The following is a 57,671-nucleotide window of genomic DNA, read 5'->3' on the forward strand; positions in this document are numbered from 1 at the left end:
TGCAGCATTCCAAGCGGCGGTTATCGCACAAGAAAACCAATGGGGTCTGTTCAATACCCTGTCACTTCCGAAAGAGCTCACCATTCTGGTCTGCGTATTACTGTTAGATTGCGCCATTTACCTGCAGCACTTGGTGTTTCACCGTGTTCCTTGGTTGTGGAAGCTACATCGAGTTCACCATGCAGACCTAGATATCGATGTCACAACCGGAACGCGCTTTCACCCTATTGAGATGATTCTTTCAATGCTCATCAAAGTGAGTTTGGTAATCGCACTTGGTGTCCCTGTCATTGCGGTCGTGATATTTGAAATTGTTCTTAATGCGAGTGCGATGTTTAACCACAGTAATGCACGTCTTCCGCTGTGGATGGATAAGCGATTGAGAAAAGTGATTGTGACCCCAGACATGCACCGCGTTCATCACTCGGTCATTGTGAAAGAAACCCATTCAAACTTTGGCTTCTTTTTATCTGTGTGGGACATCTGGTTTAAGACTTACCGCGCTCAGCCTAAGCTTGGCCACGATAACGTTCAGATTGGCGTTCCAGAGATTCAAGATGGTAAAGAGCAACGGCTAGATTTAATGTTGCGTCAGCCATTTACTCAATTCCCGACGACGAAAAACTAGGTTCGAATTCAGTTTGGTCTCAAGTTTGTATTGAGATGAACGTATCTTAGAACCAAAAACGCCCTTAGATTCATCTGATAATTTAAGGGCGTTTGTGTATCGATAGTCGTTATAAGTGTAGTTAGTGCTTAAACTCTTTAGCACACTAGCTTAAATCTCACGCTCGTCTATTTCAGCACGTATTTGTGAAGCATAGCTTGTTGGTGCCCTGCTATCTCTCCGACTTGCTCTGAACTCTCGATCATAGATTCAAGTTGCAGCTTAGTATTCTCGCCCTGCTCAGATACTCGGGTGATTGAATGGGTTACATCGACAGTCGCACGAGCTTGTTCTTCGGTAGCCACCATGATTTGTTCAACACGTCCTTTAATCTGGCTTACCGCAAACTCAATCTTTTCAAAAGCTTGCTTCACATCGCCACTGGTTTGCAGTGCATTGATCATTTCACTTCGAGATTCAGTAACAGACGTTCGAGAACGATCAGCCGCAGCCACCAGCTCATTCATCATATTGCGAATGTTGGTGGTTTGTTGAGACGTGCCACTCGCTAATTTGCGTACTTCGTCGGCAACGACAGCAAAGCCTCGTCCTTGCTCTCCTGCTCGCGCTGCTTCAATTGCCGCATTCAGTGCTAACAAGTTGGTGTTTTCTGCAATGCCACTGATCATATCGACCATTTCACGAATCTGTTTTACACGGCCATCAAGGTCGGCCATTGATTCTTCGTTCATGCTTAGTGAATGTTCTAACGCATGCAAACGTTGCTGGTTCAGCCCAACGACTTGGCTGCCATTGACTGACTCATCTTCTGCTATTTGTGCATCATCGTTCGATGCGTTAGAGATACGAGCAATCTCACCAATGGATGCTTCCAGTTCAGTAATCGTGGTGATCATGTTCTGCAGTGATTCATTTTGTTCATTCAAGCTAGAGTTGGTTTGCTCTGCAGCGTCGTGACTTACTTCAGCCGTTTGGTAAAGTGTTTCACAGTTACGAGTCACCAAGCGAACCGAGTCGGCGGTCGAATCGACAACGGTATTCAGTTTCGAAGCAATCACTTGTAACTCTAATGGCCCTACCAATGCACTGTGCTTAGAGAAATCGTGCTCTGCAAGCAAGCTCAATTGTTGAGTAATGTTTTTCAGTCCTTTGTTTACCCAGCGGCGCAGTACTAACCATGAGATCACAATGATCACAGCGATCACTAGTCCACTAATAAACAACACACGATCAATGTTGGTGATGGTTTGATTTACGACCAGTTCGCTTTCATCAATCAGGTGTGCAGCAGTCGAAGATAATTGGTTAAGGGTGCTAATTACGGTATTCGCCAAGGTAATCACTTCGGCTAGGTTGTGCTCTTGCTGTTTAACTAGTTCCAATTTAAGCAATATTTGTCTAATCACACCTTCTTCTGTGAAGCCCTCTTTTACCATCTCATAAGGTGCGGTAAGGCTTGCGAACTCCGCGATGTCTGGATGCCAATCAGCAAAGTCGCTATAAGCCAAGTTAAGGCCCGCGATTCGGTTTCTTAATTGGCGATATTCGTCTTGTGCTTTTTCGATGTCAGACTGCATCATTAGCATCAAGAAGGTGTTCGCCATTGCCGACGCGCTCGATGTAAAACGATTTGCGGCATCGCTCGCTTCTGGGTTGTCTTCGACTAAGAATGAGCTGATACGGTTCATTTCTGGTCCGATAGATCCAACGCCATAACGGAACTCGCCCATTTTACTATCGATCAAATTTTGCTTACTTTGAATCTCTATTTGCGCCAGCAGTACCGTGTTGGTCATAGCTTGCAGTTGTGCCATGTCATCGACAAGGTTTTGTTGTTGCTCTAAAGAGATCGCTTCAGGAAAAGACTGGGAGATAAAAAGGAGTTCCTCTAGCGTGGTATTACTCTCTGTGGCAAGTTGGTCAATTGAGCCCCTTGTGGCATTCAGTGTATCTAAGTCGGTTGATTGGGTGCTGTATGTGAGAAGTTTTACTTGTTCTAAAACGCTTTGCGTTAATTCGGCATTATGTAGAGCAAGGGGTAATGCTTGTTCCGAGAGTGCGTCAAAGTGTCCCCCGACCCGTTCAACGCCCCGAATGCTAACCATTGATAAAAAACTAACAAGTAAAAGAATGGAAATAAATACAGCAGTGACGGTTTGAATGAGCGAGAATGTATAACATGAGGGTTTTATTGATAAATTTGTGTCGGGCATGTGAAATCCAGTTTGACTACGAAAAGAGATATCCTTAAGTTATTCCGTATACTAGAAGTCCTTGATGACGTTTTTATTTCAGTTTTTTGTCAGAAGAGTTACATATGAAAATCAAAAAAATGGCTGTAGTTACAATAACTTTAGCAACATTGGCTGCTTGTAGCTCGTCACCATCGCCTTCTCAGCTTAGTCAAACAGCACAGAATCCTCTGTCAAAATCAGAACAATTGACTACAAACGCTTATATCAGCGTGTATGAACAGTGGAAAGGCGTGCCATACCATTTCGGTGGGACCTCATTTAGAGGTATAGATTGCTCTGCTTTTGTACAGATAGCCGTCCAAAATGCGACTCAACAAGCCCTGCCAAGAACCACAATAGACCAGAGTAAAAAGGGAAAAGAAATAGCGTATGGGCAGGCAACGAGTGGCGACTTGGTGTTTTTTAAGACATCGATGACAGTGCGACACGTTGGAGTTTACTTAGGAAATAATCAATTCCTACATGCTTCTACATCGAAAGGTGTGATTATATCGAGGCTGGACAACCCTTATTGGGCTTCCAAGTTTTGGCACTTTAGGCGTTTATAACAGCTTAATAGATTAACCGCCAAACGAAGTCACTTTTTAAGGTGCAGCTTAAACGCCTAGATCATCGTGGTTAATGGGCTAGCGAGGAAATAGACAGTTAGTCGTACTTGGCGACAGCCGTGTCAAATAGGTTCTTCACGAGCGCGATGTACTCATCTAGAAATACAATTTGCTCGTTGGTCGCTTTCTTAGCCCAAACCCCCGCTAACACTTCACCTAAATCGGCTACCACAGCATCGGCTTCTTTCAAGAGTTGAAAACGAACACTCGAGTGCAACTCTGGATTTTGCTCAAAAATAGCCATGATGTTTGTTGAAATCATGTCAGTAATAATGTCTTCAACACTCTCATTGCCTGTATCGCCATTACTATTGGTAAAGACATCCAGATTAAATGATAAGTGCTCGATAAGAGCCAAATAGCCATCGGTTTCTACAACCACAATAAATCTCCGTTTTAAGCTCAAGAGCAGATTAATACGTACTTGCTTAATACTATGTAAATGAAGCGGTTTGTCATCACTTTATTACCAAAAACCGTATTAAAATGATCCTAGTTAGTATTTCAGCTTAAATTTAAATCAATATAGCTCTATGTGTCATGCCACCCCGCTTAAGCTATAAGTAAGTGAACGCCTAACAAAGTCTAAAACAAACTTTTAATTAATGTACTGCGCTAGTTAACAAGAGTCCTATCAACTTTCTTTAAAAGCTCATTTATGTTGGTGCGTAGACAATAGCAAGCTCCCTCGACTTTTTCAGTTTGAAGGGTTCAAACCGTTTCCATTGTGATAACAGATCCAAACAATTTATGACGTCTGATTGGTAATTTCTGTTTGTATTTCAAATATCTTGAATTAGTTTGAGTTCACAAATTGAGTAATTGATTCGGCATAAGGTGAACCAGAGATAAGAACATTGACGAGTGCGTCTATAAATTGCTCAGATTTATCCTAAACTATTGCTATTAAACAAACAGTATTTCTAACTTTGATTTTTTTAACTTTCAGTCTTTGAGGATTTCCTATGTGGCAGGCCATTTCTCAACAACTTTCAGATACTCTTCTATTTAACTTTCAGATTACTGAACGTACTAAGGTTTCTGGTGGCGACATTAACGATTGCTATATGATCAGCGATGGTAATGAACGTTACTTTGTGAAAGTGAACCAGCGAGAATTTTTACCTAAGTTTGAAATTGAAGCTGAGAACTTACGTTTGCTAAGAGAGACCTCCACCGTTTATGTTCCCGAATTGGTACTGATTGGTAAAACCAAAGAGTGCTCTTTCATTATCCTCAATTACTTGCCAACCAAGCCACTTGAAACGGGTAATAACAGCTTTGATTTCGGGGTCCAGCTTGCTCGCCTTCATCTGTGGGGTGAGCAAAAAGAGTTCGGTTGCGACCAAGACAACTATATCGGCAGTACACTTCAACCTAACCCTTGGCATAAAAAATGGGGCCGATTTTTTTCTGAGCAGCGCATTGGTTTCCAACTCCAGTTGCTAAAAGAAAAAGGCATCGAATTCGGTGACATCGATGACATCGTTGATGTGGTGAATATGCGTCTTGCAGGCCACAACCCTCGCCCTTCTTTGCTTCATGGGGACCTCTGGAATGGCAATGTCGCAAATTCAGCCTTTGGGCCAATCTGTTATGACCCGGCTTGTTATTGGGGCGATCATGAATGCGATTTGGCGTTAACGGAATTGTTTGAAGGGTTTCCAAAAGAGTTTTATGAAGGTTACCAGAGCGTCAATCCACTCGACGTTGGCTATACTGATCGGAAAGACATTTACAACTTGTACCATCTTCTTAACCACTGCAATCAATTTGGCGGCGAATATTTAGCACAAACTGAAGCATACATTCAGAAGATACAGGCCGTTTAATATCAATTACAGCTAGCGACTGCGGTCGATATAAGTTGCAACGTTCGATATTGCTATTTATTACGATCTATTCAAGCTACTACGATTGTTACAAGTTACAGTGAGGAGAATTCGCCATGCATAAATACACAGAGAAACATGTCTCCTGCCCCCACTGTGGGCATGCAATCAGCATAACGCTCGATGCTTCTAATGGGAGCCAAGACTTCTATGATGATTGTCCAGCATGTTGTAATGCCATTCACCTCGACATGCAGGTAGATGAAGTAAGAGACAGGATTCACCTTTCGATTGATGCAGACGATGAACAAGTCTTCTGAAATACACCTTCTCTTAGTGAGTTAGAGCAAATTAAAATTACAAAAAAGAGCACGTTATGTGCTCTTTTTTGTAGCGTTACTTCTGGTTCGCTAGTACGCGTTCAACGGTATCAACAATAGCCTGTGTTTGAGGATCAAACTCAATGTTTACTTGGTCACCTACTTCACGGCCGCCAAACAGAGTACGATTCAACGTTTCTGGGATCAGGTGAACAGAAAAACGGTTCTCTTCCACTTCACCGATCGTCAATGAACAACCATCAACGCCAATGTAGCCCTTGCTTAACACATACTTCATTGATTCTTGAGGTAGCTCAAACCAGAGCGTGCGGTTGTTTTCTGTCTTAATCACATCAACGAGATTAGCCATCAGAGTAATGTGGCCAGACATGCTATGCCCGCCAATTTCGTCACCAAACTTTGCTGCACGCTCAACATTCACTTTGTCACCAACATTCAACTGGCCTAAGTTCGTCAATCGCAATGTTGCTTGCATTAAATCAAAAGCAATCTGATTGCCTGAAATTTCCGTTACCGTTAAGCAACAACCGTTATGAGCTACTGAAGCACCAATTGCTAATCCCTCAACCATTTCGTCAGTTAGCTCGATGGTATGAGTTTGAAACAACTCTTTTTTGTTGATAGCAACCAGTGTTGCCATGCCTTGAACGATACCTGTAAACATAAGATTCCTATTTAGCATTCTAGTAACAGTTTTTCATAGCAGTTATTGTGACATTTCTTTATGATTCGTCCAGTGGAAGCTTAAGATCATTGTCTCTGATTCCTTCAGAATGTCCTTTCCTACACTATTATTCTAATTTTTCCTCTTATTTGGAGTTGTTTGTGCATCGTTACAAAGAAGAATCCTCGAATCTAATCAAACTTGCGACCCCAGTATTAATCGCATCCGTTGCACAAACTGGAATGGGTTTTGTTGATACCGTAATGGCCGGTGGCGTAAGTGCTATAGATATGGCGGCAGTTTCAATTGCAGCAAGTATCTGGCTACCATCAATATTATTTGGTGTTGGTTTATTGATGGCGTTGGTTCCTGTCGTTGCACAACTGAATGGTTCTGGTCGACAAGTAAAAATACCATTTGAGATTCAACAAGGTGCGTTTTTAGCGCTCGTCATCTCCCTTCCTATCATTGGCGTGCTGTTCCAGACGCAATTGATATTGGAGTGGATGGACATTGAACAACTCATGGCAGAAAAGACCATCGGCTATATGAATGCGGTGATGTTTGCTGTCCCTGCATTTTTGTTGTTCCAAACATTGAGAAGCTTTACTGATGGTATGTCTTTAACTAAGCCTGCAATGGTGATTGGTTTTATTGGCTTGCTATTGAACATCCCGCTTAACTGGATGTTCGTATACGGAAAGCTTGGTGCTCCTGCGCTGGGTGGTGTTGGGTGTGGCGTTGCAACGGCTATCGTATATTGGGTGATGTTTGCACTGCTGTTTGCTTACGTTTTAACATCAAAACGTTTAGCGAAAATCAACATCTTCGGTACGTTCCATAAGCCTCAGCTCAAAGCACAAATTCGTCTGTTTAGGCTTGGCTTCCCAGTAGCGGCCGCTATCTTCTTCGAGGTAACTCTGTTTGCAGTGGTTTCTCTGTTGGTTGCCCCATTAGGTTCATTGATTGTTGCCGCGCACCAAGTCGCGATCAACTTCTCTTCGCTGGTTTTCATGATTCCAATGAGTATCGGTGCTGCTGTGAGTATTCGTGTTGGCCATAAGTTGGGCGAAAACAACACCGAAGGCGCGAAGATTGCGACACACGTTGGTATCATTGTTGGCTTGGTCACAGCCTTAATGACAGCTGCATTAACTGTATTGTTCAGAGAGCAAGTTTCATTGCTCTATACAGAGAACACGGCGGTAATTACTGTTGCAATGCAATTGCTTTTGTTCGCGGCGGTTTATCAATGCACCGACGCCATCCAAGTTATCGCTGCAGGTGCTCTGCGTGGCTACAAAGACATGCGTTCAATCTTCAATATTACTTTTGTAGCTTACTGGTTGCTTGGCCTTCCTATCGGCTACATCTTAGGAATGAAAGATTGGATTGTTGAACCTATGGGCGCGCACGGCTTCTGGATTGGTTTCATTGTTGGTCTAACGTCAGCAGCGATTATGCTGGGTATGCGCTTACACTGGATGCACAAGCAGGACGATGACGTACAGTTAGAATTTAGTTCTCGTTAGATTCGTACTCGTTAAACCGGTGTGTCTGATATCGAATACGAAAAAGAGCGCTGATCTTCAGGGCTCTTTTTCGTTTATTCACAGGCGTATTATTGAGTCATACTGACTACTGGTCAGATAGATTGTATTTGTTTTAATATTCACTCTTCTCACGAACAAAGCGGGCAAACTTGGGTTTCCCGTTTTGAGTAAAGCCATTGTAGCGAAAAGTAATACGACTTCCGATCTCGGGTGGTGTGAGCCTCATTTGATCACTGAACCCACTACCAATATAGAATTCAACCCCCTCTTCTGTGTGAACCAGTATAGAGCCCATCATTCCTTTATACTTTCCTGTTCCGCCTTTGTAACCAATAACCGTTGCTTCTGCATCGTGATGCCTTTTTAGCTTTAACAGGTCATTACTTCTCCCTGCCTGATAACGACTGCTGATTTTCCTAAGCATCAAACCTTCGCCGTTTCGCTCATCGACATTGTCGAGCTGATGGAACAGTGCTTCTTCATTATGAATAGGCAAATGCTCTATGTAACTGATATGAGCTTCATCAATCATGCTTACCCAATGCAAAATATTGTAATAACGTTTTTGATAATCGCCGGCCGCTCCTGGCATATCAAACAGCATGAAGTCTATTTGGCGCCATGCCATATCACTAGGCGTATGATCGAGAACGGTAGATTGGACTAAATGAAACTTACCTCGCCCCGCCCACAATTCCCCTTCGAGATGTACATTAGGCAAGTTTTTTGTAAACCACTTAGGTGAGTAAATGCGGTTTCCATTGCGAGTATAGAGGTGCTTACCATCCCATAGAGCCCGAATCCCATCTAGCTTCTCACTCTTCCAATACTCTGACACATCAATACCTTGCTGATATGCGTTTGCCAGCACCAAGTGATCCGGAGGTAAATAGGATGAATGAGAAGAAAGCGAACACGCCCATAGAGTTGCTATAGCCAGTTTGGTTAGTCTCATCACTTGCTCCATATTAATATCTGTAGTGGTCAACAAATGCCTTTAATCCTAAGCGTTTCAACGTACAGATAGACAATCTATGCCAGAAGATGCGACCCACACGCCAACCTTATCCATCTCTAGCTTTCATTCACAAAATTAATGACTTGTAGATCTCAAAAGTACACCCATTTTTAGTTCTCATATTGAGAAACGACCTTTCTCAATATGAGATAGAGATTAATCGCAGTATTAACTCCTTGAAAAATAACAACATAAAAGTTGGCACATTCAGTGCAATTGTTCATACATACTTTAAAGGAGATAACGCTATGGAACTACGTAAGATTGATTTGAATACAACGACGCTAACACTTTCTATCTTCGGTGATTTAGACGCAGCAGGTAGTCGTGATGCCCAAACTGACATCGATGATGTGATTTCAAATGATGGCCACCCTGAAATCGAAGTTGATTTTAGCCAAGTTGAATTTTTGGATTCATCTGGTGTTGGCGCTATTGTTTACATGTTCAAGCGTCTAACTGAACGCGAACGCAACATGCGACTCGAAAATGTGACTGGCCAACCTCTTGAAATAATGAACCTACTCCGTATTGGCCATGCTATCCCAGTAAATTCAAAAAATCCTACAAATTCATGAAGATCCACTAAGCTAGAAGTAATAAAAAAATAATAATAATAAAAAGTAAAACATAGGACGTTGGCATGAAAATACAGAAAAACTACATAGCCCTTTCTCTGTCTGCTCTGGTTCTCGGTGGCTGTACTAGCTACCCTGAACAAGGCACAGGAGGGTTGGCTGAAAGTTATGATTCAATCAATTATTTGAATTCCGACTTCTCTCCTGTCATGCCTGATGAGCCACTTGGCCCTGAACATGGTTTACGTTTTGATTGGCAATTAGCAAAACTTCATTTAGATGCGTTAATCCAAGAAGGTGCGCGTTGGTGTTTTCCCGCTGCGGTAGTCCAAGCGATTGAAAAGCAAAATCGTATTGCACGTGAACTACAAGGCGGTTTACTGCTAGATGCAGCCAACGACCTAGTCATCCAAAGAAAACGCCTAAACGAACTTGAAGTCCAGCTAGACTACGTGACATCACAAGCCCGTTGTGAGCCACCAAAAAATGAGAATCAATTTAGAATACAATTGTCGGTTATCGAACGGTTGTATGACTTACTTAATGTTGATAACCAATTCGCAGAAGACTCTATCGAAGTTAATCCCAAGTATATGGGAAGACTTGCCGAAGCAACTGCGCTACTCAAAGAACACAAGTCTTTAGACCTAGTTGTCACAGGCCACGCTGACGCGACTGGGACCGAAGAATATAACGACAAGTTAGCACTTGGACGAGCTAAACAAGTCGAACGCTACCTGACTATTTTTGGCTTAGGTGCTCAACGAATCAAAGCCGTCTCTGTCGGCGAAACCGTTCCTCTTTTTGAGGGCGAATCAGACGGTACGCGTTTAACTAACCGTCGAGTCAGCATAGAAGTTATCTCACCTAAAAACGCCGAGAAAATGGGAGGTGGGCTATGAAATCATTGATCGCTTTTTTCATCACCCTATCGCTATGCTTTGCGAATATCGTGAATGCAAGCGACGAGTTTTCAGAGGCCGTTCAAGTCGGTGATCTTATCCAAGTCAACGTACCCGGAGAAAGTACCTTAAATACTGGGTTCCAAGTTGATAAACGTGGCCGTATTACCCTTCCAGAAGTGGGTACTGTATTTGTGGCAGGCTATGACAGTGAGCAGCTTAACAAGGTCGTTTTAGAATCACTGGCTACCGCTTATAAAGATCTTTCAAACGCTTCGGTGTACGTAAAAGAACAGCAAATCATTATCTACGTTCAAGGTTATGTACAACAACCTGGCGAATACACACTAGCATTGGGTTCTAGTATCCAAATGGCGCTTTACGCTGCGGGCGGCTTACGTTCAGGGGCACAACTCGATAAGCTTATTCTTAAGCGAGGCGCTGACAAGATAGAATTCAACTACAAACGTTTCCTAGATTCAGGTGACGAATCAACGCTCCCCGCTTTGCAATCATTGGATTCACTGTTTGTACCAGCTTCCCCATTAGTCGGTAACATCGAGCAAGAGTTTGACGCTGCAAAGCTTGCTAACTCTGGTGACAGTGCTGACTCTCGTAATTCAATCAAAGTGTTTGGTGAAGTAAACGCACCGGGCTCATTCACTTATAAAGAAAACACCGACCTCGTCGACGTATTAATGCGTTCTGGCGGCGTGACTCGTTATGCCAGTGTTGAGCAAATCCGTGTGATCTCAAACAACACCCCAACGCTATTCAACCTTAAACGTTACTTAGATTCTGGTGACGAAAGTTTGCTTCCAATTTTGCGTCCAGGCGCAACGATTTTTGTTCCCAAGCAAGAAGAAGAGATCAAGTCTGGTGCGAATATGGTTTACGTAATGGGCGAAGTAGCCTCTCCAGGTGCCTTTGAAGGTAAGAAAGGTGCGACGTTTATGGATATCTTAGCGAACGCTGGCGGCCCGACCCGATTTGCGGAGTCTAGACAAATCCGCGTACTCAAAGCCGACGGCAGAGTAGTTAAATTTGATTTAGCGGCATACACAGAAGGTTTACCTAATTCTAACCCTCCTAGCATCAAAGCGGGAGACGCGATTTTCGTCCCAGAGAAAACAGACATGAACGAGAAATCATGGCTAAAGATCTCGCCGGATAGAGCTGTAAATGTAATTGGTGAAGTTGTTCGACCGGGACGTATTGAATGGTCAGATGAAATGGATTTCATGGGCTTACTTGCTCATGTTGGAGGACCAACACTGCGTGCCGACACCACAAAAATAGAAGTGGTTACAGGTAGAAAGCTAGTGGTTTTCGACTTAGACGAATTTATTAAAACTGGAGCTCCACGTGACCAACTGCCCTTCATCCGTGCAGGCTCAATTGTGCGCGTACACGACTTACCTCAAGACCCTTCAGACAACAAATCTCAATGGGTACGTCAAAGCTCAGATGCATCAATTTACGTGTTTGGCCAAGTTCGTTCACCAGGCCGGTACCGATTTACAAAAGACATGCACTTTCTAGATATATTGTCAGCGTCAGATGGACCAACGAAAGACGCCGACATTCACAATATTCGCGTAACCCACAGAGATAAGAGCTACTCTAAAGTGAGCAAATTAAACTTATCTCTCTATTTCGAAACTGGTGATGAATCGATCCTACCAAACGTAACTGCCGGCGATACTATTTATATCCCGGAAAAAGATAAAAATTGGTTGGACACACCAAAAGAAAAAACGGTTCGTGTGCTTGGCGCAATTAATAATCCGGGTCGATATGTGTTCAATGACAACATGACGATTTTAGATATCTTGGCAGAGGCCTCAGGCCCTACTGAAAATGCTTATGTAGAGAAAATTACCATTGTGAACATGTCTTGCTGCCAAGGCCAAGCTCGTACCTTCGACCTTGTTGAGTTCAGCAAAACGGCCAACATCTACAACTTACCAGTGCTACGTGCCGGTGACACAATTTACATCCCAGATCGACGTGAGAGCTTTATGGAGAAAGCTCGAGTGGGCTTAGAAGACATACTTCGCCTAACGACAACCATTGTCCTAATAGGAGCTTTGTAATGACTATTTCAGCAATTCAAGCAGAAGTAGAACAACTGTATCTAGCTTCTGAACTTAATGGCCAAAAATCAATATGTGTGACCGCCTGCCATTCAGGTGACGGCGTAACGTCTATCGCGACGGCATTAGCGGAACGTTTTCTTCTTGCTGGTCACTCTACGCTTTATGTTGACCTCAATTTATACAACCCAGCTTTCAAAGATTTGAACATGTTAAAAGACAATCAACAGGGACAGTTAATAGAACACGTTGAGTCTCATCGTCTGTTCATTGGTGTCCCTGCTCCTCAAGTGGCATCGACACAGCTCGCTTATAAAGATCCGACAGCGCTGCAAAACGTAGTGAATAAATGGTTAGAGAAATACGATAGAGTGATCATCGACACTTCGCCGCTTCTCAACATTAACAAAGGGAATATCCCTGCGCAGTCTGTTGCAAGTGCCTGTGACAGCACGCTTATGGTTGTCGCGTATGGTGAAACGTCAAGTCACCACTTAGAGCAAGGGAAAAAGCTGCTTGATGCGCAGAGTATCAATTTAATGGGCTGTGTGATGAATATGAAACAAACACCTAGCTTTGCGCAAGAGCTCGTAAGACAACTCAATCGATTGAAATTTATTCCTTCTAAGTGGCGTAATAGCTTGGCAAACAAACTGTACCAAAACGAATTTTTGAACCTGCCAATGTAAGTTTCTTGTGTCAATTTATGGCTGTCATTGCAAGCCTGACAGCCCCCATTCTATTGAACTTCGAACTAATCACCCCAAAACAAAATTGGGCGTTTTTGGCGAAACTATCGTAAGAAATAAGATTTTAAAAACTAATCAACGCATTTCACACACACCAATCAAGGTCTTACCACCTTCAAATCTCTCTAGAAATCAACAGCCCCACGTCTAACTTTAGTGGTAATGTGACACAGACAGTTAAAGTGCCATGTAAATAGCATCAAAGATGGAATTCGTACGAATATTCCCTAAGATTATAAATAGAGGTGGTTTTTGACGAATTTGTAATAGTTTGACAAAGTTATCCGATGGCTGTTGAAACACAGTGGATGAATTGGCAAATCACACTTCACTGACTTTGCACGTTTATCTATTCAAACTTCACCCATCTCTCCTTCTGCTCAAATGGTTCAAATACACGGAAAGGATCACCATCGAGCAATTTAGATAATCAATTTACCTTGGTTACCTTAGTTGTATTATTAAAGAGAAAGGAAACTCAATATGAAATACAAGTTAAGCTCCGTATTTTTGTTAGTAGCAGCAGCCAGCGGTAATGCTAACGCTGGAGAATGTGGCAGCGTAACAATCGCAGATATGAACTGGAACTCTGCAACACTGATCGCCAATATCGACCAATTCATCCTAGAACATGGTTATGGGTGTGATGCCGAACTTATCCCTGGCGACACTATGCCAACAGGCACGTCTATGATCGAAAAAGGCCAGCCTGATGTTGCACCTGAACTTTGGAGCAACAGCTTAAAAGACGCATTAGATAAAGGTGTTGAAGAAAAACGTCTTCGCTATGCAGGTAAAGCACTTGTGAACGGCGGCGAAGAAGGCTTTTGGGTTCCTGCTTACCTAGTTAAACAGTACCCTGAAATGGCAACCATCGAAGGCGTACGCAAGAACGCTAGCTTATTCAAGCATCCTGAAGACCCAGATACATCTGCATTCTACAGCTGCCCAGCAGGCTGGAACTGTCAGATCAGCGCCGGAAACTTGTTTAATGCTCTTGAGTTAGAAAATAGCGGTTTCACGATAGTTGATCCAGGCTCGAGTGCCGGCTTATCTGGCTCTATCGCAAAAGCTTATGAGCGTGAAGAAGCTTGGTTTGGTTACTACTGGGCGCCAACCGCTGTTCTAGGTAAATACGACATGGTTAAAGTCGACTTCGGCAGTGGCGTTAATAAGGAAGAGTTCCTCAACTGTACCACCAAAGAAGATTGTGAATCGCCAAAAGCGACCATGTACCCGCCTTCACCTGTCCACACGATTACCACTGAAAGTTTTGCTTCACGTGCACCTGAAGCGTACGACTACTTTACTAAACGTGGTTTCACAAACGACAAAATGAACTCTCTACTTGCTTGGATGGAAGACAACCAAGCTGATGGTGAAGAAGCGAGTCTGCATTTCTTGAGTGAATTCCCGGAAGTATGGCATCCATGGGTTTCTCAAGAAGTAGCTAAGAAAGTTGAAGCAGAACTCTAACCAACAGACTTTCAAAGTATTTGAGTTTAACAAGTACTTACGCTTAATAAATACTTAGGTTTAATAAGTAAGTACGCTTCAACAATAGAATAGAAATAACGTCGCTATACTTGATGTTATTCATGATTCGGAGCCCTTTTCTTTGGCGATGTTCTTATCGCGTGGACAAGTGGCTCCGAACTATAAGGATATAAAATGGCTGACAGCAATTGGTTATCAAGCTTTCCAGAGATGGAACGTGCTGATTTACGAACCATAAAAAAGACGCTAGATGGCGCATACCGTGAATTTTCCCGCGAATACGGTGAAATGATTGAATCTCTCTTTGACCCTCTTCTTTCATTCCTTGTTTGGTTTGAAAAGCTCCTTATTTCAACGCCTTGGATTATTGTCCTTGCCGTGTGTACCAGCCTTGTCTACGCAGCCAGTCGTTCCTGGAAACTGGCTGTAGGTTGTGTCGTTTCTCTGCTTCTCATTGGTTATTTTGGAATGTGGGAAGACACTATGCGGACGCTCAGTATTATCACTGTGTGTACCTTGGTTTCGATATTGTTAGGCATTCCGATTGGCATTGCGATGGCTCGCTCAAATCGAGCGCAATCTATCGTTACGCCGATGCTCGATATCATGCAAACCATGCCTGCATTCGTTTACTTGATTCCAGTGGTAATGCTATTAGGTATTGGTAAAATTCCAGGGCTAATCGCCGTGGTTATCTACGCGATTCCACCTGTGATTCGTTTAACTAACCTAGGCATACGCCTAGTCGATAAGGAAGTACTTGAAGCCGCTACAGCCTTTGGTGCTAGTAAAAAACAACGTTTATGGGGTGTTCAACTTCCTCTAGCTATGCCAACGATCATGGCGGGTATCAACCAAACTATCATGATGGCACTGTCTATGGTTGTTATCGCATCAATGATTGGTGTTAAAGGCCTAGGACAACCGGTTCTTAAGTCTATTACCAACCAGTACTTCACATTAGGCTTGATGAATGGTTTCGCCATTGTTGCCCTAGCAATCCTTTTTGACCGCGCTTCTCAGGCGTACGCAAGAAGAACCAATGCGCATTTAGGAGGATTCAAGCATGACTAAACCATTGATTGAGATTAGTGGCCTATACAAAGTGTTTGGACCGAAACCAATGTCTGTTATAAACCGAGTTCAGAACGGCGAACACAAAGATCAGATTCTTGCGGATACGGGTCATACCGTTGGTCTGAAAGAGATCAACCTCGAGATTAACCGCGGCGAAATCTTCGTTATCATGGGACTTTCTGGCTCGGGTAAATCGACGCTGATTCGCCACTTCAACCGTTTGATTGACCCGACTCAAGGTAAGATCATGGTTGAAGGCATTGATGTAATGAGCCTCAACACCAAAGAGCTAGAAGAGTTCCGTCGTCATAAAATGTCGATGGTATTCCAACGTTTTGGTTTAATGCCTCATCGCACTGTGGTTGAAAACGTTGCGTACGGGTTGGAAGTGCAAGGTATCAAAAAAGAAGACCGTTTAGCGAAAGCCAACGAATGGTTAGAAACCGTGGGTTTGAAAGGTTACGGAAAGCAATACCCTGCCCAACTTTCAGGAGGTCAGCAACAACGTGTCGGCCTGTCTCGCGCTCTGTGTACTAACGCTGAAATCTTGTTAATGGATGAAGCCTTTTCGGCGCTCGATCCATTGATCAGAAGTGAAATGCAAGATCAGCTTATCGAACTTCAAGAGAAGCTTCATAAGACGATAGTTTTCATCACCCACGATCTGGACGAAGCACTTCGCCTCGGCGATAGAATCGCAATTTTGAAAGACGGTGAGCTGGTACAACAAGGCACGCCACATGAAATTCTTCTTAACCCTGCTGATGACTACGTAGAAGCGTTTGTTAAAGACGTAAACCGTGCCCGTGCATTGACCGTTGAAACGGTTATGCAGCCTCCTCTCTATCGAATTACATCAGAAACGATAGAAGGTGCTCTGGCGCAAATGAAGATGCTGAAAAACGATTACGCTTATCACGTAACGGATGATGGCTATCAAGGGTTAGTGACTCAAGAGAGCCTACAAGACGCCGTTGAAGATGCATCTATACATGATTTCAGCGAAGAAATATACGAAGAAGTTCCGGCTATTTTACCTGATGCCGTGATTGAAGAAGTTCTACCAGACACAATGTCTTGTGACTACTCTCTTCCGGTTGTCGACGAAGACGGTAACTTGAAAGGTGAACTGGAGAGAAGCGCTGTTGCTGATATCTTCTCTGAAAGTAGCGAGGAAGAAGTAGAAACCGACCCAAAGCTAAAGATTGATAAAGCTTCCTAGTCCTACGAATGGTTATTTTGAATCTAGTCTAAATCACTTAACTCGATCTAAGGCCACTGCAGTTATATAACAGCAGTGGTCTTTTTATTTGTATTCCCTTAGTCCTGTCCTCTCCCAGTAACTTACTCTCTATAGGCACCTAAGTTTATATTTCATAAGAGAAAACAAAATTAAATCAGTCCGTTAAGTTTGTCACAAACCCAGTAACAAGATGAGTGAGATACTAATTAATTGCTCTGTTTATACAGCAACCAGTTGAAATTATTCTAAAAAATGACTAGTACTTATTAGTATTCACGGGTATTAGGCTCAACAAAAGGACTTAGTTTGATGAACTCCATTCAAGCGTCAGACACAACTGCAGGTCTCTGCTCACAAGAAGTTAGCAATCTTGTTGATGAAAGCGTTCTAGAGCAAATGATTCGAGATACAAGTGCGGATATTATCCCGATCTTGATCGACCATTATGTCGAAGAATCACAAACACGCTTGATAGCAATAAAAGATGCTGCCACTCAAAAAGACGCGCAAACACTTGAATTCGAGGTTCACACTCTCGGCAGCACGGCACTTTCATTAGGTAACCGCCCTTTGGGGGAGTTATCTCGCGCTTTAGAAAAGCTATGTTTTGAACAGAGTCATGATTCGGCATTTCTACAAGTTGAGGAGTTATTAGAACTCGCTGAGCGTTCGATCAATGCCTTGCTAGAACGGAAAGAAGCAGGGTTCAATTAGCTCATCCGGATCAGATTACAACTGTCTGTATAACCGTAATGAAGAGATGTTCCATCATGATCAGCAACGTGAGGAATTCTACTGATAGCGTCTTAAGAGATTGCATGCGGTAGATAACAAATACAGAAGACTCGTATTGATGGTTGCATATCACTATGTTATTGATTGATTAGGATAAAAGTTTCAAAAGGAATATACAATGCGCCCTAAGGTATTGTTAGTTGAAGACTCCACCTCACTCGCCGTACTCTACAAGCAGTACGTAAAAGACGAGCCCTACGATATTTTCCACGTTGAAACCGGCGCGGAAGCTAAGACCTTCATTGAAAGGCATTCACCGCAGCTTGTTATTCTCGACCTTAAGCTGCCTGACATGCCAGGCGAAGAAGTCTTAGATTGGATTAGTGCGAACGAAATACCAACCGCCGTTATCATTGCAACTGCACATGGATCAGTAAACATCGCGGTAGATCTAATCCAACGCGGAGCAGAAGACTTCTTAGAAAAACCCATTCAAGCCGATCGACTCAAAACTTCTGTTCGCTTGCATCTAAAAAGAGCGAAACTTGAAAATCTTGTCGATAACATGCAAAGCAAGTTCGATCGTGATCGCTTTCATAACTTCATCGGCTCTTGTCTACCCATGCAGGCGGTTTACAAGATCATTGATTCGGTAGCACCAACCACTGCTAGCGTGTTTATTAACGGTGAAAGTGGTACGGGTAAAGAAGTATGTGCAGAGGCTATTCATCAGGAGAGCCAGCGTAACGGCAAGCCCTTCGTTGCCATTAACTGTGGCGCTATCCCTCGAGACCTAATGGAGAGTGAAATCTTCGGTCATGTTAAAGGTGCGTTTACCGGTGCGACAACCGACCGTAAAGGTGCTGCAATGCAAGCGCATGGTGGCACCCTCTTTCTCGATGAGCTTTGTGAAATGGAGCTGGAGATGCAGAAGAAGCTCCTACGATTTTTGCAAACTGGTACGTTTACACCACTCGGTGGTAATCGTGAGATTAAAGTTGATGTCAGAATTATCTGCGCAACCAACCGCGATCCACTGGTTGAAGTAGAAGAAGGACGTTTTAGAGAAGACCTTTACTATCGTGTTCACGTCGTGCCTATTGAGATGCCACCACTTCGCGAAAGAGGAAGTGACATTGTCACTCTATCTAATCACTTCTTAAAGCTCTACGCGAAACAAGACAAAAAGCAGTTCAAATCAATAGACAAAGAAACGCAAAACCTACTTAAACGTTATGCTTGGCCAGGAAACGTGCGTCAGTTGCAGAACATCATCCGTAACATCGTAGTGTTGAATAATGAAACGAGCGTAACCATAGATATGTTGCCCCCTCCGATTAATAAGGTGGATGCAACAACAGCTTCGAAATCAGTAACGCCAATTCGAGTACCAGCGCCCCAACCTGCTGTAGTAGAAACACCAAAAACTAAGTTGCCACCAATAACTCCAGAAGAGCTTGAGCAAACTACTATGCCAAACGAGCAATCTGTTACGTCAAATGACCAAGCTGCTTTTTCAGATGGACAAGAGTTAACGACACCGGCCTTCACTACTAGTAACGGTAATATTCGCCCAATGTGGCAAATAGAGCGCGAAGCCATTCAACACGCCATCAATCATTGCGATGGGAATGTGTTAAACGCTGCTGTGCTGTTAGAGCTTAGCCCTTCTACGGTTTATCGTAAGAAGCAGGCTTGGGAATCGGAAGATGAGTACAATCAAGCCTAGCCTAGGTGTACTCAACGTAAACCTTCACGAGATTTGGCTGTTAATCGACAGCCAAACTTTTGGAGGTATAGAAACGCATGTTTTAGAGCTAGCTCAAGGCCTGATATGTGAAAGCACTCAGTATTCAGATGCTGTTCGAATCGTTCTTTTGACTAAATTTGCCCCTGAAGCGATCATTGTTGAAAAGTTGAATGCACTGAACATCCCTTTTAGTTACCTCTCCGATTTAGCCTCATGCTCCGCAGATTCAAGCGGCAATAGCGCGACACAACTTAAACGTGCTGTTCAACATTTTCAGCCAAGACTTATACATGCTCATGGTTACAAAGCCAGTTTAGTCAGCAAGCTAATAAAGCTCCCACCTCGTTTAAACAACACCAAACAAATCACTACTTATCACGCAGGTGAAACCCCAACAGGCAAAGTATGGCTTTATGACTGGCTCGACCGTTACAGCAGCTTTCTTTCTGATCAGTCGCTTGTGGTCAGTGAGAAGATTAAAGCGAAAGTGCCGAGTAAGACCTATCAATTAAATAACTTTGTTAAAGTTCCAAACGGATTAACAAACTCCCCTTCATCAAGCCCATTCCATGTTGGTTTTGTGGGTCGCTTAAGCCATGAAAAAGCGCCGGATCGATTTGTCGCATTAGCTAAAAAGTTTCCCGATGTTCGGTTTGAGCTTTTTGGTGATGGACCTGAAATGGACGCCTTAACTAAATCACAGCCTGATAATGTTACCTTTCACGGTCATCAAACCAATATGGACGACGTCTGGAGCCAAATCGATCTGTTAATCATCCCTTCACGCTTTGAAGGCTTACCTATGGCGGCATTAGAAGCCATGATTCGTGGCATTCCCGTTCTCGCCAACTCAGTTGGCAACTTGCCGCAACTCATCGAGCATCAAGTTAACGGCTACCTTGCCAATTCAAAAGCCGAGCTAGAACAGTTTTTATCTTTGTGGATATCATTGACGAGCGAACAACGTGACTCTCTCAAGAGTAACGCGATAGAAACCGTCAAAAGCCAATACTCACCGCAAGCTGTTGTCCCGCAGTTGTTGGAGATCTATCAACTTGGCCGCTAAAACGAGTCGTAGTCAGGAATTGGTCACTTTGGCTTAACGATTTGGACATCCGAGTCAGTTTTATAGTGATTCTCAAAATGAAAAACCTCAACTCAAAACGAACAGCTCCCTCTGCAATATAGCTTTAAATCAGTAACTTAAACAAAATGCGTAACTGGCACTCGCTTTGCAATATTTAACATCAGGCGTCGCTACGCCTTAAAAAATTTGCGAGCCGAGTCATGGAAGAGTTTATTTGCGAATAGAGGTAACAATGATTAACCCTGATGCCAATAGATTGCCAGTCATCATTACGATCAGTGCCTTGTGTGTTGGCCTTGGTGTTGTTTGGTACTTTGTGCCTCATCCTGCTGTAATTGTAGCGCTAGCTCTTGTGCCATTAGCCGGATTATTCGTTTTAAACAAGACATTTTGGTTAGTGTTACTGTTCGTTGTCTTTTCATTTTTCCGAATTCACGAAGCCATACCTCAACTCTATTCACTAAAAATACCGCTTATGCTCTCACTAGGCGCTCTATCAGCCCTACTTTGGCATGCATTAATCAGTAAAGAGCTTAAAATCTTCTGGCACCCTTGTTTGAATTGGCTCGCGATATTCTGGGGTTTGGTCTTCATCGGTATTATCTTCGCGTCTAACAGGCCTATTGCTTTGGCAGAATTCAAAGGTGTGTATTGGAAAATAATGGTGATGACCCTTGCTATTGTTTGGCTAGTTAACAGCGCAGAGTATTTGGTCAAGACTTCGACCGCTATTATTTGTGCAGGATCATTAGTCGCCGGCATCGCGATTAACAATTCAATCCATGGTATTGGCCTAGTTGAAGGTAGCCGCGTAACAATAGGTCGTGATTTTGGCTCAATGTTAGGCGACCCGAATGACCTCTCTCTAGTTCTTATGTTCCCCCTCGCCTTTGCTATCAGCCAAGTGGTCACGACGGGAATTCCACTTTCAAAACGTATCATCAGTGTCGGCGTAACGGTACTTTTACTTGCTGCAGTCATTGCCACACAAAGCCGTGGTGGTCTGCTTGGCTCGCTTGCTGTCATCGGGATATTTGCATTTAAAGTGATTCGTTCAAAATCACTGCTGATTACTTTAGGGGCAATAGGAGCGATTGGTCTTTACTTCGTCGCAGGGATTTCAGATCGAGCATCAGGCGGCGCGGCTGAGCAAGGGGTCGACGAGTCTGCGATGGGGCGGATTTACGCGTGGGAAGCTGCTTTCAAAATGGCACTAGACAACCCATTAACCGGAGTCGGTTTAGATAACTTCTTTTCCAACTACTTCTTCTACAGTCCTCACTGGGATGGTTTAAATCACGCAGTTCACAGTACTTGGTTCGGCGTACTCGCTGAAACTGGATTTTTAGGACTGATCATATTCGTGATATTGATTACCTCTCTGATCAAAACGATACGCTCAACACTCAAACAACTTTCAGAAACCACCAACACAGTAGACCCAAATCTTAATGCTGCTGCTTACGCTGTATATGCAGGGTTAATCGGCACCATCGTCTCAGGTACTTTCCTAACACAAGGCTTCAATTGGCCTATTTATATCCTCTCAGCACTGGTTGTTGCTATTGCTAACATCTCTCAAACTGCCTGTCAAAAAGAGAAAATCTAAAGGCACATTCGTAACCAATTGAAAATACGAAACTTATTAAATGGCACAGTATATGAAAGTACTTCTATATAACAAAGTTGAGGAGTTTCATTATGACGTCAGTATCTATACATCAATTCAAACATTGGCTTAAGTTTCACCCTAATTCTCGAATTAGAAATGTGTTTTTCATTTTGAAAAATATAAGAAGCGCAGAGCTACCAACTCCAAGAGTGTTTAATCGCTGCCTGTACCAAGGTCACAAGCTTGTCGTGAATATGGTGTCTGGCTTTACTCGATTCTTCTACTGGACACCAGCTTTCAAAGGTCGTGTCGCTCAATGTGGCAAACGTCTCTATTTGTACGGAGGCCTCCCTTTCGTTAGCGGCCCAGTACAAATTTCGATTGGCGACAACTGCCGTATCTCAGGCCACACGACATTTTCGGGCTGTACACAGCCACTTGAAGGCTTGGAACATCCATTACTTTCTATCGGTAATAATGTGGACATTGGCTGGCAATCCACGATTGCAGTCGGAGGTAAAGTCATTATTTCTGACAATGTACGCATCGCAGGCGGCGCTTTCTTATTTGGATATTCTGGTCACCCACTTGATGCAAAACGTCGAGCACAAGGTGAAGGTGATGACCCTCAGCAAATAGGCGACATTATTCTTAAACCCGATGTTTGGCTAGGTACCAATGTCACCGTTAAAGGCGGCGTGACCATAGGCGAAGGAACGGTTGTTGCAGCTGGTAGCGTTGTTACCAAAAGCATTCCACCGTTTTCAATCGCTGCAGGTAACCCAGCACGAGTCGTCGGTCACATTAAGTCCGTAGAAATTACCGAATCTGATGTGTTCGATTCATTTGAAACTCGCGGAGGTGACCATGCGTGATTTAATCGTATTTGGTGAAGACTTTGGTGGCCTACCTTCATCGACTCAACATTTAGTGCGTCACCTAGCTAAACAGCACAAAGTATTATGGGTGAACTCTATCGGCCTAAGACAGCCAAAACTATCATTTAAAGACATCACTCGCGCCTTTAACAAACTGATTGGTAGAAGTAATGCGGTCACTCAAAACATGTTAGATTCCCCAAACACCATTGATACTTCCAACCAAGGAAACATCACGGTCATCAATTTAAAGACCATACCTGCGCCTGCTTCTAAGTTATCGAGAAAGCTAGCTCAGCAAATGATGTTGCACCAACTAAAACCGGTTATTGCTGAGCTTAATCTTAATGCGCCTATCCTTTGGACTTCCCTTCCGACCGCAGTTGATTTGTGCGGACACTTAGGCGAGTCATCTGTGGTTTACTACTGCGGTGATGATTTTAGCGCCTTAGCTGGTGTCGACCATGACACTGTAGCGCAACACGAATCTAAGTTGATCGATAAAGCGTCTCTTATATTCGCGGCTAGCAAAAAATTGATGGATAAATTTCCAAAACATAAAGCACACTTGCTACCACATGGTGTAGACGTCAACCTATTCTCGACACCAGTACCAAGAGCAAAAGATTTACCGAGCAACCATCGTCCTATAGCTGGTTTTTATGGAAGTCTATCTAAGTGGCTTGATTACGACATGATTGGACATGTTGCCACTGCAATGCCGGATTGGGACTTTGTATTCATAGGCCCCAATGAACTTGATACATTATCACTACCTAAACTTGAGAACGTTCACTACTTAGGCCCTCGTCCACACCACACGTTGCCAAGTTATTCTCAACACTGGGATGTTAGCCTGTTACCTTTTGTTGATAATGAACAAATCCGCGCGTGTAGCCCATTGAAGTTGATGGAATACCTCGCAGCAGGTACGCCAATTGTCACGACCCCTTTCCCTGCAATAGCACCTTATAAAAGTTACGTAACATCAGTAGAGAGCGCTAAGCAGATGATCGAGGCTCTCGATCAAGCTCGTCATTTTGAAAACTCGCCAGTCTCTGTCGTTGCGAAAGACAGCTGGCAGAACCGCGGTAACTTCGTTCATTGGATGCTGGAGCTATTATGAATAATCTGAAATTGCGGTTATTATCCATCTTGAATGCAATGTGGCGCCAGCGCTACGTAATCGTACTGCCTATTCTAATTTTGCCTTTTGTAGGCTTTGGGGTCAGTAAATTAGCCCCGACCAAGTATGACGCGCATACCAGTATGTTGATTCAAGAAACGGCCAAAATGAATCCATTTTTGGAAGACATTGCCGTTTCAACCATGCTTAAAGACCGACTCAACGCATTAAGAACACTGCTTCACAGTCGACATGTTCTTTATTCTGTGGCTGACGAACTGCAATTGACCAGGCCAGATATGCCAGAATTAGAAAAAGAAGAGATTATCACTGACTTATCGCAACGTTTATCTGTGACTCAGCTTGGAAAAGACTTTTTGAAGATCAGTTTAACCTCTCATACTCCAGCTGGTATGGAACAAACCCTTCGCTCGGTTAGTGAGCATTTCATTGAGCAACTGTTGGCGCCTGAGCGTTCTTCGATTGAAGACTCAAGTAACTTTTTGAAAATTCACATCGATAAACGTCGTATCGAGCTTGAAAAAGCAGAAGAAGCATTGGCTTTATACATGAACGAAAACATGCAATCGACACCAGAGGTACAAAGCCAAAGTCTAAACCGCTTAGCATCACTCAAACAGAATCTGGCTGAAAAAGAGGCTGAATTATCCGGTGTTGAAAAAAGCTTAGGGTCTATCGATCAACAGCTTTCTAAAACCAACCCAGTAATAGGTCGAATAGAAGACCAAATCATAGACATTCGTAGTGAATTGACATTACTGCAAGCAAAATACACAAATAAACACAGTGCTGTACAGGCTAAAGTTCGCGAATTAGACAGGCTTGAGAAAGAGAGAACAACTTTATTAGAAGTGACGCAACCTGCCATGAACAGCGACCAACTTTGGGACATCGCGAGTAGCGCTACACTGAACAAACTATCCAATACTCAACCACTTTTAGTCACCCAGCTACACAGCCTACAGCTGGTTCGCGCTCGCTTTGAATCGTTAACTGAAGAGACAAAAAGCCTTCGTACTATGATCTTTGAACTAGAACACAAAGCCAATAATTTCGGTGAAAATGCAAAAGAGATGTATCGTCTTAAACGACAAGTTGAAATCAAGCGCCAACTATACGATGAACTGACTGAGCGTTATGAAATGGCTCAATTAACGGGCTCATTGGGCGTGTTCGAACAGAACAAGCGTGTAAAGATTATCGATTTGCCCTTCACTCCGAGTATGAAATCTAACATGCCTACATTTATCTTCATTCTGGCTGGATTCGCTGCAGGTATAGGGTTGGGGATTGGCTTAGCTATAGTGTTTGAGCTGTTCGATTCTTCAATCAAGCGCAAAGACGAAATTGAAGATATCTTGGGTGTCCCGGTAATAACGGTGATCCCTAAAATGAGCTAGTCAGCCTTTAAAGTAAAACTCTTGCTTAGGTTTACTTCCTAACAACAAACGCTAACACTCGCTTGGCGTTTGTCTTTTCTAAAGCTCAGTTATTACCTGAAATCGGGCAAACCTGCTCGTTATATGCCATCAACTCTCGATGGTTATTTCCATTTCCTATTTTTCCAATACCTATTCATATTTTGTTTTGATTCCCATTTTGAGAAATCAAATGCCCAGCTCACAACTCCAAGCTAACCCATTGATAAATAGATTATATTTAATTGGCACGACTCCTGCTATCTAACTGTGTAGATAAGCGCTTTAACCGAATAGCCTAAAGCGAGGCGTCGGAAAGGAAAAACAATAATAACTAAGGCAGGGACCAAATTATGAATAACCAGTTAACGAAGCATGGCAAAAAGATCATACACGTTGTTCAGCACCTTGCTCCAGGGGGCTTAGAAACTTTGACGTTAGATTTGTTGCGCCTTGCTAAACCAACAGACCAAGTGTTGATTGTGAGTTTAGAAGGCACAAAAGAAGAGTCGATAAACAACTGGCCTAAATTGGAACAGTACAAAAATCAAATCGTCTTCCTAGATAAAGCTCCAGGCGTACAATTCAATATCATCATCAAACTGATTAAAGCATTTAATGGGATTCGACCTGATGTGGTTCATACCCACCACATTGGCCCTCTACTTTATGCAGGCTATGCAGCTCGCATTACCGGAGTTCCAACTCGAATTCATACTGAACATGATGCTTGGCATTTAAAGAATACCAAACGTCGTCGCTTACAAGCACTAGCGTTAAAGGCTGCTCAACCAACGTTAGTTGCCGATGCAACACGTGTTTACAACCAACTGCGTTGTGCCTTTTCGTATAAGAACATCATCACAATTAAAAACGGTGTGGATTGTGAGAGGTTCAAACCGATGTCAAAAGCAGACGCAAGAACAAAGCTCAACCTTCCTACTGACAAACACATCGTAGGTTGTGCCGGTCGTTTAGAGCATGTGAAAGGTCAAGACCAACTGATTAAGGCACTTTCACTACTTCCGACTAACACCGTTGTCGTATTGGCTGGTGATGGTTCAAAACGCCCTCAACTGGAACAGCTTACTCACAGTTTGAATCTTAGTGATCGTGTGATCTTCCTAGGGCTAGTTGAGGACATGACCTCCTTTTACGGCGCGTTAGATACTTTCTGTCTACCTTCTCGTCACGAAGGGTTACCACTTTCAACACTAGAAGCCCAAGCGTGCAATATTCCTACCGTCGCGATGAACGTCGGTGCTGTCGATGAAACGATATGCCCACTCAGTGGCACGCTCGTTAAAAGTGGCAGCGTTGCGGGATTAGCGAGTGCGCTATTAGAAAAGCAAAATGAACGCTTTTTGTCACCTCGTCGTTACATACTCAACAACTTCGACATTGTAAAAATGGTTGCCTCTTATAATGACATCTCAAAAGGAGCTTACGCATGATCGATTGGTTGCTAGCGGGACTTTGCTTATTTTCTGGTGCGTTGATTGTATACCATCACGCAGCCTACCCTCTATTACTGCGTTGGTACGCCAAAAGCCACCCTGCGCGCCACGTTGAAGAGAGCCATCGTTGTTACAAAGACGAACAACAAGATTGCACATTACCAACCATTACCATTCTTGTTCCGGCATTTAATGAAGAGCAATGGATAGCGGACAAGGTTCGTAACCTTGCATCATTAGATTACCCAAAAAAGAAACTGCAAGTCATTATCGCTTGTGATGGTTGTACTGATGACACGGTCGAGATTGCACAAATGACCATTCAAGAAGCAATGTGCAGTGATATCCACTTTGAGATACATAACCACAAAGTAAATCGAGGTAAAGTCGCGACTATCAATGACGAAGTGACACAGATTACCAGTGACATTACAGCACTAAGTGACGTATCAGCCCTTATTTCACTAGATGCATTACTTATTGCAGCTGCTCATTTTGAAAGTGACAAGGTCGGTGTAGTGAATGCAACTTATCAACTGTGTCCAACAGGAAACGAAGGAGAGAACACTTACTGGCAGTATCAAACCGCAGTTAAAGAGTCAGAAGCTTCATTAGGCTCTAGCTTAGGGGCTCATGGCGCATTCTACTTGTTCAGAACACACCTGTTTGGACCGCTTCCCCTAAACACCATCAATGATGACTTCATACTGCCTATGCAAATTGTCAAACAAGGTTACATCGCTGAATACGAAACCCAAATGGTGGCATTAGAGTTAGAAGAATCAAACCTAGAAACAGACTTCAAAAGAAGACTCCGTATCTCAGCTGGCAACATGCAACAAGCGATTCGATTATTTGGCTTATTTAGCCCTAAATTCAAAGGCATCGCATTTGCCTTCTTCTCAGGGAAAGGGCTGCGCCTACTGACCCCATATCTAATGATTGTGTGCTTAGTGTGCTCAATCTTACTTAGCCACTACCTGGTATTTAAGGGATTACTTTTGGCACAAATTTCCGTTTACACCATTGGCGTACTTGGCTGCATCTTGCCAAAACGTTTAATGAATAAACCTATTTCATTGATCTCATACTTGATTGTTGGACACTACGCCAACTTCATTGGTGGCATTCGTTACCTAGTCGGGCTAGAAAATTCACCTTGGACACGAGCGAATCATTAAGGACTTATTATGATGAATATTGAACAGCTATCTAACCAAAAGCTATACCAATACAAAATCTCAAGAGCTAAACGTACGTTCGATTTCGTAAGTGCTCTGTTAGCTCTGATTCTATTGGCGCCTGTATTTCCTCTAATTGCGATGGCGATTGCACTCACGTCTCGTGGTCCTATTTTCTACCGCCAACTTCGCGTTGGTAAATCAACACCACAGAAAATGGAACTATTTGAAATCATGAAGTTCCGTAGCATGTACGAAGATGCAGAAACTCGCTCAGGTGCAGTTTGGGCAACCGCGAATGACCCACGAATCACACCGGTTGGTCGATTCTTAAGAAAGACTCGTCTCGATGAACTTCCACAACTGTTTAATGTATTAAAAGGTGAAATGTCTCTGATTGGTCCTCGCCCTGAGCGCCCTACTTTTTACACTAAATTAGAGAACGAAATCCCTTACTTTGCTGACCGCACTTATGGCGTAATGCCCGGTATTACAGGGCTTGCACAGGTGAACCAAGGTTATGACACCTGCATCGATGATGTACGTCGTAAAGTAGGTTTTGATCACAGCTACGCACTGAGTCTATGTTCTATGAAATCTTGGATTGCCGCTGACCTCGCCATCATTTCTAAAACTATCATCGTAATGGTCGACGGACGAGGCCGCTAAATTAATATGGTCTAAGGTGAAATTACAATTAATCTCGTCCAAGGCGATAAATATAGCAGTCTTGTCCACTGTGAACAAAAAGCCAGCTTTGATAATGAATTATCGGCCGGCTTTTCTCTGTTTGATAACAAGCCAACTAAAAGAACGCTTCGATTTTAAAATCCAATTGGTATACGATGCCAACATACTGTTCTAAAAACGATTAAATACCGTTGTTATGAAAATCGAAGATCTTAAGCTGTTCACCACCGTTGTCGAACTCGGTAGTTTCACTGCTGCAGCCAATGCTCTTGACCTCCCGCGAGCTAACGTTAGCCGTAGAATTAACGACCTTGAGAAATCTCTCGGCATTCAATTATTCTTTAGAACGACTCGAAGCCTTTCCTTAACTAAAGCCGGCGAGCTCTATTACAAAGAACTGCTCAATGCATTAAGTGCGCTCGACAAAGCAAACCATATTGCTTCCAACCTATCAGAAGTTGCACACGGACAAGTGAAAATAGGCCTGCTGCCTGAAACCAGCGACATCATGCAATCAACTCTATTTAAATTTCAAGATATGTACCCTAAGGTTGAGCTAGATATTCGCAATATTAGCAACGGTTTTGTCGACATGTACCGCCAAGGATTAGACCTAGCCATGCATGGCGGTACATTGAGTGACGCTAACGTAGTTGCACGTAAGGTCATGGATCTCCAACGTATTTTTGTCGCAAGTCCTGAATTTTTAGAGAAAGAAGGCAAGCCATCAAGCTTAAGAGAGCTCGCCAATTACCCATTTGTTTGCTTTAGATGGCCAAGTGGTGACATCGACAAGCAATGGGACATCAAAGATCACATCATCAAGGTCGAACCTTCGGTGGTGAGTGACAGCATAGGCTTCGTAATCGGCGGTGTAACACGTCACAGAGGCATAGCATTACTGCCAGAACTCTTGGTACGACAACAACTCAAAGGTGGGGCCTTAATCAACCTATTCCCCAACGAGGAGCTTCAAAAAGAAGAAGCATGGCTACTCTACCCTCAACGCAAAGCGTTAAGTCACTCTGCTCAACTTTTGATTGATTTTCTATTACAAGAGCTTCCAAATCTATAGCTATTGTAATGAATATTATGACAGTGTTTCGCGAATAGACTAGATTATCTAAACCTAACTGCAAGATAGAATTACTCCATAAATTGACAGGAGTAATCCATGAAGCCTATTTCTCTACATTCATCTGTTTTGCAGCGTTCGTCTATCTTTCAACAGACACCTATCTTCAAATACACAGTCATTGCACTAAGCCTAACTGCTCTTTTTGGCTGTAATGACTCTGAGGCGACGATAGCTCAGAAGCAAACGCGACCGATTCAAGTTATTCAACTTGAGCCTCTTTCTCATCAGATCGAAAAATCCTTCACGGGCAAATTGCAATCATCAGAAACGGCAGGAGTGGCGTTTCGCGTACCTGGTACTATTCAAAATATGATGGTCTCGGTTGGCGATTCAGTAAAGAAAGGCCAACCGTTGGCACAACTCGACCCGCATGATTACCAAGTGGCGTTGGAAGAGTTACAAGCTCGTTCTCTTGAAGCAAAATCTGCACACAAGCTAGCTAAGGCTGAACTTGCTCGAGTGAAACAAGCGATTGATGACAACGCGATTGCCGATGTTAATCTGGATCGTGCTATCAGCGGCTATGAAAGAAGTGAAGCCGCGGTTAAAGTGGTTGAACAGAACATACGCCGCGCAAAAGATTCGATTCGTTACACCCAACTGCTTGCGCCATTCGACGGCGTTGTAGCGGCATCTAACTTCGATCAGTTCGAACAAGTCCTGCCGGGTATTTCAGTATTCACCATCCACAACCCTGATCAGCTTGAAGTTAAAATCCAAGTCCCAGAAAACTTAATTCATGAATTCCAACCAAATCAAACCGCTGGCATCAACTGGTATGGCTCAGAGGAAAAACTGATTGGGTACGCCACTGAAATTGCCACGTCTCCTCACCCTATTAAGCAGACCTACGCAGTGACTTACCATCTAGAGTCGCGCGACAAATCTGTGTTGCCGGGCAAAGCCGTCACACTCACGACTCAACTTGGCGAACCAACCAATAATTTCTGCTTACCGTATTCAGCGATCGTGAATCCATCAGGTATCGAGCAAGTGTTCACTATTCAAAATGAACAAGCTCATGGCGTGACCGTGGACGTGGTTTCAATGTCTCAAAATACCGTGTGTGTAGAATCTATGCTCAACGATGGCGATTTGGTCGTGGTGAGTGGTGCTCAATACGTCATGGAAGGCCAACACTTCTCCGACATTCAAGTTAAGAGTCTGTAGGTCAATCATGATAAATCTAGCTGATTTTGCGATCAAACAACGCACCTTTATCCTGTTTTTCACTGCATTGAGTGTTATCGCAGGCCTATTTTCTTACTTTGATCTTGGCAAGCTCGAAGATCCAAGTTTCACAATAAAAACGGCTGTCGTAGTAACACTCTACCCTGGCGCTTCAGCGGAAGAAGTGGAACAGCAAGTTACTGATACCGTCGAGACCAAACTGCAAGAGATGGGATCATTAAACCGACTTCGTTCACTGTCTCGCCCTGGCATGTCGATGGTGTTTGTTGACCTTAAAGAGTCTCTAAATTCAAAAGCACTACCACAAGAGTGGGACTTGTTGCGTCGTAAAGTGTCTGACATGAAGCTGTTACTGCCTTCGACAGCGCAGATCAGTGTCGTGCAGGATGAGTTTTCTGAAGTCTACGGCATGCTTTTCTCTATCCACAGTAAGGATGCTTCGCCTGCTGAATTACGACGTTACGCAGAAGAATTGCAACGTCGAATCAAAACCGTCGATGGTATCAAGAAGATTGAGTTACACGGTATTCAGCCACGTGTTGTTCACATCGACATCCCAGATGAAAGGCTGGCGCAATACGGTCTATCTATCACACAAGTTTGGTCACAGCTTAATACTCAGAACATGACTTTTGATTCGGGCAAGTTTTCAGCAGGCACTGAGCGTATTCGTGTTCAACAGTCGAGCGAGTTTGGTTCATTAGACGACATCAAAAACTTGATGATTAAAGGCGGCGTGAGCGAATTAGGCACCAGCTTAATCCGTTTAGGCGATATCGCAGATATTACAATGGGCTACCAAGAGCCAATGATGACAGAGAACCGCTACAACGGCGTACCTGCAGTCACATTAGCGACGAGCCCTGTGACTGGCGTTAACGTGGTATCGCTTGGCGATGAAATCAATCAAATCGTCAGCGATTTCCAAGCAACCCTGCCGTTAGGTGTTGAGATCGCAACGGTTGCAAACCAGCCGGAAGAGGTTCAGAAATCGATCGACAATTTCGTAAGCAACTTGCTAGAGAGTGTCGCGATTGTATTTATCGTCCTATCGATATTCATGGGACTAAAAAGCGCAACCATCGTTGGCTCAAGCTTACTGCTGACTATCTTGCTGACGCTTATCTACATGAACATCGCTTCAATCGATTTACACCGAGTTTCTCTAGGTACGTTCATTCTTGCGCTCGGCATGTTGGTGGACAACGCCATTGTCATCACCGATATGATGATTGTAAAAATCAACAAAGGCGTCGACCGCACCAAAGCTGCAATTGATTCTGTTAAAGAGACAGCAACACCACTCTTTGGCGCGACAGTTATTGCTATCATGGGTGCAAGCCCTGTTATCTTCTCAAAAACGGATGCGGCTGAGTTCGCAAGCTCAGTATTCCTTATCATCGCCTCTTCGTTGTTACTGTCTTGGCTAGTCGCAATGACCTTCACAGCCTTGATGTGCTGGTTCTTCATCAAGCCAACCAAGCAAACTGATAACACCAAAGTGAGCTTATACCGTAAGAGCGTAAACTGGACGGTAGATAACCCACTCAAAGCACTGACGGGGCTTGTTCCTCTGATCTTGGTAACAGCGTTGGCTATCCCGAGCATTGCCGTTAACTTTATTCCACAAGCCGACAGACCCATCCTATTCCTAGATTACTGGCTACCAAATGGCGCCAAGGTTGAACAAACCTCACAAGACATGAAGCGCATCGAACAATGGTTGTTAGAGCAGCCAGAAGTCGAGAGTATTTCAACGTACGTTGGTGCTGGTGCTCCGCGCTTCTCAGTGACCATCGAGCCAGAACCGTTTGACCCTGCTTACGGTCAGATCTTGATTAACGCTACCGATTTCACTTCACTCAGCCCGCTGATTGCGCGTGGTGATAAATGGTTAATGGAAGAGTTTCCAAACGCCGATCCTCGTTTTAGAAGCTTAAAACTGGCGACTGCGGATAAATTCAGTGTTGAAGCGCGTTTCTCTGGCCCAGATATCGAGGTGCTGCACGGCTTATCAGAGCAAGCGAAAGCTATCTTTGCTGAACATCCAGACACCAAGTACGTGCGTGACGACTGGCGTCAAAAGAGCAAAGTTCTAGAACCTGTCATCAACCAAGACAAGATGCGCCTCGCGGGTATTAACCGTGCTGACATTGCATTCGCGATGAAACGCGCGTCAGAAGGCATGCCACTGGGTCGTATGAACTTGAACGATGAGCTGGTCACGATTCAACTGCGTGGCACAGAAAGTTCCATTCAATCGCTAGAAACTCTACCGGTTCGCTCTCTGTTGGGCATTCACAGCGTTCCACTTGGTCAAGTCATTGATGGGTTTGAGCTTACCAGTGAAGAGACCATGATTTGGCGTCGTGACCGTGTAAAAACCATAACTGCACAAGCTGGCGTTGGCCGTTACACCACTCCTGCAGCGGTAAGAAACTCGGTTAAAGAACAAATTGAATCCATCCACCTTCCAGATGGTTACCACTTGGAATGGGGCGGCGAATATTACGACGAGCACAAAGCCGTCAGCGATATTCTTAAGCAGCTACCTAAAGCAATGCTGTTGATGGTGATTATCTTAGTGGCGATGTTTAACGGCTTCAAACAGCCAGTGATCATCTTTACCACCCTACCGCTTGCGGCGACGGGTGCAACATTCAGCTTATTGCTGTTGGATAAGCCATTCGGATTCATGGCATTGATTGGCGCGGTAACCTTGACCGGTATGATCATCAAGAACGGCATTGTATTGATGGACCAAATTGAGCTTGAACGTAAGAACGGTCGGTCACTATCTGATGCAATCAAAGAAGCAACCGTGAACCGCACAATGGCGATCTCAATGGGCGCGCTCACCACAGCACTTGGCATGATCCCGCTGCTTAGTGACCTGCTATTTGACCAGATGGCGGCAACCATTATCGGTGGTTTGGCTGCAGCAACCGTGTTGTCTCTATTTGTAATGCCTGCGCTGTACAAGCTTTTCTATCGAACCGAACAAAAGAAAACGGTAGAAGAAGCCATCAAAGACGCAGTGATCGTGCTTGATGCAACATCTCAGTCTACAAACAGCGGCACTCCAACCTCATTCAACAAGGAGCAATAAACATGTATCCATTAACGAAGTTTAAAGTAGCTCCTATTGCTCTCGCCTTGTTGCTGACAGGTTGTGCGGTTGGCCCCGATTACGAAGAACCTAAAACCACCATGGCTGAGACCTTCTTATATAGCCAAGGTGATGTAAATCAAGACGGCGTGAGCCAAAACGAGCAGCACAATCATTGGTGGACACAGTTCAATGACCCTACGCTCAATCAGTTAGTGGCCGATGTTCAAAACCAGAACATCCCACTTAAATTGGCCGCCGAGCGAATCAACATGGCGAACTCATATAAGAGCGTTGTGGAATCATTCAAAGTCCCAACCATCAATGTCGGTGGCGGTTATTACAACTACCAACTGAGTGAGAACGACTCCCTACTCGGCCCGGTATTTGGCGCTTCTGATGCGGTTGAATCAGCGACCGGCATGTCGTTGCTTGAAGCACAACACGATGGTGGGTTCTTAGGTGCAAGCATCGCGTGGGAAATGGACTTGTTTGGACGTATCGATAAGCAATCCAACGCGGCGACAATTCGAGTGGAACAAGCCGAGATCTTTCAATCCGGTTTAAATACCTTGATCACCGCCGATGTTATTCACAACTACCTGCAATATCGTGGCGCTCAAGAGCGAAAAGCGATTGCACTAGAGAACATAGCCGACCAAAAGCAGACTTTAGAATTGGTCACCAAAGTGGTTCGTAGCGGCTACGGCTCTGAGTTAGATCTTGCTCAAGCCAAAGCCATGCTTGCCGCAACTGAATCCATTGTTCCTCAACTTGAAATAGCAGAGCAAGTCCACAAACAACGCATGGCAGTGTTGTTAGGTGAATCACTTACGAGCGTGAACCAACGTTTAGCGGGTGAGTTTACCTTGCCGAGAATGAACGATGTTATTCCGACAGGCTTACCTTCTGACTTGTTAGAACAACGTCCAGACATCCGCATTGCAGAGCGAGAAATGGCAGCCATTAATGAAGAACTCGGCGCAAGCATTACCAATCGCTATCCAAAGTTCTTCCTAACGGGTACGCCAGGAGTGACAGCCGGAAGTTTTGATGACCTATTCAGTAGCGACTCATTCGGTTGGGCGGCCTCTGCAGGCATCAGTTGGAGTGTATTCGATGGTGGCCGAGGCGAAGCCATGGTGGAAATGAACGAAGCAAGGTTCCGTTCTGCAGCGCTTAACTACCAACACTCGGTAGATAGCGCCTTTGTAGAAGTCGATTCAAGCTTGTTTGCCTATGGCCGTAGCCAAGAGAACCAAAAGCGCATCGATGAAGCTACCCTTGCCGTCGATAACGCGGTGAATAAAGCAAAGTCGCTATACAAAGCAGGCCTAGTCGATTACTTATCGGTGTTAGACGCACAAAGACAACAGAAAGCGATGCAAGATCGCCAAGTAGCCGCCAAGCTTCAAACCGCCAACACCACGATTGCGGTGTATAAAGCCTTAGGTGGCGATTGGAAAGTCGCTAATGAAACACAGAGTGTCGAATTAGCTCACGTTAACTAGGCTCTCTGTTCTCAGCTGAACGATGTAATAAGCATAATAAAAAATACCGCCGTTGGTTACGGCGGTATTTTTATGTGAGCACGTTATGCGTTTCGAGGGCCAAACATAATAATCGCCATACCAAGTAGTGCAACTGAGCCACCGACCAGATCCCACGTTGTCGGCTTTTCGCCATCAACAAGCCACAGCCATATCAGGGCAACAGAAATATACACTCCGCCATAGGCCGCATAAACACGCCCTGTCGCGGTAGGATGAAGCGTCAATAACCAAGCAAACAACGCCAGGCTTATCGCAGCAGGAATCAATAACCAAATGCTCTTGTCTTCTCTCAACCAAAGATAAGGTAGATAACACCCTACAATCTCGGCGACCGCCGTAAGTACAAAAAGACCGACCGTTTTAAATTCAATCACAACTTACCTTTATCTGTTTAAATGAGAATACCCTCTGGCGTCTAGGGCCGACAAACGCAATAACCAGTGCCTAGGAGTTAGACGCTTCGTTGCTGTCTGTATCTACGGTTTTGATCAGAGGACCAGCACACTCGACAAAATCACCGATATCGAAAGTACCTGGCGCATCGGCTCCGCCCGTCACACCAAAACTGCCTTTCACCGTTGGATCCTTCTTAGTCTTATCTACGTCTAAAATGATCTCTACTTTATACGTGTGACCGTCAGGAAGGAGTTTGGCACACTCTTCCAGTGTTGAAGCGGTAGCACTCATGCTGAAACCGAATAAACACACCGCAAGTACACTACTTTTCATTTTCAACATCATTAAACCTCTCGAAGACTATAGAAACATCATACCAATAATCGACTCATCTTCACGGGAACTGCCATAAAACGTCCAAAAAACATAACGTTGGTTATCTATGAACGCTATTTTGGCGCTTCTGACTCTGTAAAATTGGTTTTAAAAGTGAAGGCATACGGCGTATCACCGATTTCTCTGAGGTGTTCAAGTCGCTCTATCGCTTCTTCGAGTGTCGGAATATGGTCTTCTTCGATCCACCAAAGAACATAAGTATCTTCCGGTAAACGATGAAACCAGTCCCCCTTTCGACGCATGAAATCACGATGATGTGTGCGAAACATGAAGTTCTTTAACGAATCCACAGAGTCCCACACCGACATGTTCACAATCATATTAGGATCATCGAAAGCTTGGATGTTGGTGGCGTCACCAGATTCATCTTTCAGGCGCCAAACGAACCCTTCACTGCTTTCTGCGATTCCATTAACCAACTCTAAGTTATCGACAAACTCTTTGATTTCTGGCGCATCTAACGGGTATTTCGCCAGAGCGATATTCAACTGGGCTAATTTCATAACATTTCTTCCTTGATAAATTATGAGTAGAAAATTTCAAACGTGCCGACTGATACGAAGCAAACTAAAGAACAGCCACGCCCTCAACTTCAATCACAGAGTTAACATTAGCGCGTTCGATTATCTTGAGTAACGTTGTTTGGATCAGTTCATTATCTCGGATTTCAGTTTCACAAGAAAAACGTTCTTCTTGAACACCATCGCCCTCACCCAGCATAAATTGAACTGCGACTTCCGTTGCGAGATCTTTGGTCGTACCGTAGTACGCTAACGTGATTTTTGGGTATCCGTGGTCGCCTTTTTTAACTTGCTTTGCGATACGTTTCTTGGCTTTATCTAAATTCATACAACTTCCTTTTAAGTCTGAAATACAAGGTGACTAGAACACCTTTTTAAACGGTAAGCAATACAATCAGCGTTGGTTATAGAGATTCCCTAGTCTCTTGATACTAATCAAGATGGTACAGTCTTAGCGCTTTAAAGAGTGATAGCTAGAACACAGATAACCAGTTTAAAAAATATAATGACAGCGCGTAAGAGTTACGCGCCAAGAAGCGGTAGATGTTTTCGTTGTTGATAAGTTAAGGCTAACTCTAAGCACTGCTTGATTGGTGCTTTGGGAAGTGGTTCAGTCAGTTTCAAGACGATTGCACGATTACCTTGAAATACCAATGTGCCATCGTGCAATTCTCTGAATGTGTCGACTAGCTTCGTTTGGCAGTTAAAGAACAAGTAATAGTTGTTTGGCGATTTTAATTTCCAATCGATTCGAATTGGACTGCCCGTCTTAACGCTGTAACTCGGCTCGCCCCATTTCAGAGACTCTTCGACTTCACCTAATTCCAAATCAGATGAAAGCTCAAAGATTAATGAACGCAATTCGTCAAGCCGAGCTCGAACATCAGCGGGATACTCGTCGAAATGTGTTTTGATTGCTTTGTCCATTGAACCTCCGATTCACTTGTTGCGATATTAAAGTGTACTCACTTAAAGCATAGAACCTTAAACATTAGCCCAACTCAAAACAAAAAATGCCAAGCCTAATAAATCATTTTTCGGTTATCTGTTCGTTAGCGGTTTTCAAGGCTAGCTTTAAACCGTCTGTATCCTTACAACCAATGTAAACATGCTTTCCATTGTTTAGGCTTAACTTCAGCGCTGAACCTATCGATGCATTATACAACCAGCCATCGCTCAGCATTCGGATGCCAATACCTTGTTACCACTTGCTTTGATAGAACGATGCATCGGTAATGTCTGACACTTCTACATTCTTACGCCAAAAGCCAAAGCCGAAATACCAGCTTAGTACATTGTCTTTGACCTCAATGGTCATGGAGAAAAAGAGCAAAGCAATTAAACCATTGATGGCGTGAGCGATTAATGTCCCGGGGTTATTATCCGAGGTAACGACAATGAAAGCACTTATCGCAACAAGGATGAGCAGCAATCCCTTGTTGAATTCCTTACTATAAAACACAGCGACAACTCCTATAGACAACGAACAACCCACTAACTAGCCAACAGTTATCTTACTGCAGCCTTTCTAAATAGTCGTAGCAAGTAATGCAGGCATACTCCCACAACCAAACCAAGTAGCATCGCCTTGATACTACCAACCCAAAGTATCAAGCCAGAATAACCTTGTCCCGGACCTAAGCCTTGTTTATTAATCACACCGACAAACATAAAACCGTTCCACAGCACATGCAGTGAGGCTGTAAATCCATGCACACAAATTGCGACGGTTCCAAGTAACTTGTGCCTGTTAATGACAGGTGCGCCACAAAAGATGACAACAAGCGCAAAGGTCAAAATCAGAGGGCCCGACAGTACGAAAGTGAGTGTGATTACTTCAACGTGGCTCTCTGTTCCATAACTGTATGTACAAAATACCATTGTCATTGAAAACAAAGCGAAATGAGTGCGAACCATAGCGTTCTATTCATTGGGGTTCCCTGCCTTATAGTGGGTTTAGGACAAATTTGATAATCGACAGGAAGAACTAATTACCAAAAATACGGCATGAGAAATGCCCTTGTTACACTACTATTCGATGGACAACTCAGACTTTCACAAACCCAATGTAACGTGAGACTTAGAACACAAGCTAGATAACAAAAACGCCACTCACCTTCGCGCCTGACTGCATACCTTATTGAGCTTGCTGTTGAACCCAAATAACATTTTCATTTGAAGTGGGAACCTCAAACCAAGACCAAAACAGATCTAACATTTCAGGTGTCATTTCATAAGACTTACCATTCAGTTCCGAGTTACGGCTAAATGCTCTCTCCTTACAAGTCTCAAAGGGAACATCGAGATAATGAACTTCGCTGTCCACACCTAGGTTTGATGCCCAGCTTGTAAAAGAATCCCGATCAGACTCACGCCAAAAACCGAAGTCAAAAATCACCGGAACACCCAAGGAAAACAGCTGCATTGCAGAGTCCTTGAATAACCCTTGTAACGTAGCCAGCCGGCTATCAAAAACCTCACGCTCCATATGCTCGCCATACAAAGGAATCATCCACTCATCAATCGAGAAACGAAAGGCGCCATGCTTTTCTGCAAGCGCTTTAGAGTAAGTCGTTTTACCCGAGCCAATAAAGCCACATACGAAATAGATTTTAGTCATGATGCCCCATTAGTCTCCTTGTTACGCATGATTCTTTCTTTTAGAAGTGTACCAATACTGCTCACTACAAACGTAAAAGCAAACGCCACAAGTGGCTGATAGAAATCAAACGCACCATCCGTCATAAAAAAGTACTGATGAATGGCAACACCAAAGCCAACACCTAATGCGAGCTTCAGATTCTTGAAAATTCCTTGTTTCATATCCATTCCCTCGTAGAAAGCAACACTATGTATAGGTGTGAGTAACTTTATGATCAGACCTTAAACCATTGTGACATAGACACTTAAAATGAAGTAAGCCGAAACGCCAAGCGTTGGGAGCCCGTCTTAAACACTTTGTATGTTTTAATTTATGGCGCTTTCGTTTCTATGTTTAACTGTCCTGCCAAACCGGCTTCACGATGAATGCTTAAGGCCTTGAACTCTTCCGACGACGTCATTTCAATAAGGGCTTGTCGTGATGGATATCTAACGATTACAAACGAATCCCAAAGGTCTTCAACCTGACCTAGAATTAGACCTGTAATTTCCGAATAGAAAATCACTTTTGCACCGTATTTCTCAAGAATCTTCGCCATTGGGTGACCATACAAATCGTATGCTTCCCTACCCGTTAAAGTTGTCTCTCGACCATCTGCATATTCCGCTTTTTCTCGAAACTTAAACAAGTTTAACAAATGTATTTCACCAGAATCAGGCGAAGATTTTAATCTTTCCATCTGGATATTTGATGGATAAAGTTGATTAAGAACTTCCATTTTTCCTCCTTGAACAGAAAAATTCAAACACGGTGAAACTTAATGCGTACTGAATAATTCTTAAGCAATTTATTAGCTCTTGCACTCATTTTAAGGTAATGCTGAACCTCTCATTGTTTACACCACCAATAAATATAAGAGTTTCGAGTTGATCGTTACGCACCAAAATCGTTGTATTTATCTCACGACTTGAATTATTTGACTTATTTTCTAAGAGTACTAGCACATCTACTATGTAATCTGTGTCTTCCTTAGTAACTGAGCCAGAAAATTCTACATTTTCATCGTCATTACTTCTCGTAATATCAAACTTTCTATCTTTCCGAATTTCCGCCGAGACAGATGAATCACCATAGGTCAAAGTCATTGATGTTGGATCTACACTTTGGCGACCTAAAGCACTAAATGCGACTAAAAGCATTGGGAGTATAAATTTTGATGAATATTTCATTTTCTAACTTCTATTTATTTACACAAAGAGAGCTAACGCTAGTTTAAAAGGGGTATGAATGTGTGCCATGTTTGAACGGTAGCAAATACGCTCTCATTGGTTTCGCACCAATAACACGCGAAAGTGGGCGCTAAAGGTAAGCGCGTAATCCAAGGCGGTCGAGCGCAAGTACGCACAGTGTTATATATGGCAATGATGTCAGCCATGCAATGTAACCCCGTATTCAAAGCAACTTATACTCGGCTTTTAGTTGCTGGAAAGCCTAAGAAGGTCGCAATAATCGCGTGTGTTCGAAAGATGGTTGTAACCGTTAACTCTATGCTGAGAGATGGCGCCATGTGGGATGAAAACACAGCAAAAAACTAATCATTGACGCCATAGTCGTTTGTTATATCACTCTAATAGGTACATGGGAGAATCTATCATCAAAGACTCCACCACTTCGAATGCCGCATGTTTCTCAGAAAATGTAGCACCTTCAGACATTCCTCTTAGAATTATGTCTCTCTCATGAGCAGAAACAATCACCGTTGTGAAAATTGCCTCTAGAATAGCGCTTGAAAACTGATATCCACGAGATGTTTTGATGTATTCGAATTCGTATAGTTTAGCAAGCGTCAGAACTTCTTTTACCGCAGAGCCAAGCCTATTTTTCACGTCGAAGCCATTGATAATTGCATAGTCTTTCATTGTTAGTAACGCTGGGTCTTCTTTGTGATCTTGCACTACTACACCAAAATCATCCCAACTTATAAACTCTATTTGCTTCATAATATCTCTTACCTAAATCATGCTGCACTCAATGATATATCGCCCTGTTAAGGTGTGAGCAACGCAATCCAAAAGCCGCCGAATACCACCTTAAACACGAAACCCAACGGTGGAATAAAAAATTCCATGCGTTGGGAATCTCTCTTAAATGCTTTGTTATCACTACAAGTGCTACTCAATGAATTTCAATACCGCCTGTTGGCTTAATTCATCAACACCTTGTTTGTGTTCTACAGCAAACTGTTTGATTTTTGTGTAGTTATCAACCGATACCTCATAGGAGATATTTACAGGGCTAGCATTAAATACTGGAACAATTAAAACAGCTAAAACTATTGCGAAACCAGTCCATTTTGCCAATTCGCGTTTAACTCCACCTTTTCTGAGCTTTAAACCGACTTTCAATTGCGAGGATACCAATGTTATAAGGAAAAAAAGTGCTGCATATAACAGAAATACCTTTACGTACTGCACATATAAATCACCTTTGCAAAATGACATTAGAAACGTAGATACAGATAGTCCAAGCATCACCGAAACAGCTGGAGAACTAAACTGTTCTACTTTTGTTGACAAATGCTTGACTAAATTATCTAGGTAGTCTTTTACACAAGCTATGTTTACAAACTGATATAAGATCACCGAAAGAAACTGTACAATAAATATACACAGAATCGTATAAAAGGGTATATGGTCAAAAATTAATGAAGAAAACAGACCACGATTTATGTGGTCTGGCAGGTATGAAGCTGCTTCCATTAGCAAACCAGATAAAAAGCCTAGAACGCCAAAGAACTTTAGGTCTTCAATAAGAATAAAAAAATAATTTTTAATGTAGTTACCAGTATCAACAATAGGCTTAGTTATAGAATCCAAAAACATTAACGTCTCTTTATTGTATTAAAAGTTACATTATGCCTTTAAAAACAGCTAGTTGCCAATAGATAGTGCTAATGCCTTGCTAAGGTGCGGCTAACACCACTTAATCCGAGAAAAGCTGCCGTAATCACTAAAAAATTCAATTAAACCAAAAATGCTAAAGGTTACAGTCACTCTTCAGCAGTTTGTTATGCATTTTGAACGCCACACTCTTGATTTAACATACGTCCTAGGTCAATCAGCTGATTTTTGACCGTTAAGCTATGCTGAAGAGCTTGTATTGCCCACTCCTGATTAAAATGCTCGCCACCGTAAGCAAAGTATTCAATTACAATGCCAGCCTTAGACTCCTGCAAAGAAAATTCTCTTTTGGGTTTGACTAAGTTCCGATGCTTAATTGTATTTACAAAGCCACTAACATACCTGTATTGATAACTGGCTAAAACATGTCTTAGATTTGTTTTAAGTGGACTATCAGGCAGTGCATCAGCAATGTTATGAATATAACAAGCATGCACTGGCTGAGGTTCAGCAATAAGTAGTATGTTCGCTAGCTGAGCAAAGATATCGTACATTGATCTCGCTATCCCCATCGCAGCTTGCAAGTGAGCTTGAGATTCAAGAACCTGATATTCAAGCTCAGTATTTATTTCTCTGTCGCAAAAAACCAAGTTAAGAGCAGCTTCCGGATCAGTTGTATCAAACTTTGCTAATCTTTCATAAGCTTCAGATTTATGAAATTCATAGATGTCGATGGTTCTAGACACTGACTCTAAATAATCTATATAGATCTCACGTTTCTCACCAAGAGAATCAAGATGACTTTTTAGCTTAATAAAGTTCCACATATTTTTCTCGTATGCATAACACCGCGTTAAGTAGTGAACAACGCCACCACGAAACCTAACCATACCACCATAAACACAAAACCCAACGACGGAATAAAAAATGCCATGCGTTGGGAATCTCTCTTAAACGGTTTGTATGGATAATAAGCACTCCAATCGGGTAAGGTGAGACCCAGACTTTAGCTGCAACTAAAGTTCTTCTATCTGGTAGTTCGATTAAACGATGGCTCCTCTATTGAGAGACCGGTAACAAGTACGAACGTCAGATAGAACTCCAAGCACCACACTCGAATAGTCTTCTTGTTATGTGCGATTTTTAACCCTAGATGCTAAAGATGTTGTCTTGCTCAATAGGTTATCAATTCGACCAATACTCTTTTCAGCAAGCTCTACTGTCGGAATCATTGCGGGAAGATCTTTTGCTTTGTCGTTTAGAGCATATGTAATTACCGCATCACGTAGATGATCTGTAAGCCGATTTTCATTATACAAAGCTTTAAATAGCTCTAATGTAATTAAGCGTTCTTCACAATCAATAACTCTTCGCACAGATATTCTATACACATAGACAAGTAATAAAATGATGATAACAACACCAGATATAATGGGAACCCAAATGGTATTGTCACTGATCATACCAACCATCTGCTGTGAATCTACGGCAACAGGACTCCCGCCAGCTCTCACTTGCAAGTCTGACATGCGAAGCACTGTATCTTTTATATTATCAAATAGTTTATTAACAAAATATGCGAATATAAGCCCTAAAGCTGTTAATGAAAGTGAGAATATCCACAGTAAGACAAAGAATATGTTTTTATTCACTTTCGCCCAAAACAGCTGCTTTGTAGCTAATTTTATTGTCGTGTCAAACATAGTACCCTCCAAAGCATATAACGCCTGCAATAAGGTGCCCTACGCAAAACTATCAAAGAGCACCGAACTTCATACCAAAACCGCCGAGTGTAACGGGTCACCTTGATTGCCTTGTTAGGGCTTTGATTTTTCGACAATTAGCTCAACACCCGTATTCCATTTGTGCAGAGTTAAAGCTTTTAAATTATTAGTAATGCTATCGATTGACTGAGTAACTAACGATGCATTCATTTGAAATTTTTGCTGATAAGTCTGAACTTCAGCTTGTGAAGAACCTTTACCAACTGCATGTGAGAGTCCATCAACTGGGTCGGAATAACCTTTGAGCAATCCACGAAATAGACCGCCTACACCTGAGTGTTTTTGAACAACGGATAGGTATTCTGACGCGCAGGTGGATGTGCTAACCAAGTGACTAAGTACACCATTTAACTCTTGGTATATTTCCGATCTTATGCAGCCCGGTCTAAACACATCGTCGATTAGAAAGTTTATTTCTGGACCAGATAGTTCCATTGAATTCAAACAAGAATAGGCATTGTTTTTTAATTTGATTTCAATTTGTTCAATGCAATTCAAAGCAGATTTCTGTACTGACGCAATATCTATATTGGATACTGTATGCATAGATGTACGCCAATCATCAGAGCCCAAACTAGCAGAAACCTGATTGGTAAAGCATGCGTGAAACTGACCTAAGAGCACGCCCAATTCATCGCTAAGATTTTCCGGTCTCCAAACAGTGCTTTCCATAAATACTCCAGATTAACTACGATACCTTAGCCCTAACAGCTATTAGACCGAAAAATTCTGCATTTAAATACAGAATCATTCCATCTAGTTTCATATTTACATCAATTTATCACGATTAATCACTGCAATTCAGTGACTTAAAACATAGATAAACTCATTGAATGATAAAATACAGAATATTTCCATATAGTATGACTTTCGTAAAAACCCCGAGCAGTTGGATATAAACACAGTGCCCCTTCGCATGCCCAAAACACAAAACACAAAACACAAAACACAAAAAAGCCTGCCATTTATGCGAACATAAAGGCAGGCTTTATACGTTAGTTAAGCTTGTGAGTGGCTAGCTTACGCGGCTTCGAATGCGAGGGCTTTCTTCTCTACTTGGCGGAAGATCAGCGTTAATATGCCGTTTACTGCTAAGTAGAATGCGCCAGCAATGCCGAACACGGTTAGCGTGTCGTATGTTTGGCCGTTAATACGCTGAGCGTAGCCCATCAAATCCATGATGGTGATGGTGCTTGCCAGTGACGTGCCTTTGAAGACTAGAATCACTTCGTTTGAGTAAGCTGGAACAGCGCGGCGCAGTGCGTATGGTAGTAACACTTTAAGCGTCGCAATTTTGTCCATACCTAATGCACGACATGCTTCCCACTGCCCTGCTGGAATCGCGTTGAATGCACCTCTGAACAGTAGCGTGCTGTATGCCGCAGTGTTCAAAGCCAATGCTAACATTGCACAGAACCAAGGTTGGCTTAACCAAGTCCACATGAAGCTTTCACGAATCCAATCGAACTGACCCGGGCCGTAATACACCAAGAAGATTTGCACCAATAATGGTGTGCCTGTGAACAGCGTGATGATGCCACGAGTGAACCAGTGAATCGCTGGTATTCTTAGGATTAGCGTTACCGTCATAAGCAGTGACAAGATACAACCAACCAGCAATGAAGCGCCTGTAAGTTGCAGACTGGTTACTAAGCCTTCAAGCATTTGAGAGAGGTATTGTTGATTCATGCCATTGCCCCTTTGTTACCCAAACCTTGAATAGAGAACTTACCATCAATCACTTTTACCAATCTTTGTGTGATTAAAGTGATGACCAAGTAGATTGCTGCTGCTGTCGCGTACCAAGTAAATGCTTCGTGCGTTGCAGCGGATGTTAGTTGTGCTTGTTTCAACAAATCCGTTACGCCAATCAGCGATACTAATGCAGTGTCTTTTAGTAACACTAACCATTGGTTGGTTAACCCTGGTAGCGCGTGTCTTACCGCTTGAGGTAATACGATACGAAAGAATGCACGAGACTGAGAAATACCAAGCGCGCTGGCGGCTTCTCTCTGCCCTTTGCTTACTGCTTTTAATGCACCACGCAAGGTTTGCGAAGCGTAAGAAGCAAAGATAAGTGACAGTGCAACAACACCAGATAAGAACGGGCTCACTTCTATGAAATCGCCAGTGATCATGAACAGAACTTGTGTCGAACCAAAGTAAATAAACAGTACGACCAGAATTTCTGGTAAACCACGAACAATCGTCACAAATGCAGTCGTTGGCCATTTGATTGCAATACGACGAGACATCTCACCACTTGCAAACAAAACTGCTAGAACCAATCCAACCAATAGGCTTACGAACGCAAGCTGAACAGTCATCCAGCTTGCTTCGACGAGCCCTAAAGAGTAACCCGTTAATTCCATAAATTACTTACCGAAGTACTTGTTGAAGATCTTGTCGTATTCGCCGTTCGCTTTCACTGCTGCAAGTGCAACGTTAAGCTGGTCTACAAGTTCTTGGTTGCTCTTGTTTACTGCGATACCAAAGCCGTTACCGAAGTACTCTTGGTTTGTTACTTGGTCACCAACGTACGTTAGATTGTCTTCTTTCTTAAACCATTCAGCTACAACGGCTGTGTCACCGAATACAGAATCGATACGACCATTTTTCATGTCGATGAATGCATCTTGGTAGCTTGAGTAAGGTACCGCTGTTACGCCAGTCATTTGCTCAAGTAGGTAGCTCTGGTGAGTCGAACCGTTTTGAACACCAACACGCTTGCCTTCTAGTGCTGCTTGGTCTGCTACTTTGCCTTCAAAAGAGATGAATGCTGCAGAGTTATCGTAGTAAGCGTTAGAGAAGTTAACTTGTTGAAGACGCGCTTCAGTGATGTCCATTGCTGAAATAGCTGCATCGTAGCGTTTGAATTTAAGTGCAGGGATCAAGCTATCGAACGCTTGGTTGTGGAAAGTACATGTCGCTTTCATCTCTTCACAAAGTGCGTTTGCCAGGTCTACGTCAAAACCTTGGATTTGGTTGTTCTCATCCATGTATTCGAATGGTGCGTAAGTTGCTTCCATTGCGAATTTGATTTCTTCTTGAGCTGCTGCGTTAAAAGAAGCAAGGCCGATAAGTGAAGCTAGTAGAATCTTTTTCATTTTGTTACTCCGAATACGTGTAATAGCGGCCTGTGGCCATTCTTATAATTTGATTGTTTTAATTGATGTTGTGTTTAGCTAAATCTAGTGAGTCAACTTTCTTTTAATACGTGACTTACTTAATGAGTCAAATATTCAGCAAACTCAGGTGTCTGCGGATTAACGAATGAATCGCTGGTGCCGTGTTCAACGATGTACCCTTTCTCTAGGTACAGAACGTGGCTAGCAATCTTCTTCGCGAAATCGACTTCGTGCGTTACGACCACTTGGGTAATACCCGTTCCGCTCAATTCTTTAATAATGCTCACGACTTGGTTGGTGATCTCAGGATCAAGCGCCGCTGTTGGTTCATCGAACAACAACACATCCGGTTTCATCATCAGCGCACGTGCAATCGCAACACGCTGTTGTTGACCGCCAGACAGTTGAAGTGGCCAAGCGTCTGCTTTGTCAGCAAGTTGAAGTGTCTTTAGTACTTCTTGAGCTTGCTTAATCGCTTCTTGCTTATCCAAACCCGCAACTTTGGTTGGTGCTTCAATCAAGTTTTCCATCACCGTCATGTGTGGCCATAAGTTGTATTGCTGGAACACCATGCCGACTTTACGACGAAGTTTAAGCCCCTGCTTCTCTTGGATTTGGCTTGAAAAATTGAATTGCTCGTTCGCAATGTCTAATTCGCCGTTGTCCGCGATTTCAAGCAGGTTCAATACACGCAGTAATGAACTCTTGCCCGCGCCGCTTGGGCCAAGCAATACCAAGGTTTCGCCACTCTCACAGTCGAAACTGATGTCGTGAAGAACTTGGGTATCACCGTATGATTTGTTGATGCTCTTTACTTGAATACTCATGCCACAATACTGCATTAATTGTCATTTGTTGGTTATTCTATTCAATCCGAGGTTTTATGCAAGAAAAATGTATAAAAAACTACTTTGTTGAATTTTTGTAACAAATATTGCACAAAAAACAGTTGCTATAACTGGTCTTACAATCAAAAGTTGCAAGTCATTGATAAAGTTAATATCGAGATAAAAAGCAAACGTTTTGCTCTCAATTTATAAATCACCACTCGATTGCTAACTTATGAGTTCACTCTCTTATTCACGCCAATTTACTTGCATAAAAACTAGGGTTAAAAACACTGTTTTCCTATCACACTGGCTAGATCAGAATGCTTAGTTTTCCTTTAAGGTCGTTTCGAATAATTCACTTAGTGGTGAGGAAATATTGCAAATTGAGTTTCCTAGGGAGCGTCACAACGCAATAAATGCTTTAATGGGTTCTATTCTCAACAACAATTACTTCCCGGCGAACAACGCGCAGTACAGGCAATAAGTCATAAACCATAAGCAGCAAGCAACAAGCCATCTATTTTTAAAGCGACAACACATTAAGGCAGTCATATGCAAAACGATGTCTCTTCTACGCTCGACTCAAACCAGCGACAGACTCAAAAGAATCCCGATGCCAAACCTGAGAAAAAAAGCCTCAGTATTTTGTTTGAGCTGAGTAAATTCATTCAGCCTTATAAAGGTCGTGTTATTGCTGCGTTGATCGCGTTGATCTTCACAGCGAGCTTAACCCTCTCAGTCGGACATGGTATTCGTCTTCTCATCGACCAAGGTTTTAGCCAACAATCACTCTCAGATTTGGGCAGCGCAATTCAGTTCATCATGGTTGTGGTCGTGTTGATCTCGATTGGTACTTTCTTCCGCTTCTATTTGGTTTCTTCTGTTGGGGAACGCGTGAGTGCAGACATTCGCTTATCGGTTTTCGATCATGTCGTGACACTGCATCCGAGTTACTTCGAGACCAATGGCAGTGGCGACATCATGTCGCGCATTACAACGGATACCACTCTGCTTCAAAGCATCATTGGTTCATCGTTCTCTATGGCGATGCGCAGCGCATTGATGTGTATTGGTGCGATCATCATGCTATTTGCCACCAATATTAAGCTGACGTTGATTGTATTGGCCTCGGTGCCATTTATCTTGATTCCGATTCTTGTGTACGGGCGTCGTGTGAGAGCCCTATCTCGCCAAAGCCAAGATTCAATGTCTGATGTGGGTTCTTATGCGGGTGAAGCGATTGAACACATTAAAACCGTGCAAAGCTACAGCCGAGAAGAGCAAGAGAAAGCATCATTCGCGGTAGAAGTAGAAAAAGCTTATGAGATTGGTCGCCAGCGTGTAAAACAGCGCGCGATTCTTATCTCTGGCGTTATCGTGATTGTGTTCAGTGCTATCGCAGGCATGCTTTGGGTTGGCGGCAGTGACGTCATCAACGGCACCATGTCGGCGGGTGATTTAGCCGCGTTTGTGTTTTACGCAATCATGGTTGCTTCATCATTAGGTACGATTTCAGAAGTGATGGGCGAACTGCAACGTGCGGCAGGTGCGACCGAGCGATTAATCGAGATCCTACAAGTTGAAAGCCATATTGTTGCGCCAGTTGCGAATCCAACTTCGCTTGCTAACGTAACGCCAGAGGTCGCATTTGATGATGTGACCTTCTGTTACCCATCAAGACCGGACCAACCCGCAACAAGCAACCTCACGCTCACTGCCCATGAAGGTAAAGTATTGGCACTGGTTGGCCCATCTGGCGCAGGTAAAACCACCCTATTCGAACTGCTGCAACGTTTCTACGACCCGCAAGTGGGTAAAGTAACCTTAGGCGGTGTTGAACTGAATCAGTTTGACCCTAACGAGCTAAGAAAGCAGATGGCACTCGTGCCGCAGCAACCTGCTCTGTTCAGTAACGATGTATTCCATAACATTCGCTACGGCAACCCGCAGGCACCGGACGAGCAAGTGATCGAAGCAGCCAAGAAAGCACACGCGCACGAGTTTATTCAAAACCTACCTGATGGCTACAACAGTTTTCTTGGTGAACGCGGTGTTAGGCTTTCTGGCGGGCAGAGACAACGCATTGCTATCGCACGTGCCATCCTAAAAGATCCAAATATTCTGTTATTGGATGAAGCAACCAGCGCACTAGACAGCGAAAGCGAACATCACGTACAACAAGCGCTAGAAGAGTTAATGCGTGGTAGAACGACGATCATTATCGCCCATCGATTATCAACAATTAAACACGCCGACCAGATTGCGGTGCTCGATAAAGGACAGCTAGTCGACATCGGCGACCACCAGTCTCTCATCAATAGCTGCGAATTATACCAACGCTTAGTTGAGCTGCAATTCAAACACCTTATCGCGTAATCATTGAGTGGATGTGCAACTAAGTCACTGACATTGTGTGGTTTCAAGCTTCAAAAACTTAAATCACACGTGTTGCAGTTTTGTTAATTTAGCGGTAGGGTTTTTATTCAAATAACAACTTATCCAATGAAGGATAAGCAGTTAACGTTAATTACCCAGATAACAATAAGAGAGTTCGCATGGAAGCACTATTATCTGACTACCCGGTAGTAACAGAAATCCCTGTCGCTTGGGGAGAAATGGACGCACTCAATCACGTTAACAACGCCGTATATTTTCGCTATTTCGAAACCGCTCGCTTAGATTTTTTCAAGCACGTGGAGCTGATGGAAGAGATGGCGATTACCAAAGTTGGCCCTGTTCTTGGTGACACTTACTGTAAGTATTTCCGCCCAGTCACGTACCCAGATACCCTGATGGTTGGTTCACGAGTAACTGACATTCAAGATGACCGATTCACCATGGAATACGCGATTGTCAGTAAGGCTCAACAGAAACTAACGACCGTTGGCACTGCGACTATCGTGATGTTTGATTTTGCTTCGAACCAAAAAGCCCTGCTCTCGCTACGCTTAACCAATGAAATCGAAAAGATGAACACGTTGAAAAGCCCATGCTTCAAACAAGAAACGGTGACGGAATAACGTATTCGCTGATTGAGAAAGACTCAGAAAGTTTCAGACATTAAAAAGGCCACTCGATTGAGTGGCCTTTTGTTTATTGGCTCAGAGTGCTTATAAGCTGTTACACGTTTAAACGTTATAAACCTTGGACGCTCTTTGCCTTAGAAGCTATAAACCTTGGACGTATTGAGCGTTAGTTCTAACTTCAACCATCTGCTCTAGGTTCTGTTGTGAACCTTCAACGCCGTTAAGTAGCGCTTCGAAGTGCTTGATAAGCTCAACTTTGTCTTTCACTTCTTTAGAGCCCGCACCGATGTTGGTTAGGTCAATGAAGAACTCGTCGAACAGACCAGAGAAGTCAGTTACTGCATCATGGTTCAAGAACTGTTCGTGGTTGTAAATGCTTGGGTAGCCACCCTTCTGTTTATCAACCGCGAAAGAGATGCCTTTCACGTTGGTGATCGTGGTCGCTTTCTCACACTTCAACATACAACCCGCTTCAATGCTTGGCTTGTTACAACCCACCGTTCTTTGGAAGAAACACTGACGACTGGTCATCATCAAGATTGGGTGGTAAATGCTGTAGAACAGTTTGAAGTTCTCTGGGCGACGAATATGACGAATCTGACCTTTGTTGATCTCGTTCGAAATGAATGCGCCAGCACAGTTCAACTCTTCTTTCAAAGTAACCAATGCGTGAGAGTTGGTGGTGTTCATGAACGGGCCTGCAACCCACTCAATTCCCATTTCGTAAGCTTTGTAAGCAATACCCGTGTTGTTAGTCACGATGCGAGCTGGCTTGATCTCTTCAAGAATACGAACCGCTTCGTCGTAATCTTTACCGATCAATACCGCTGGGAACCAAGGAATCAAACGTGGGTTTGCTGCCAAGATGTCGATGTACTTGTTACAACGCTTCTTGAAGCTTTCTGGGAGTTTGAAGTAAACATCCGCGTCAGTCACGTCACACAGGTGTAAGTCTTCAACGTCAGCGATAAGCATCGACATAGTCGGCTTCTCGTTCACTTTAGGGTGTTGAGGCAGTGCAGGCACTTCAACGTGCTTAATCACTTCCACAGAGCCGTTCAGAATGAAGTCGATCTCGTCTTTCAGGTCTGAAACTTCTTTTAGAGGAATCAACAAGCCTGCATCCAATTCACTAAAGTCATGACTTTCTAACGTGTGGACTGCACTCTTTACGTTTTTAAATCGCTTCTCAAGTAGCTCTTGAGTAATAGCCTTCTCTTCAACCGCTTTCAATAGCGATTTAGATTGAAGGGTAAAGTTCTCTTTTGGCGTGTTCACAGTTACCGTAAATGGTTGACCCACTTTTGCACTGAACGACAGTGCTACTGGTGTCTTGCGAATATCAAGAAACTCGATCTTGTCACGCATTTCGTTACCAAGAACGTCTTTCGCTTGGTGAAGTTCGTTGGTCACTTCTTGAATTTGTACCACAGAGATTTCGTTGTTCTGCTCCGTCGCTTTCTCAACAGCGTAGTTCATGCTGTTGTCGCGCGGGTTATCGATGAACATGTCTTTCGTTAGGTTGCCCTTTAGGAAAGAGTTGGTGAAATCACGGTTGAATACTTTGTGCAGGTTCGAATCGTCTTGGATCAACAAACCACTTTCTACAAAGCTATCAATCTGTTTACGCCATGTGTCTACCACAGTGTAAACGTAGTGTGCGCCTTTAATACGGCCTTCTACTTTCAGTGAGTCGACTTTCGCATCAACCAATTCAGGTAGGTCGTAGTAAGCTGAGTTATCTTTTAGGTTGAGTGGAAACTTGTTGCCCGCGTTGGTGATTTCGTATTCATCACGACACGCTTGGCTACAACGACCACGGTTACCTGAGTTACCCACACTTACTGAGCTTGAGTAACATTGACCAGAGAATGCGATACACAGAGCGCCGTGTACGAACACTTCGGTTAGTACATCATGGTCATGTGCCACTTCCGTCAGCATCTTGATTTCAGGCAGGTTCAACTCACGAGACAAGTTAACGCGTGTCGCGCCAATCTTAGACAAGAACTTAATCTGGCCTTCGTTGTGCGTTGTTAACTGAGTCGACGCGTGAACGTCTAATGATGGGAAATGCTTCTTAACCAGGTTGAATAAACCAAGGTCTTGAACGATGATGCCATCCACTTTGGTGTTCACAAGTTGGTTCAGCAATTTAGTAATGCTCTTAGTCTCGTGCTCCAGTAGCACAACGTTAAGAGTCAGGAACACTTCACAGCCGTATTCATGAGCAAGGCGAATCACACCATTCAATTCGTCTAACGATAGGTTAGAGGCTCTGTTACGAGCGTTGAATGTGTCTAAACCACAATAAACTGCATTAGCACCCGCTACGATGGCGGCTTTTATCGCTTCTACATCGCCACCTGGGGCTAATAACTCAATTTTTCTGCTCATTTTTGAAGTCGCTCACTTACTTATAATTTTTAAGCCGCGTATTCTACCCACATCACGATCTCTTTACCACCGTACAACACTTTTCAAACTAAATGACCTCAATAATGCCGAACGAATCCGATCTACCTATCCTTTATTCTTTGCGCCGTTGCCCTTATGCAATGCGTGGACGAATGGGCATCGCACTATCACAACAAAAAGTGTTACTTCGAGAAATCGTTACCAAAGACAAGCCTAGCGAACTATTGGCCAGTTCGCCAAAAGGCACGGTTCCTGTATTGGTGTTACCCAATGGACAGGTCATTGAACAGAGCTTGGATGTGATGAACTGGGCACTTCAGCAAAATGATCCTCAAGATCTTCTTCGCTCAAGTAATCCAGCGCTTAGCGAACAAGTTCAGCAGCTCATTAAAACCAACGACGAAGAATTTATTGGTCACTTAGAAAAGTACCGTGCATCGGTTCGTTACCGCAACATCGATGTTGAACAGCGCCGACAAGCCTGCGAAACGTTCATTAGTCAGTTAGAAGCACGACTCAGCGATCAGCCCTACTTTTTTGGAGAAACCCCAAGCTTGGCCGATTTTGCCGTTATGCCGTTTGTCAGCCAATTTGTAAGAGTCGAAAAAAAGTGGTTTGTGAAATCTGAATATCAAAACGTAGGACGTTGGTTAAGAGCGCACCTTGAAAGTAAGCTCTACACCCAAGTCATGAAGCAATACCCTTTGTGGAATGAAACCAAGCAAGATTCTGTTTTTGGATGACTTAAGAGAATTTTGGGTAACTTAAGGGTATTTGGGGTGATCTAGGGGAATTCAGAATTAGATAAGGCGTGGGTATCAAGGTGATTACGTGACACTGTATCTTCTTTATAATGAGCAGATATTCAAAGGCTTAGCTGTCTCTTTACCGGTAACGACTGTCTCTAACTGGATATCGCAGTCCTTTAACCGGATACAAGAGTCAAAGTTAAGCCTTTTGTTCATTTCAAGCTGGTCACTGAATCGCAATCGAAATCTCGACTTCAGTTTCACCTTTGTAGAGTTCAAAATCCGTCGTGTAAGTTCTAACATGTGGGCAATCCGCTGTATTGAAATACGCCCATACTTCACCCCATAGGTCGATCACAGCTTGTGGTAATTCACCTTCAGCAGAAAACGTTAAGTACTTGCCCGCCTCTATTTCGGTTTCTACAAGCGCATCAAAATTGTTATCGGTAAGTGCGCTAGTACACGCGATAACATCAAACTCGCCCGTAAAGTCAGACTGGTAATTGGTGTAGACGCCATATACTTTTGAATCAGGCGTTAATTTTGGAAACGCTTGGTCAAAAAAGCCCTGCCACAATTGTCCTATCTTGGCTGTTGCTGGGTCCATCTCATTGGTATTGGTGGTTCTTACTGAAAAACCATACGCCTTCACGGCTTCAATCATTTCTACTTTCATTCGTTTTATTCCTAAGCCAATCGACGCTGTAACTCTATTAGATCCAAAGTTTCGCAGAGCAACACGGTTAATCTTGTATCTCTTTATGACCACACTTTTCACAGACAAGATGACGAGAAAACTCATCCATAGAAGCGATAAACGGACCGAGGAACCAACCTTTTATCACGCCTGCCCAAAACTCGCTTCGCTTTTGATTGGGTTTATCTGCAAACGCACTCTTCTTGCGAACCAATATAACGACATGCTGTGTCTCTTCTCGGCACGCCGTGCAATAACCTTGTTCTATCGTGTTATTCATTTGAAAGCCTATGACGTTTTGAATGAAATCTGCTGAAAATGAGGATTGTCGACACAGACTTCTAGTGCGGAAAGATCAGTGAGTACGACAAGGTGTTCTGTACCTTGCATACTGACCTTAATGCACTCTTCACGGCTATCATTGCGTTGGGTATCTAACGCGACGCATTCAATCTGCTCGCCAGACTTCAGCGTTAACTTGATTGGGTATCGGTGCATACACACAATCTCAATATAATCGTAATCGTTGCAACTAATCATAATACCCCTCCAATTCATCCACCACGCTAATGCGACACGCCATACTATGCAACATGCATATAATCAATCGTTTACCTAAATCACATTGATGGTCACTCGTAACCAACCCTGCTTTTGAATTCGGTTTAATCAGGCTTTCTCATTCACGTTTCTTTTACTCTCACATGATTATTCTTTCATTGTTAAATAGTAATCGAGAATAGAACAATGAAAACCATGAACCATTTACACGTGTTAGCTTTCTTGAGTTTAGTCGCTTCAATGATAGCCTTTAATGCGAGTGCTGCCTCAGAAGTCGATGCGAGCCATTTCGCCAATGGCAAAACCAAATATCGACAGCTTTGTCAGGTGTGTCATGGCGACAAAGGTCACGGAGACGGGCCGACTGCCGCTTCATTACCACACAAGCCCGCTAACATTGCGAATAAACTGAGCGGCTTTTTTACCAGTCCAAGTTCTTTGGCAAATGACATTTTAGAAGGCGATGTAGAGCAAGGCATGCCAGCGTGGCAAGGCGTTATCACAAAGCAAGATGCTCTGGATATTCTGACGTACGTAGAACTGATTCAATAGTAAACGCTGTTCCAATCGCCTTTTGAACAGATATCTCGGTTAATACTCCCCGCTCTATTGCGCTAACTATTTGATTGATTACACTCAATTTAATAGATAGTGAATAATACGGAATGTTATGACCTTTAAACCCCTAGCACTAAGTAGCCTTATACTTGTTTCTACGACGACACACGCCGTCAGCTTTATCGATGAAATTGATGGCCAGCTCGATATGGGAGAATACCTCGCAGAAAATGCCTATGGTTTTCTTCCTGTCCCAATTCTCATTACAGAGCCTGCGGTAGGATACGGTGGCGGCTTCACCGGCATCTTCATGCACGAATCTGAAGAACAAAAAAACACGCGTAAACAACTCGCCGAAAAATCCATCGATGGCGGCGCGCAACTTCTTACCCCTGCAATCACTGCGGTTGGCGGCTTTGCAACAGAGAATGGCACTTGGATGGCGTTTGTTGGTCACAAGCGCAGCTGGAAGGAAGATTCAATACGCTACCTTGGTGGCTTAGGTTATGGCGATATAAACATGACCTTCTATCGACAAAGCTCACCTAATGCTCTGCTTCCACTCGACCCAAACGAAGGTGTTGAGCTGGGGCTAAAGGGCATGGGCGGGATCCAGAAACTCCAATTTAGAGTGCCAGACACCCAATGGTTGTTAGGGTTTTCTCAGCAGTTTTTTGCACCCACTCTTTCACTTAATAACCACCCCAAAGCACAAGAGATCTTAAACAGAATTGGAAACACGTCGCCCACCTCTTCTGGTTTGGGTCTAATTGCGGAATACGACAGCAAGAACAGCTTCTTGAATCCGACGCAAGGCTACAACTATGTCGCGGAATACCTTTGGTTTGGTGACGCGATCGGCAGTGATTACACTTATCAAACGTTTAACTTGGAAGGGCTTAATTACTGGGAGTTAAACAAGGAGTGGAACTTGGCATTGCGAGGACAATACAAATCATTGTCGACCAATGAACGAGTGCTTTCCCCTCAATATTACCCAGACATTGAACTGAGAGGTATCGCCCGTAATCGCTATCAAGGTGAACACACCGTCGCGGCAGAAATTCAAGTCAGCAAACAGTGGACACCACGTTGGTCAACCGCCGTGTTTACGGGGA

Annotated in this window: 56 protein-coding genes and 5 pseudogenes (2 of these 61 only partly in view); 33 read left to right on the forward strand and 28 right to left on the reverse strand. The window is 43.4% G+C overall.

Annotated features, from left to right (window positions below):
- A protein-coding gene (locus ATB74_RS08635) for a sterol desaturase family protein (RefSeq protein ID WP_004733784.1) crosses the window boundary here: on the forward strand, positions 1-628 show its 3' portion. It extends 176 nt beyond the left edge of the window; the window shows 628 of its 804 coding nt (coding positions 177-804); the start codon falls outside the window, past its left edge; the stop codon is at positions 626-628.
- Positions 629-795: 167 nt separating this feature from the next.
- Here ATB74_RS08635 and ATB74_RS08640 read toward each other — a convergent pair whose 3' ends face one another.
- Positions 796-2,841 carry a methyl-accepting chemotaxis protein gene (locus ATB74_RS08640; protein WP_061017950.1) on the reverse strand — a complete coding sequence of 682 codons (2,046 nt, stop codon included), beginning with the start codon at positions 2,839-2,841 and terminating at the stop codon, positions 796-798.
- Positions 2,842-2,945: 104 nt separating this feature from the next.
- Between ATB74_RS08640 and ATB74_RS08645 the strand changes: the two genes are divergently transcribed.
- Entirely contained in the window at positions 2,946-3,431 is a 486-nt protein-coding gene (locus tag ATB74_RS08645; RefSeq protein ID WP_061017952.1) for a C40 family peptidase, read from the forward strand.
- A gap of 97 nt (positions 3,432-3,528) precedes the next feature.
- Here the strand turns inward: ATB74_RS08645 and ATB74_RS08650 are convergent, their stop codons facing one another.
- Positions 3,529-3,873 carry a DUF3802 family protein gene (locus ATB74_RS08650; protein WP_048665016.1) on the reverse strand — a complete coding sequence of 115 codons (345 nt, stop codon included), beginning with the start codon at positions 3,871-3,873 and terminating at the stop codon, positions 3,529-3,531.
- A gap of 583 nt (positions 3,874-4,456) precedes the next feature.
- Between ATB74_RS08650 and ATB74_RS08655 the strand changes: the two genes are divergently transcribed.
- The gene (locus tag ATB74_RS08655) at positions 4,457-5,323 is read left to right on the forward strand and encodes a fructosamine kinase family protein (RefSeq protein ID WP_061017954.1); all 867 of its coding nucleotides are present in this window, start codon (positions 4,457-4,459) and stop codon (positions 5,321-5,323) included.
- A gap of 116 nt (positions 5,324-5,439) precedes the next feature.
- Positions 5,440-5,643, forward strand: coding sequence for a CPXCG motif-containing cysteine-rich protein (locus tag ATB74_RS08660; protein WP_060982030.1), 204 nt, complete (start codon positions 5,440-5,442; stop codon positions 5,641-5,643).
- A 76-nt stretch (positions 5,644-5,719) separates the two neighbouring features.
- On the opposite strand, the gene ATB74_RS08665 is transcribed toward ATB74_RS08660, so the two are convergent.
- Positions 5,720-6,328 (reverse strand): riboflavin synthase, encoded by a 609-nt coding sequence (locus ATB74_RS08665; protein ID WP_050634348.1) that lies wholly within the window; start codon positions 6,326-6,328, stop codon positions 5,720-5,722.
- 161 nt (positions 6,329-6,489) lie between these two features.
- Here ATB74_RS08665 and ATB74_RS08670 point away from each other — a divergent pair, with 161 nt between their 5' ends.
- Positions 6,490-7,860 (forward strand): MATE family efflux transporter, encoded by a 1,371-nt coding sequence (locus ATB74_RS08670; RefSeq protein WP_061017956.1) that lies wholly within the window; start codon positions 6,490-6,492, stop codon positions 7,858-7,860.
- Between the two features lie 133 nt (positions 7,861-7,993).
- On the opposite strand, the gene ATB74_RS08675 is transcribed toward ATB74_RS08670, so the two are convergent.
- Positions 7,994-8,836 carry a DNA ligase gene (locus ATB74_RS08675; RefSeq protein WP_061017959.1) on the reverse strand — a complete coding sequence of 281 codons (843 nt, stop codon included), beginning with the start codon at positions 8,834-8,836 and terminating at the stop codon, positions 7,994-7,996.
- 311 nt (positions 8,837-9,147) lie between these two features.
- Here ATB74_RS08675 and ATB74_RS08680 point away from each other — a divergent pair, with 311 nt between their 5' ends.
- The 22 genes and pseudogenes from ATB74_RS08680 to ATB74_RS08780 all read left to right on the forward strand — a co-directional run bounded on the left by ATB74_RS08680 (position 9,148) and on the right by ATB74_RS08780 (position 35,945).
- On the forward strand, positions 9,148-9,477 hold the full coding sequence (locus ATB74_RS08680; RefSeq protein WP_004733793.1) for an STAS domain-containing protein: 330 nt from the start codon (positions 9,148-9,150) through the stop codon (positions 9,475-9,477).
- A 65-nt stretch (positions 9,478-9,542) separates the two neighbouring features.
- On the forward strand, positions 9,543-10,379 hold the full coding sequence (locus ATB74_RS08685) for an OmpA family protein (protein WP_061017960.1): 837 nt from the start codon (positions 9,543-9,545) through the stop codon (positions 10,377-10,379).
- Positions 10,376-12,475 (forward strand): SLBB domain-containing protein, encoded by a 2,100-nt coding sequence (locus tag ATB74_RS08690; protein ID WP_061017963.1) that lies wholly within the window; start codon positions 10,376-10,378, stop codon positions 12,473-12,475. The genes ATB74_RS08685 and ATB74_RS08690 overlap by 4 nt, the downstream gene beginning before the upstream one ends.
- Positions 12,475-13,164, forward strand: a complete 690-nt coding sequence (locus ATB74_RS08695; protein ID WP_060982025.1) for a tyrosine-protein kinase family protein — start codon at positions 12,475-12,477, stop codon at positions 13,162-13,164. Before ATB74_RS08690 ends, ATB74_RS08695 begins: the two co-directional genes overlap by 1 nt.
- 543 nt (positions 13,165-13,707) lie before the next feature.
- Positions 13,708-14,700, forward strand: a complete 993-nt coding sequence (locus ATB74_RS08700; RefSeq protein WP_061017966.1) for an ABC transporter substrate-binding protein — start codon at positions 13,708-13,710, stop codon at positions 14,698-14,700.
- Between the two features lie 195 nt (positions 14,701-14,895).
- On the forward strand, positions 14,896-15,795 hold the full coding sequence (locus tag ATB74_RS08705; RefSeq protein ID WP_060982024.1) for an ABC transporter permease: 900 nt from the start codon (positions 14,896-14,898) through the stop codon (positions 15,793-15,795).
- Positions 15,788-17,020 carry a quaternary amine ABC transporter ATP-binding protein gene (locus tag ATB74_RS08710; RefSeq protein WP_061017968.1) on the forward strand — a complete coding sequence of 411 codons (1,233 nt, stop codon included), beginning with the start codon at positions 15,788-15,790 and terminating at the stop codon, positions 17,018-17,020. The genes ATB74_RS08705 and ATB74_RS08710 overlap by 8 nt, the downstream gene beginning before the upstream one ends.
- Positions 17,021-17,350: 330 nt before the next feature.
- The gene (locus ATB74_RS08715) at positions 17,351-17,755 is read left to right on the forward strand and encodes an Hpt domain-containing protein (RefSeq protein WP_061017970.1); all 405 of its coding nucleotides are present in this window, start codon (positions 17,351-17,353) and stop codon (positions 17,753-17,755) included.
- 199 nt (positions 17,756-17,954) lie between these two features.
- A pseudogene (locus ATB74_RS08720) lies at positions 17,955-19,245 on the forward strand (sigma-54-dependent transcriptional regulator); the annotation flags it as partial.
- Between the two features lie 68 nt (positions 19,246-19,313).
- A pseudogene (locus ATB74_RS24550) lies at positions 19,314-19,505 on the forward strand (helix-turn-helix domain-containing protein); the annotation flags it as partial.
- Positions 19,486-20,592, forward strand: coding sequence for a glycosyltransferase family 4 protein (locus ATB74_RS08725; protein ID WP_061017974.1), 1,107 nt, complete (start codon positions 19,486-19,488; stop codon positions 20,590-20,592). The pseudogene ATB74_RS24550 and the gene ATB74_RS08725, both read left to right, overlap by 20 nt.
- Positions 20,593-20,845: 253 nt before the next feature.
- On the forward strand, positions 20,846-22,222 hold the full coding sequence (locus ATB74_RS08730) for an O-antigen ligase family protein (protein WP_061017976.1): 1,377 nt from the start codon (positions 20,846-20,848) through the stop codon (positions 22,220-22,222).
- Between the two features lie 92 nt (positions 22,223-22,314).
- Complete coding sequence (locus ATB74_RS08735; RefSeq protein WP_061017978.1) at positions 22,315-23,100, forward strand: acyltransferase; 786 nt, start codon at positions 22,315-22,317, stop codon at positions 23,098-23,100.
- Entirely contained in the window at positions 23,093-24,229 is a 1,137-nt protein-coding gene (locus ATB74_RS08740) for a glycosyltransferase (protein ID WP_061017981.1), read from the forward strand. The genes ATB74_RS08735 and ATB74_RS08740 overlap by 8 nt, the downstream gene beginning before the upstream one ends.
- Positions 24,226-25,650 carry a GumC family protein gene (locus tag ATB74_RS08745; RefSeq protein WP_060982016.1) on the forward strand — a complete coding sequence of 475 codons (1,425 nt, stop codon included), beginning with the start codon at positions 24,226-24,228 and terminating at the stop codon, positions 25,648-25,650. The genes ATB74_RS08740 and ATB74_RS08745 overlap by 4 nt, the downstream gene beginning before the upstream one ends.
- Positions 25,651-26,021: 371 nt before the next feature.
- Positions 26,022-27,122, forward strand: a complete 1,101-nt coding sequence (locus ATB74_RS08750; protein WP_061017984.1) for a glycosyltransferase — start codon at positions 26,022-26,024, stop codon at positions 27,120-27,122.
- Entirely contained in the window at positions 27,119-28,306 is a 1,188-nt protein-coding gene (locus ATB74_RS08755; protein WP_061017986.1) for a glycosyltransferase family 2 protein, read from the forward strand. The genes ATB74_RS08750 and ATB74_RS08755 overlap by 4 nt, the downstream gene beginning before the upstream one ends.
- Before the next feature lie 9 nt (positions 28,307-28,315).
- A complete protein-coding gene (locus ATB74_RS08760; protein ID WP_060982013.1) occupies positions 28,316-28,975 on the forward strand; it encodes a sugar transferase in 660 nt (219 codons plus the stop codon).
- 217 nt (positions 28,976-29,192) lie between these two features.
- On the forward strand, positions 29,193-30,071 hold the full coding sequence (locus ATB74_RS08765; protein ID WP_060982012.1) for a LysR family transcriptional regulator: 879 nt from the start codon (positions 29,193-29,195) through the stop codon (positions 30,069-30,071).
- A gap of 99 nt (positions 30,072-30,170) precedes the next feature.
- Positions 30,171-31,304, forward strand: a complete 1,134-nt coding sequence (locus tag ATB74_RS08770; RefSeq protein ID WP_061017988.1) for an efflux RND transporter periplasmic adaptor subunit — start codon at positions 30,171-30,173, stop codon at positions 31,302-31,304.
- Between the two features lie 7 nt (positions 31,305-31,311).
- Entirely contained in the window at positions 31,312-34,434 is a 3,123-nt protein-coding gene (locus ATB74_RS08775; RefSeq protein ID WP_061017990.1) for an efflux RND transporter permease subunit, read from the forward strand.
- Positions 34,435-34,436: 2 nt separating this feature from the next.
- Positions 34,437-35,945, forward strand: a complete 1,509-nt coding sequence (locus ATB74_RS08780; protein WP_061017992.1) for an efflux transporter outer membrane subunit — start codon at positions 34,437-34,439, stop codon at positions 35,943-35,945.
- 83 nt (positions 35,946-36,028) lie between these two features.
- Here ATB74_RS08780 and ATB74_RS08785 read toward each other — a convergent pair whose 3' ends face one another.
- The 11 genes and pseudogenes from ATB74_RS08785 to ATB74_RS08835 form a co-directional block, all read right to left on the reverse strand.
- A complete protein-coding gene (locus ATB74_RS08785) occupies positions 36,029-36,361 on the reverse strand; it encodes a YnfA family protein (protein WP_004733816.1) in 333 nt (110 codons plus the stop codon).
- 70 nt (positions 36,362-36,431) lie between these two features.
- A complete protein-coding gene (locus ATB74_RS08790) occupies positions 36,432-36,728 on the reverse strand; it encodes a hypothetical protein (protein ID WP_061017993.1) in 297 nt (98 codons plus the stop codon).
- 104 nt (positions 36,729-36,832) lie between these two features.
- Positions 36,833-37,282 carry a DUF3291 domain-containing protein gene (locus ATB74_RS08795; RefSeq protein WP_017080506.1) on the reverse strand — a complete coding sequence of 150 codons (450 nt, stop codon included), beginning with the start codon at positions 37,280-37,282 and terminating at the stop codon, positions 36,833-36,835.
- 64 nt (positions 37,283-37,346) lie between these two features.
- A complete protein-coding gene (locus ATB74_RS08800) occupies positions 37,347-37,628 on the reverse strand; it encodes a hypothetical protein (protein ID WP_061017995.1) in 282 nt (93 codons plus the stop codon).
- A gap of 194 nt (positions 37,629-37,822) precedes the next feature.
- Positions 37,823-38,227 (reverse strand): DUF1801 domain-containing protein, encoded by a 405-nt coding sequence (locus ATB74_RS08805; RefSeq protein WP_061017996.1) that lies wholly within the window; start codon positions 38,225-38,227, stop codon positions 37,823-37,825.
- A gap of 103 nt (positions 38,228-38,330) precedes the next feature.
- Positions 38,331-38,783, reverse strand: a pseudogene (locus tag ATB74_RS08810) (hypothetical protein).
- 26 nt (positions 38,784-38,809) lie between these two features.
- A pseudogene (locus ATB74_RS08815) lies at positions 38,810-39,231 on the reverse strand (hypothetical protein).
- A gap of 206 nt (positions 39,232-39,437) precedes the next feature.
- Positions 39,438-39,920 carry an AAA family ATPase gene (locus ATB74_RS08820; protein WP_061017998.1) on the reverse strand — a complete coding sequence of 161 codons (483 nt, stop codon included), beginning with the start codon at positions 39,918-39,920 and terminating at the stop codon, positions 39,438-39,440.
- Positions 39,917-40,123: a hypothetical protein gene (locus ATB74_RS08825; protein WP_060982001.1), complete on the reverse strand. Its 207-nt coding sequence runs from the start codon at positions 40,121-40,123 to the stop codon at positions 39,917-39,919. The genes ATB74_RS08820 and ATB74_RS08825 overlap by 4 nt, the downstream gene beginning before the upstream one ends.
- A gap of 149 nt (positions 40,124-40,272) precedes the next feature.
- The gene (locus ATB74_RS08830) at positions 40,273-40,680 is read right to left on the reverse strand and encodes a DUF1330 domain-containing protein (RefSeq protein WP_061018000.1); all 408 of its coding nucleotides are present in this window, start codon (positions 40,678-40,680) and stop codon (positions 40,273-40,275) included.
- Between the two features lie 85 nt (positions 40,681-40,765).
- On the reverse strand, positions 40,766-41,131 hold the full coding sequence (locus ATB74_RS08835; protein WP_050649001.1) for a hypothetical protein: 366 nt from the start codon (positions 41,129-41,131) through the stop codon (positions 40,766-40,768).
- A 92-nt stretch (positions 41,132-41,223) separates the two neighbouring features.
- On the opposite strand from ATB74_RS08835, the pseudogene ATB74_RS23750 reads away from it, so the two are divergent.
- Positions 41,224-41,497: pseudogene (locus tag ATB74_RS23750) on the forward strand (transposase); the annotation flags it as partial.
- A gap of 27 nt (positions 41,498-41,524) precedes the next feature.
- Here the strand turns inward: ATB74_RS23750 and ATB74_RS08845 are convergent.
- The 9 genes from ATB74_RS08845 to artP form a co-directional block, all read right to left on the reverse strand.
- Positions 41,525-41,902 carry a hypothetical protein gene (locus tag ATB74_RS08845; RefSeq protein ID WP_061018004.1) on the reverse strand — a complete coding sequence of 126 codons (378 nt, stop codon included), beginning with the start codon at positions 41,900-41,902 and terminating at the stop codon, positions 41,525-41,527.
- A 171-nt stretch (positions 41,903-42,073) separates the two neighbouring features.
- Complete coding sequence (locus ATB74_RS08850; protein ID WP_061018006.1) at positions 42,074-42,784, reverse strand: hypothetical protein; 711 nt, start codon at positions 42,782-42,784, stop codon at positions 42,074-42,076.
- Positions 42,785-42,969: 185 nt separating this feature from the next.
- Positions 42,970-43,629 (reverse strand): hypothetical protein, encoded by a 660-nt coding sequence (locus ATB74_RS08855; RefSeq protein ID WP_061018008.1) that lies wholly within the window; start codon positions 43,627-43,629, stop codon positions 42,970-42,972.
- Positions 43,630-43,932: 303 nt separating this feature from the next.
- On the reverse strand, positions 43,933-44,505 hold the full coding sequence (locus ATB74_RS08860) for a hypothetical protein (protein WP_050648996.1): 573 nt from the start codon (positions 44,503-44,505) through the stop codon (positions 43,933-43,935).
- Positions 44,506-44,619: 114 nt separating this feature from the next.
- Positions 44,620-45,258 (reverse strand): hypothetical protein, encoded by a 639-nt coding sequence (locus ATB74_RS08865; protein WP_061018010.1) that lies wholly within the window; start codon positions 45,256-45,258, stop codon positions 44,620-44,622.
- 348 nt (positions 45,259-45,606) lie between these two features.
- Positions 45,607-46,275, reverse strand: a complete 669-nt coding sequence (gene artM / locus ATB74_RS08870) for an arginine ABC transporter permease ArtM (protein ID WP_017068344.1) — start codon at positions 46,273-46,275, stop codon at positions 45,607-45,609.
- Positions 46,272-46,958, reverse strand: a complete 687-nt coding sequence (gene artQ, locus ATB74_RS08875) for an arginine ABC transporter permease ArtQ (RefSeq protein ID WP_017061822.1) — start codon at positions 46,956-46,958, stop codon at positions 46,272-46,274. The genes artM and artQ overlap by 4 nt, the downstream gene beginning before the upstream one ends.
- Positions 46,959-46,961: 3 nt before the next feature.
- The gene (locus ATB74_RS08880) at positions 46,962-47,693 is read right to left on the reverse strand and encodes an arginine ABC transporter substrate-binding protein (protein WP_019820795.1); all 732 of its coding nucleotides are present in this window, start codon (positions 47,691-47,693) and stop codon (positions 46,962-46,964) included.
- Positions 47,694-47,812: 119 nt separating this feature from the next.
- Entirely contained in the window at positions 47,813-48,541 is a 729-nt protein-coding gene (gene artP, locus ATB74_RS08885; RefSeq protein WP_061018258.1) for an arginine ABC transporter ATP-binding protein ArtP, read from the reverse strand.
- A gap of 555 nt (positions 48,542-49,096) precedes the next feature.
- Between artP and ATB74_RS08890 the strand changes: the two genes are divergently transcribed.
- Both ATB74_RS08890 and ATB74_RS08895 read left to right on the forward strand, forming a co-directional pair.
- Positions 49,097-50,920, forward strand: a complete 1,824-nt coding sequence (locus ATB74_RS08890) for an ABC transporter ATP-binding protein/permease (RefSeq protein WP_061018011.1) — start codon at positions 49,097-49,099, stop codon at positions 50,918-50,920.
- A gap of 179 nt (positions 50,921-51,099) precedes the next feature.
- Entirely contained in the window at positions 51,100-51,564 is a 465-nt protein-coding gene (locus ATB74_RS08895) for an acyl-CoA thioesterase (RefSeq protein WP_017063915.1), read from the forward strand.
- Between the two features lie 147 nt (positions 51,565-51,711).
- Here the strand turns inward: ATB74_RS08895 and ATB74_RS08900 are convergent, their stop codons facing one another.
- The gene (locus tag ATB74_RS08900) at positions 51,712-53,967 is read right to left on the reverse strand and encodes a peptidase U32 family protein (protein WP_061018013.1); all 2,256 of its coding nucleotides are present in this window, start codon (positions 53,965-53,967) and stop codon (positions 51,712-51,714) included.
- 104 nt (positions 53,968-54,071) lie between these two features.
- On the opposite strand from ATB74_RS08900, the gene ATB74_RS08905 reads away from it, so the two are divergent.
- Positions 54,072-54,731: a glutathione S-transferase gene (locus ATB74_RS08905; protein ID WP_081090092.1), complete on the forward strand. Its 660-nt coding sequence runs from the start codon at positions 54,072-54,074 to the stop codon at positions 54,729-54,731.
- 232 nt (positions 54,732-54,963) lie between these two features.
- On the opposite strand, the gene ATB74_RS08910 is transcribed toward ATB74_RS08905, so the two are convergent.
- From ATB74_RS08910 to ATB74_RS08920, 3 genes are all read right to left on the reverse strand, one after another.
- Positions 54,964-55,413: a GyrI-like domain-containing protein gene (locus ATB74_RS08910; RefSeq protein ID WP_061018017.1), complete on the reverse strand. Its 450-nt coding sequence runs from the start codon at positions 55,411-55,413 to the stop codon at positions 54,964-54,966.
- A gap of 67 nt (positions 55,414-55,480) precedes the next feature.
- A complete protein-coding gene (locus ATB74_RS08915; protein WP_061018018.1) occupies positions 55,481-55,714 on the reverse strand; it encodes a hypothetical protein in 234 nt (77 codons plus the stop codon).
- Between the two features lie 8 nt (positions 55,715-55,722).
- On the reverse strand, positions 55,723-55,974 hold the full coding sequence (locus ATB74_RS08920; RefSeq protein WP_060981992.1) for a Rho-binding antiterminator: 252 nt from the start codon (positions 55,972-55,974) through the stop codon (positions 55,723-55,725).
- A 207-nt stretch (positions 55,975-56,181) separates the two neighbouring features.
- Between ATB74_RS08920 and ATB74_RS08925 the strand changes: the two genes are divergently transcribed.
- Both ATB74_RS08925 and ATB74_RS08930 read left to right on the forward strand, forming a co-directional pair.
- The gene (locus ATB74_RS08925) at positions 56,182-56,547 is read left to right on the forward strand and encodes a c-type cytochrome (RefSeq protein ID WP_060981991.1); all 366 of its coding nucleotides are present in this window, start codon (positions 56,182-56,184) and stop codon (positions 56,545-56,547) included.
- A gap of 118 nt (positions 56,548-56,665) precedes the next feature.
- Positions 56,666-57,671 carry the 5' portion of a BamA/TamA family outer membrane protein gene (locus ATB74_RS08930; RefSeq protein WP_061018021.1) on the forward strand. 173 nt of this gene lie beyond the right edge of the window, so only the first 1,006 of its 1,179 coding nucleotides appear in the window; its start codon is at positions 56,666-56,668; its stop codon lies off the right edge, out of view.

The organism is Vibrio splendidus (assembly GCF_001557875.1).
GTDB classification, from domain to species: Bacteria; Pseudomonadota; Gammaproteobacteria; order Enterobacterales; family Vibrionaceae; genus Vibrio; species Vibrio splendidus_F.

What these genes read in the sequence shown, in the direction of transcription:
- ATB74_RS08690 (WP_061017963.1), top strand. Translation starts at nt 10,376, where the DNA reads ATGAAATCATTGATCGCTTTTTTCATCACCCTATCGCTATGCTTTGCG.
- ATB74_RS08675 (WP_061017959.1), bottom strand. Translation starts at nt 8,836, where the DNA reads ATGAGACTAACCAAACTGGCTATAGCAACTCTATGGGCGTGTTCGCTT.
- ATB74_RS08825 (WP_060982001.1), bottom strand. Translation starts at nt 40,123, where the DNA reads ATGAAACAAGGAATTTTCAAGAATCTGAAGCTCGCATTAGGTGTTGGC.
- ATB74_RS08805 (WP_061017996.1), bottom strand. Translation starts at nt 38,227, where the DNA reads ATGGACAAAGCAATCAAAACACATTTCGACGAGTATCCCGCTGATGTT.
- ATB74_RS08715 (WP_061017970.1), top strand. Translation starts at nt 17,351, where the DNA reads ATGAACTCCATTCAAGCGTCAGACACAACTGCAGGTCTCTGCTCACAA.
- ATB74_RS08700 (WP_061017966.1), top strand. Translation starts at nt 13,708, where the DNA reads ATGAAATACAAGTTAAGCTCCGTATTTTTGTTAGTAGCAGCAGCCAGC.
- ATB74_RS08755 (WP_061017986.1), top strand. Translation starts at nt 27,119, where the DNA reads ATGATCGATTGGTTGCTAGCGGGACTTTGCTTATTTTCTGGTGCGTTG.
- ATB74_RS08765 (WP_060982012.1), top strand. Translation starts at nt 29,193, where the DNA reads ATGAAAATCGAAGATCTTAAGCTGTTCACCACCGTTGTCGAACTCGGT.
- ATB74_RS08865 (WP_061018010.1), bottom strand. Translation starts at nt 45,258, where the DNA reads ATGGAAAGCACTGTTTGGAGACCGGAAAATCTTAGCGATGAATTGGGC.
- ATB74_RS08920 (WP_060981992.1), bottom strand. Translation starts at nt 55,974, where the DNA reads ATGATTAGTTGCAACGATTACGATTATATTGAGATTGTGTGTATGCAC.
- ATB74_RS08910 (WP_061018017.1), bottom strand. Translation starts at nt 55,413, where the DNA reads ATGAAAGTAGAAATGATTGAAGCCGTGAAGGCGTATGGTTTTTCAGTA.
- ATB74_RS08915 (WP_061018018.1), bottom strand. Translation starts at nt 55,714, where the DNA reads ATGAATAACACGATAGAACAAGGTTATTGCACGGCGTGCCGAGAAGAG.
- ATB74_RS08780 (WP_061017992.1), top strand. Translation starts at nt 34,437, where the DNA reads ATGTATCCATTAACGAAGTTTAAAGTAGCTCCTATTGCTCTCGCCTTG.
- artQ (WP_017061822.1), bottom strand. Translation starts at nt 46,958, where the DNA reads ATGGAATTAACGGGTTACTCTTTAGGGCTCGTCGAAGCAAGCTGGATG.
- ATB74_RS08890 (WP_061018011.1), top strand. Translation starts at nt 49,097, where the DNA reads ATGCAAAACGATGTCTCTTCTACGCTCGACTCAAACCAGCGACAGACT.
- ATB74_RS08745 (WP_060982016.1), top strand. Translation starts at nt 24,226, where the DNA reads ATGAATAATCTGAAATTGCGGTTATTATCCATCTTGAATGCAATGTGG.
- ATB74_RS08775 (WP_061017990.1), top strand. Translation starts at nt 31,312, where the DNA reads ATGATAAATCTAGCTGATTTTGCGATCAAACAACGCACCTTTATCCTG.
- ATB74_RS08795 (WP_017080506.1), bottom strand. Translation starts at nt 37,282, where the DNA reads ATGAAATTAGCCCAGTTGAATATCGCTCTGGCGAAATACCCGTTAGAT.
- ATB74_RS08770 (WP_061017988.1), top strand. Translation starts at nt 30,171, where the DNA reads ATGAAGCCTATTTCTCTACATTCATCTGTTTTGCAGCGTTCGTCTATC.
- ATB74_RS08835 (WP_050649001.1), bottom strand. Translation starts at nt 41,131, where the DNA reads ATGAAATATTCATCAAAATTTATACTCCCAATGCTTTTAGTCGCATTT.
- ATB74_RS08905 (WP_081090092.1), top strand. Translation starts at nt 54,072, where the DNA reads ATGCCGAACGAATCCGATCTACCTATCCTTTATTCTTTGCGCCGTTGC.
- ATB74_RS08680 (WP_004733793.1), top strand. Translation starts at nt 9,148, where the DNA reads ATGGAACTACGTAAGATTGATTTGAATACAACGACGCTAACACTTTCT.
- ATB74_RS08800 (WP_061017995.1), bottom strand. Translation starts at nt 37,628, where the DNA reads ATGAATTTAGATAAAGCCAAGAAACGTATCGCAAAGCAAGTTAAAAAA.
- ATB74_RS08655 (WP_061017954.1), top strand. Translation starts at nt 4,457, where the DNA reads ATGTGGCAGGCCATTTCTCAACAACTTTCAGATACTCTTCTATTTAAC.
- ATB74_RS08640 (WP_061017950.1), bottom strand. Translation starts at nt 2,841, where the DNA reads ATGCCCGACACAAATTTATCAATAAAACCCTCATGTTATACATTCTCG.
- ATB74_RS08645 (WP_061017952.1), top strand. Translation starts at nt 2,946, where the DNA reads ATGAAAATCAAAAAAATGGCTGTAGTTACAATAACTTTAGCAACATTG.
- ATB74_RS08760 (WP_060982013.1), top strand. Translation starts at nt 28,316, where the DNA reads ATGATGAATATTGAACAGCTATCTAACCAAAAGCTATACCAATACAAA.
- ATB74_RS08900 (WP_061018013.1), bottom strand. Translation starts at nt 53,967, where the DNA reads ATGAGCAGAAAAATTGAGTTATTAGCCCCAGGTGGCGATGTAGAAGCG.
- ATB74_RS08735 (WP_061017978.1), top strand. Translation starts at nt 22,315, where the DNA reads ATGACGTCAGTATCTATACATCAATTCAAACATTGGCTTAAGTTTCAC.
- ATB74_RS08860 (WP_050648996.1), bottom strand. Translation starts at nt 44,505, where the DNA reads ATGTTTGACACGACAATAAAATTAGCTACAAAGCAGCTGTTTTGGGCG.
- ATB74_RS08725 (WP_061017974.1), top strand. Translation starts at nt 19,486, where the DNA reads ATGAGTACAATCAAGCCTAGCCTAGGTGTACTCAACGTAAACCTTCAC.
- ATB74_RS08880 (WP_019820795.1), bottom strand. Translation starts at nt 47,693, where the DNA reads ATGAAAAAGATTCTACTAGCTTCACTTATCGGCCTTGCTTCTTTTAAC.
- ATB74_RS08660 (WP_060982030.1), top strand. Translation starts at nt 5,440, where the DNA reads ATGCATAAATACACAGAGAAACATGTCTCCTGCCCCCACTGTGGGCAT.
- ATB74_RS08855 (WP_061018008.1), bottom strand. Translation starts at nt 43,629, where the DNA reads ATGTGGAACTTTATTAAGCTAAAAAGTCATCTTGATTCTCTTGGTGAG.
- ATB74_RS08710 (WP_061017968.1), top strand. Translation starts at nt 15,788, where the DNA reads ATGACTAAACCATTGATTGAGATTAGTGGCCTATACAAAGTGTTTGGA.
- ATB74_RS08850 (WP_061018006.1), bottom strand. Translation starts at nt 42,784, where the DNA reads ATGTTTTTGGATTCTATAACTAAGCCTATTGTTGATACTGGTAACTAC.
- ATB74_RS08750 (WP_061017984.1), top strand. Translation starts at nt 26,022, where the DNA reads ATGAATAACCAGTTAACGAAGCATGGCAAAAAGATCATACACGTTGTT.
- ATB74_RS08740 (WP_061017981.1), top strand. Translation starts at nt 23,093, where the DNA reads ATGCGTGATTTAATCGTATTTGGTGAAGACTTTGGTGGCCTACCTTCA.
- ATB74_RS08845 (WP_061018004.1), bottom strand. Translation starts at nt 41,902, where the DNA reads ATGAAGCAAATAGAGTTTATAAGTTGGGATGATTTTGGTGTAGTAGTG.
- ATB74_RS08830 (WP_061018000.1), bottom strand. Translation starts at nt 40,680, where the DNA reads ATGGAAGTTCTTAATCAACTTTATCCATCAAATATCCAGATGGAAAGA.
- ATB74_RS08895 (WP_017063915.1), top strand. Translation starts at nt 51,100, where the DNA reads ATGGAAGCACTATTATCTGACTACCCGGTAGTAACAGAAATCCCTGTC.
- ATB74_RS08705 (WP_060982024.1), top strand. Translation starts at nt 14,896, where the DNA reads ATGGCTGACAGCAATTGGTTATCAAGCTTTCCAGAGATGGAACGTGCT.
- ATB74_RS08790 (WP_061017993.1), bottom strand. Translation starts at nt 36,728, where the DNA reads ATGATGTTGAAAATGAAAAGTAGTGTACTTGCGGTGTGTTTATTCGGT.
- artM (WP_017068344.1), bottom strand. Translation starts at nt 46,275, where the DNA reads ATGAATCAACAATACCTCTCTCAAATGCTTGAAGGCTTAGTAACCAGT.
- artP (WP_061018258.1), bottom strand. Translation starts at nt 48,541, where the DNA reads ATGAGTATTCAAGTAAAGAGCATCAACAAATCATACGGTGATACCCAA.
- ATB74_RS08665 (WP_050634348.1), bottom strand. Translation starts at nt 6,328, where the DNA reads ATGTTTACAGGTATCGTTCAAGGCATGGCAACACTGGTTGCTATCAAC.
- ATB74_RS08925 (WP_060981991.1), top strand. Translation starts at nt 56,182, where the DNA reads ATGAAAACCATGAACCATTTACACGTGTTAGCTTTCTTGAGTTTAGTC.
- ATB74_RS08730 (WP_061017976.1), top strand. Translation starts at nt 20,846, where the DNA reads ATGATTAACCCTGATGCCAATAGATTGCCAGTCATCATTACGATCAGT.
- ATB74_RS08695 (WP_060982025.1), top strand. Translation starts at nt 12,475, where the DNA reads ATGACTATTTCAGCAATTCAAGCAGAAGTAGAACAACTGTATCTAGCT.
- ATB74_RS08820 (WP_061017998.1), bottom strand. Translation starts at nt 39,920, where the DNA reads ATGACTAAAATCTATTTCGTATGTGGCTTTATTGGCTCGGGTAAAACG.
- ATB74_RS08685 (WP_061017960.1), top strand. Translation starts at nt 9,543, where the DNA reads ATGAAAATACAGAAAAACTACATAGCCCTTTCTCTGTCTGCTCTGGTT.